Here is a 57,671-nt window from a genome sequence, read left to right as displayed (position 1 = left end):
TAAATTTTTACTTGATTTCATGAACCAATTGCAACGAAATTTCAAAAATAACATGGCTTCGTGCTTTACAACACGAAATGTGCTCAATGGTTACTTGGATTATACCTATTTTTACTTCGATAATGACCACTTACGATCACTTAAGTTAAAAATGGGAATTGTACTCAATCATAAAAAAATGAAGTTTGAATTATGGTTAATGGGTTCGACCAAACCGGTTCAACTGCATTTTTGGAATCAATTTAAAGATACCCCGCTGAATCTGGAAGCGGACATGCCACAATGGTATGTTGTTTCAGTAGATTTAGTTAAGACACCAAATTTCGAGGATTTAAGTGACTTATCAGATTATATTATGAAACAAGTTCCCTTGGCTTATGATCAAATTGTAGCCTATTTATGACCTCACACAGACGCTTACATTCGAGTGTTTCTTATTTTCAATGCAATGAGAAGACATTTTAATACATTTGTTTCGTGATGTTCACATTCATAAACTATAATAAACTTATAGAAAGAAGGATTCAACATGAAAAAATTTTTGATATCAGATGATTTTTGGACTTTATTTCCGGATGCCAGTTTCGGTATCGTTCTTGCCCATAATACGGTAAACAAACCCAAATCGCCCGAAGCAGATGAAGCCATTGCTCAATTGCTAGCAGATAGTCATAATATGGCTAAACAATATCTCACTGCAGATGTTCTAAGTCAAAATGACGTAATTGCCGTGTGGCGCGATGCCTATAAGAAATTTAAAACGAAGAAAGGTGCTCGTGTTTCGATTGAAGCGCTTTTAAAGCGTGTATCAAAAGGAAATACAGTCGGATCGATCAATCCTCTCGTTGATATTTATAACGCGGTGTCGTTGATGTATGGCCTTCCTTGTGGCGGTGAAGATATCGATACCTTTGTCGGTTCCCTACGTTTAATTAAAACTGAAGGTGACGACCATTTTATGGCCTTAGGTGATACCGAACCGGATAACACTTTGCCTGGAGAAATCGCATATGTCGATGATGAAGGTGCTGTCTGCCGATGCTGGAATTGGCGCGATGGACAACGAACCATGTTAACTGATGATACGACAAACGCCTTTCTTATTATCGAATGTGTTGACCCTAAACGTCGTGATGACCTTGAAGCAGCAACACAAAAACTCGCAGATCTCGTCAATACGCATCTCGGCGGATCCGTGAATGCTTATGTGCTCGACCAAGATCATCCTTCTCTTGATTTAGAAGAAGCTTGACCCTCACGCCATGTTAGGGTTTATACTCATATTAACAAACGGAGGAAAATGCTATGGCACGTCCACAAACAAAAGAAGCCCTGCTTGAAGCAGCTGAATTAAACTTTAAAAAATTAAAGGATTATATCGAATCCTTGACTGAAGAAGAACGTCATGCGACCTTTATTCTTGAAGATCGTGATCATAATCTTCGAGATGTGTTAGGTCATCTCATTGAATGGCATAAAATGCTCGAAAAATGGTATCAAGTTGGTGTTATTGAAAACGGTATGCCTGATATCCCGGGAAAAGGTTATACATGGAAAACAACCCCGGAGCTTAATTATAAAATATGGGAATCATATCAAGCCACACCACTTGAAACAACACTCGAAGAGATTAACCAAACACACGATCATCTTGTCAGCCACATTTATAATCACACACAAGAAGAACTTTTCGACCGTAAGGTTTACCCTTTCACAAAAAGTACAACCCTTGGTGCTTATTTTATCAGTGCCACTTCTTCACACTATGATTGGGCTTTAAAGAAATTAAGAAAACAATATAAAGCGCTGAAGCGTGGTATAATAGATTAAAAGGAAGTGATACCATGGGTATTGATAATTGGTTTAATTTTCGGCCAAAAGTGGATGTTGATCGGGACCGCGAGCAGTACATGAAACAGGTCTTTCCAAGAGGGGATCAACATAAACAAATGATTCAGGATGTATTAGTACAACTCTTTCCAAAACGTGATCAAAAAGAATTGTTATACCATTACATTGTCTGTAAAGAAATCATCACTAATGATGACTTGGACCCTTTTGACCAAATTAATAAGATCCAAAAAGCATTGCGGCGCGTTCGTCCAAAATTAGATTTTACGGAAACGGAAACCTTAACCAATCTTCTCTATATCGATGCGAATGAGTTTGAATCCTTAGATTCAAAATTACTCTTAAATCGTGTTAAACATAAAGCCATCGTATGATGGCTTTTCTTTTCCACCTATTAATTTGACTTTTTAATACCTTTTATTTGTGGAATTGAACTGACGAACTTGTAACTTTAGATATCCTTATTTATGATGTGTATCGTTATTAAAGGAGATTTATTGTGTCTAATCATTTAAATTTAAATCGCGTCGATGGTGATCTTTATATCGGTAAAGGTGCCGGTAAGGAAATCATGACGTATCTTGATCAAAGTAAACATGCAATTAAAGTTGTATCCCCCTATGTTAATAAAGAATACGTTGAGAAACTATTAGATCGTCATCAAGCAGGTGTTGATACTGGACTTGTGTTCACCTGGGACTATAAACAAGGACAAAGGGTAAACCGTGAATTGGCGCATACGCTTTTCACACAAACAAAGCTTAAAAGTAAAGAAGCTTTACAGAAAAAACGGAAAGGGCGCCTAATTGCATTTGTATGGTGTTTTATTAATATAATTATCTTTGCACATGCAATGTCAATTCGCGGGTCTTTTGGATTTTGGTTAGAAATGATCGTATTTATAGTTCTTGGGATTGCAAACATTAAGTACCTTGATTGCGTTCATAAAACCCCGATCTATACCTACACCTACGAACCTAAAATGCCAATTGCAATCTGGAAAACCAACCGTCATCAAAAGCTCCATACAAAACTTTATGTTATTGATGATGTTGCTTTTGTAGGTTCACTCAATTTCACCAAGAACGGTTTCTATTCAAACTATGAATCATGTATGAGTTTAAAACAAAAAAACGAAGTCAATGATATTCATCAATACATCGATTCATTATTAAACGACAAAGATCATCAACAGTTCTATTTTAATGAAATCGGTAAACAATATTTCGAAGAAATTGCTTATTAAAAAAAGTCCCTAGGGACTTTTTTTAATCAATAATTTTGATGATTTGTGCTGGATTTCCGGCAAGTACGACATTATCGCCGAAACTTTGTGTTACAACAGCTCCTGCGCCGACCACTACATTGTCACCTAAGGTAACACCCGGTAAAATGACACAACTTCCTCCAAGCCATGCATTATTACCTATTGAAACAGATTTTCCGTATTCAAGACCTGCATTTCGTTCAAGAGGATTAAGTGGGTGTGTGGCAGTGTAAATTTGGACATTGGGACCACACATGCAGTCATCACCAAAACGGATTTCACAAACATCAAGCATGATACATTGATGATTCGCAAAGAAGTTTTTCCCAATATGAATATTTACACCATAGTCACAGGCAAATCCTGGACAGATACAAAACGAACCATCAGTACTTCCCAGTATTTCCCGGTAAATTTCCGAACGTTTTTGACCGTGTGGTTCTTGATTTGCTCTAATTATTGTTTCCATGGCTTTAAGACTGAGTTCCATTAAATAGGGATCATCACTGTTATACATGGCACCAGAAACCATTTTTTCATACTCACCCATCAAGATGACTCTCATGAATTGATTTAAGATCTTTATAAATCAATTCCACATCATGGCGGTATGGGTAATGTTTTGTTGCTTTAAAGAAATTATTATAAATTTGTTCAGCCTGCTGCATGTCCTGATCAACAATGCGCGCTTTAAGATATTCATACTTGAGACAGTCTGGATTTCCTTTTAACTTTTTCGCGATATTATTCATCAACGGGGTTGGTTCAATCACTTCCCCTTCCATCATCAGACACGACGCATGATCCAAATCAACCAACACACGTTGGAGCGGAATCATCTCAATCCCTTCAAGGGCTTCATAAGCTTCCAAACGATCACGGTTTAGAGGCAGTGATTCAATATAAATTAATTGTGCTGTGAGGCCAATTACATTATCACAATTCTGTTTTGAGACAGGTTGGATCATCTTGGAATTAATCGCCTCATAGCCTTTCCCTTGCGCCTTCATCCCAACTACGTAAAGCTGCAACCAAAAATACGGAAGTAATTCAGGCCGATTACGCAGTAATGCTGCATTATATCCATCGTTTGGGGTATCTTCCATCACTAAGCCATTGACCAAAATCGAAAAAATTCCCAAAAGTATTAATAACGTTAAAAATATTTGCATATAAGGTCCCGTACTTCCAAATATGAGGATGACTAAGGCAACCAGCGCAAGCACTGCATTCATGATAATACCACCGTAATTATATAATTGCGTTGGAAAAGGTTCATGCATTGACTTTGGTGGACTCATTAAACATTGTCCACCCGTCCCCGGCACTTTGAATCGTTTCAGTTTAAACCCCTTATCCGTCTGAACAAGTGTTAAACTGAAAAAACGGATGAGTATAAAGTGATAACCACTCACAAGTCCAAAAATAAGATGACCTACCTCATGCATGATTATATGGATAAGAAAACTCAGGAGGATAAATCCCATCGAAGCACTAAAAATATGCAATGGACTCATACTATATGTGAACGATAGTTTTTGAGCCATGTGACCACCCGCAAAACCTAAAAAAGCACAAAGAAAAATTAAGATAACTTTAAGTAATTTGTTTTTCATAAGACCCTCGTTTCATGACTATTAGACCATAAAAAAACCACTCATGCAAGAGTGGTTGAAACTAGAATATTCGATTTAATTCGTTTTGAAGTTTAGCTTGTTCGCGAACATATTCGTCAAGTTTTGTTTCGTTTTCTTCATAGTTGTTTTTAAGACCTGCAATTTCTTCTTGTAACGTCTCAGAATCATTCGTGAGCGCTTGGCCCTCGAGACTTGCAATCTTCATTTTTATTTTTTCATTAAGTTGTTCAAGGGCGTCACAACGAACGTCTAGAAGATCAAGTTCTTCTTCGATTTCATTACGTCGTGATTCTTGACGATTGTAATCACGATTTTTTATACGTGCATAGAACTCATCTTGAAGTCCACGGAACGTATCCCAAAGTTTTGGTTCATGTTCACGACCACTGTGTCCCGCTTCTTTCCATTCGTCAAATAATGATTCCATATGTTCACGTGTTGTTGTATCGTTAAATGCTTGCACGAGATCTTGCGCTTTTTGGATAATAGCTTCTTTTTTCTCACGTGCTACATCATGCTCTGCACGAAGTCCATCGAAGAATTCTCTTTGTTTTTGGTAGAAACTTTGGCGATGACCATTGAATTCTTCCCACAAGCGATCTTCATGTTCTCGTCCTGCAAATCCTGCCTCTTTCCATTGCGTCATTAAATCACGCATAGCATCCGAGGTTTCTTTCCATTCAGTAGAATCTTTAATTTTTTGAACTTCTTCAATCAATGCTTCTTTAGCAGATTTTGCGTCTTTACGTAAAGCATTCATTTGGTCGAAATGGGCACTACGTGCATCAAAGAATTCATCATTGATTGCGCGGAATTTTTCCCAAAGTTCTTGATCTACATCTTGACCTGCAAATCCTGCTTCTTTCCATTGTTTTTGTAAATCCTGCAATTTCGCTGCTGTTTTATTCCAATCAGTTGATTTTTTAAGTTGTTCCGCTTGTTCAATCAACTCTTTTTTAATGGTGCGTGCGCTAACAAGTCGTTCTTGACGATGTTCGTATTGATCAAGAGCAGTCTTAAACTTATCTTCTAAATCTTGGTCAATCCCTTCTTCTGAAAGAGACTCCCATTCACGCTTGATAAACTCAATGCGTTCATCATCTCCTGTACTCATTACACTATATACTTCTGAAATTAATTGGTTTTGTCGAGACGTTTCCACAGAAGCAAGACTTTCCCATCCAAAATCATGTCGTGAAAATTCAGGCTCTCTTACTTCCTTTTCTACTACTTCTTCTGTCTCATTAATCTGTTTCTCGTTAATGTCGAACACCTCTTTCTTATAGTACAAATATTTTATCACGGAAAATTATCCCGTTGCGATAAAATACTCTTTTTTTATCTTATAAATCATATCATTTATATGTGTTTTAAACGTGAAAACCATGTGTGCAAACCATTTATTTTTGATTTCTTTCATTATTTTTGATTTCTTTTTCAGTTTCTTTATCATTTGCTTCTGTAAATCTATGAAACAAGATTAATCACTCTGTTTAAAGGCTATTTTTGACTAATCATCGGCCTGAAACAAACCGAAAAAAGCCTCTTTTATATTTGTTTTATGAACTTGATGGGTTCAATCTTTAAAATCTACACGTCTTTTAGTTGTAATGAATCCTGTTTCATTTTATAATCTTACGTATAGTTAATTCTATGCGAGAGGAGAAGTGTATGGTCGATACTGTTAATCTATGGCTCCTAGTCGGAGTTCTTATTATTGTTGTTGGATTTGCATTGAAAATTGATTCAATTGCTGTTGTCTTAGTCGCTGCAGTTGTTACCGCTTTAATTGGTGGTATGAATTTTGGTGAAATATTAGAAACACTTGGATCAAATTTTGTTAAATCCCGTGGCTTAACAATCTTTGTCCTAACGTTACCTGTAGTAGGGGTATGTGAGCGTTATGGACTGAAAGAACAAGCTGTTAAGTTAATTCAAAAAATGAAGGTTCTAACTGCAGGACGTGTTATTTGGGTTTACCAATTAATTCGTCAATGTGCTGCCGCTGGAGCATTGCGTTTAGGAGGGCATCCCCAATTTGTCCGTCCATTAATTCATCCTATGGCTGAAGGTGCTGGAATCCAAGAAAAAGGTTCTGCACTGAGCGTAGCAGAGGAAGAAGAAATTAAAGCAGGTGCCGCAGCTGCTGAAAACTATGGTAACTTCTTTGGGCAAAACCTATTCCCTTATGCAAGTGGTGTTATTCTCATTGTAGAAACACTCGTTGAACAAGGTTATGATGTTACACACCAAGGAATCGCACTCTGGAGCGTTCCTGTATTTGTAATTGCTCTAGTACTTGGAGGCGCTCAAACAGTTCTGTTAGATCGTCGTATTAAGAAAGGGGCTAAATAGTTTATGACAGCTAATTTTTGGGAATTATTCTTAGAAATGTGGTATATGGTTGTAGGATGTATCTTCATCGCTACTGCAATCTCAGCTTACCGTAATATTGAGGATAACCGTAAATATGGTGCCGCTACATTTTGGATTATTTTAGCCGCATTATTTATGGTTGGGAAATACATCCCTAATAAAGTGAATGGTCTTCTTGTCTTAGCACTTGGAGTCTTATCTTTCATGAAAACCGTTAATATTGGAGATATTGAACAAATATCTCAAGAGTTTCGTGATGAACAATCAGATCGAATCGGATTTAAAATCTTTATTCCTTCTGTATTTATCGCAATCGGAGCATTCTTATTCTCCTTTGTGTTGCCTAAAATCGCACCGGGCGTAAGTGCTGGTGTGCTTGGTTATATTGCAATTGGATTGTCCGCTGCATGTGGTTTAGTTGCCACATTTATAATCACAAAAACAAAACCTCGAGGCGTTATGAATGACGCTACACGTTTAATGCGTACAATGGGTTCATTCAGCATCTTGCCTCAATTGCTCTCAGCACTTGGCGTTGTCTTTACAACTGCTGGTGTTGGAAATTTAATTGCAACCTTACTTGGTAGTTTCATCCCTAACGGAAGTATTTTCGCTGGTGTTGTTGCTTACTGTGTGGGTATGGCAATCTTTACGATTATTATGGGAAACGCTTTCGCAGCCTTTACTGTAATCACAATTGGTATCGGAATTCCATTTGTCTTTGCTCAAGGAGCAAACCCACTTATTGCAGGTGCGCTTGCAATGACAGCTGGTTTCTGTGGTACACTTCTAACACCAATGGCAGCGAACTTTAATATTGTTCCAGCTGCATTGTTAGAAACAAAATCACAATATTCTATTATTAAATATCAAGCACCTATGGCTCTTATTATGTTAGTAATCCATATCTTCTTGATGTATTTCTTAGCTTTCTAATTAATTGAAGGAGGACGTATATATGAAAGTTTTAATTACAGGTTTTGATCCATTTGGTGGGGAAAAAATGAATCCTGCTTATGAAGCAGTTAAATTACTCCCTGATACAATCGAAGGGGCCGAAGTACTTAAACTCGAAGTTCCAACCGTCTTCAAAAAATCGGTTGAAGTATTAGATGAAGCGATGGCTAAACATCAACCTGACATTGTCATCTGTGTTGGTCAAGCAGGGAACCGTTTTGGTGTTACACCGGAACGCGTGGCAATCAATCAAGATGATGCTCGTATTAAAGATAACGAAGGCAACCAACCTATTGATGAAACAATCTTTGAAGATGGTAAAGCAGCATACTTCGCAACATTGCCAATCAAAGCAATGGTTGAAAATATGAAGCAAGCTTCAATTCCCGCAAGTGTTTCCAATACAGCAGGTACCTTTGTATGTAACCACTTAATGTATGGTTTACTTTATCTTGTTGATAAGAAATATCCAAACGTTCGAGGCGGGTTCATTCATGTGCCATTTGCTACAGAACAAGTTATGGATAAACCTACTTCACCAAGTTTGACTTTAGATCAAATCGCAAAAGGTTTAGAAGTATGTATCGCTACAGCAGTTACAGTTAAAGAGGATCATAAGATTCAAGGTGGCGCAATTAGCTAATGAATAATCAAATGTTTGTTTACGGATCTTTGATGGAAGGTTTCTTTAATTTTGATAAATATGTCGATGGACATGTTGTTTCGATTGAAAAAGCTTTCGTCTTAGGGACTTTATACGATATGCCTTATAAAGGTTATCCTGCGCTTCTACAAGAAGGCGATACCAAAGTTTGGGGCGAAATCATTACAGTAAAAGACCTGAGTCTTATTATTGACGATATTGATGCCATGGAGGGCTTTAACGGCCGCGATGATGATGAATACAAACGTATTCCATCAACCATCACTAAAGAAAATGGTGATACTGTTGAACTCGGTGTTTATTTCTATAATTTAAAAGATCAAGATCCACATTTTAATGAAGCAATTCATCTTCCTGAGGGAAGTTGGAGAGCTTTTAAAACTTCAAAAAAATAAAAGAGCATGCCTTAGGCATGCTTTTTTATATGATTTTAATTTTATATAATGAATCCTCTTTGTTCTGTGTAATCGGAACGAGCTCAAATTCATAGTGATAATCCCGATTCACTTCAAGAAATTGGGGTTCATGTTTTGAAAGCCAACCAACCACATTCATCGCAACGATTAAATCAACACCCCCATCTTGACGTCTTCGTGCACCGACATTCAAAGGTACTTTATCCGATTTAACCATCAAACCACAGTGGTTCTTATTAGTTAGTGAAGCCCAAAACGTATTCGTATGGTTTTCAAACGTCTTAGGGGAAGATGTCGCCATAATCGATTCTTTGTAAACACCTAAGGGCAAATCATCATTTAGATTTTGATAATTACTATACGGACCTCGCCCAAAGTATAAAAACTCCTCCACTTCAGGTAACATGGGGATTTCAAAACCAATCATGGACAAGCCTGTTGTTTTAGATGGAATAAACGATTGTCTAACCCAAATACGTCCATCCGCAAAGACTTTGTAGATTGTGTGGGCCACAGAACCGTTTCCAAGGGCGCTGCGAACCGTAACCCGAACTCTTGAATCGTTAACTACCACAATGGAAAAATGAAGTGTCGTCGTGTTAACGGCTTGCTGATGCCACCCTTCAGTAAATTGATACCAAAGATGATCATCCTCATAATTCATCGGCCCGCGATTACATAATAATCCCATTGGATGTGATAACAATCCTCTTCCCTCAAACACATAGGATTCAATAAGGCCAGATTGTTTATTAAATCGCAATGAAAACGATTCTCCGGCAATATCACAAAAGCTCTCATCCTCTATAACATCCAGATGGCCATAAGACTCATCCATCAAGACCTCCTGCTTCACCAAATGATGCAATCGTTGTTGATGGCACAACACAGGCTCCTGGGTATAGGGATCTTCGATATAAAAATTCAAATGATACATTGCATCCAATTCATAAAAACTGGGAATGTTCAATGATATTTCTTGCATTTCCCCCACATCCGTGTAAATCTTAAATTCATTCTCAGAGCCTCGAATCATAAGTCCATCCTTAAGGACACACGACCGAAACACCACATTTTTAGTATTAAGATGTTTAAAATTATTTCGTACATGGATGGTCTGTTGCTTGGGATTAAAATGCGAAAAGATGAGTACATCTTGGCGCGGTGAAAAAAGTCCCGATAGTTTGCGTTGACACCACTCATGTAATTCATCAAACTGAGTCTGTAACTGACACCCACTTTGATTGCGTAACCTGAAATCTTGCGACCGATCAAGATCAGTGCTCCTGCTTTTGTGAGACAAATAAAATTGCCTGCATACCTTTGAATCATAACCAAAATATCCGCTTAGGAAATGACTCTCAAATTTCGGAACACTTATTCTTTTTTTCTTAGAGCTACACGGAAGTTCATCTTCCTGACTCATTAATTCAAATTGATCGCATTTCATGACTTCGCCTCCTAAAAATATTCATTCGTATGAATGCGCTTTCTAAAAAGATACCACCGCATGATGATGATGTCAAATAAAATTTACCTCTTTCGAAATTTCCATAGGATTCATATAAGCATATCGCTTTACTATTATACCCCCAACGGTATAATAGTATTATAATAATTTGAGGTGGAACAATGATGTTTAATGAAGCATTACAAAAACTAAAAGCTCCGCGAACGTTAATTCAATGGACGCTATTTACAATTTTCTTTTTTGGAATCTATACGTTGATTGATTCGTTCAATCTGAGCTATCGTGATATGGTGCTTGAATTCGGTATCTATCTCGTTATTATCAACGTATGCTTGAATCTTTTAATGGCCCTACTCAGTGGGCTGCTAATGGTTCTGAATACGATAATGGTGGATCTCAAGGGGATCGAGAGTAAGGGTGCAAATCTCAGCTTTGTATCAATTATCTTCGGAATCCTCACTTATGGATGTACACCTTGTGTTATTGCTTTCTTCGCAAATATAGGAATCGCATTCTCTGTAATCGCACTTCCTCTTGCCGGCCTACCGTATAAACTACTTTCTTTAGTACTAATCCTTCTTGGCTTAGGTTGGACACGTTATGAAATCAATAATACAACATGTAAAATTAAAGCACCTACTGCATAAGGTGCTTTTAATTTGCATAAAAAAAGAACAGTTGCCTGTTCTAACGTGATTTAACGATTAAATTAATGGCTTCCTGAACTGCTTCGTGATCGCGTCCAGATTCATCAACACAATCCAATAAATTATCTACTGCAATCAATTTAATAATTCGATCAACACTTGATCGCACAGCAGTCAGTTGAACTAAAACATCCTGACAACTCTCGCCTTCTTCAAGCATACGTGTTACGCCACGAATTTGCCCTTCAGCGCGTTTTAAACGATTGACTAATTGTTTCTCACATGTCATCGAGACATCGCTCCCTTATAAATCGACATACCACCCATTACATTCACAACGTTATACCCTTGCGCGGAAAGAAACCCTGCAGCCTCATCCGATCGATGTCCAGTTAAACAGATAATGTAATAAACTGCATCTTTAGGGAGTATTGAATAATTCGCTTCAAGCTGTCCTAACGGAATATTAACAGCCCCATCAATATGGCCGCTTTCAAATTCCCATGCATCACGTACATCAATGATATTTAACTTCGTTTTTTTATTCAGTTGTGATTCTAATTCGGGTGTCATAATTGTTTTAAACATAGTATTACCCTTCCTAAAAAAAATATAATGTGGTTTCCACCACATTATATCACACCATGATACTTAAATTTTGCTATCTAAGTACTTTTCAAGCGCTTGTTTTGGTTGGAATCCACTAATCTTTTCAACTGGTTCCCCATCTTTGAAAAGAATCATTGTTGGAATACTCATTACATTGAAATCTGTCGCTGTTTTGCGGTTTTCATCAATGTCCAATTTAGCAACTTTAATTTTACCTTCATATTTTTCAGCTAACTCATCAATAACGGGTGCGAGCATCTTACATGGTCCACACCATTCTGCGAAGAAATCTACAAATACGAGTCCTTCTGCTGTTTGTTCTTTAAAATCTTTGTCTGTGATATGTAATGTCATCTTGTTTACACTCCTTTTTGGTTTCTTTACCTTATGACTCTATTATACCCCCTCCGGTATAATAGTAAAGCAATGTGCTTAATAAAAAGCCAATCTAAAATTAGATTGGCTTTTTATTATTCGTTGCGATCTTCAAGTTCATTAAAACGCTGTAAGTCTTTTTCTTCAACAAGAACGAAGAATAAGTCTCCTTCACGAACTTTATATTCTGGACTCACAAGAATTTGAAATTCTTGATTGTTGTCACACTTCATACCAAGAATATTGAATCCATAGTCTTGACGAAGATTTAAGTCGTTAATGCTTTTTCCATACCATGATGAGAGCGCATGTATTTCTACAATATTGTAACGATCATCAATTTTTAAGGCATCGATTACACTGTGTTTTGCAATTTCATTAGCGAGGCGTTTACCCATTTCCACTTCAGGTAAAACAACACGGTCAGCCCCTACTTTTTTAAGTACTTCGTAGTAGTCCATATTTTTAGTTTTCACGATAACATGCTTACAGCCCAGTTTTTTGAGGTTTAATACACCAAGTATCGTTGATTCTAAGCGTTCACCAGAAGCAATAATTGCGATATCAGCATTCGCAACATCCGCTGCTTCAAGTTGTTCAAGTTTGGTGAAATCAGCTTGTACTGCATGTTCAACTAAATTCGCTACTTCTTCAACACGTTCCATTTTTGAATCCATCGCGATAACATCAACCTTGTGACGCGCTAACGTTTTCGCAATAGATGCTCCAAATAATCCAAGCCCTAGGATAGCAACAGTTTTATTTGTCATTATTTCGCTCCTTTATCCAATTAATACATTACCTTCAGGGTAACGAATTAATGGTTCTTTCTTTTCTGCACGGCCACCAAACGAGAGGAAGAATGTTAATAATCCAATACGTCCGGCAAACATTAATACGATTAATACAATTTTACCAATCACCGTTAAGTTTGGGGTCAATCCCATTGTAAGACCTACAGTACCAAAACACGAAAATACTTCAACAAGTACATATTCGATTCCATAGCGTTCCGGAATTGTTTCTGTAATCAACAATATGAGTGAAGCAAGTAAAACCATAATAATCCCAGCAAATACAATTAAGAGCGCCTTCTCTACTTTTTCGTGAGAGATGGAGCGATTCTTAAAATGTGTTTGTTCATCCCTTAACTTGGAGCGAACAAAGAGAATAATTGTCGCGACCGTTGTAACTTTTACACCACCACCCGTTGATCCGGATGAGGCACCAATAAACATTAAGAGAATTGTAACAAAAATACCCATTGACGAAACCGTAGCGTAGTTAACATTCGCATATCCTGCCGTACGCGGCGTAATCGCCATAAACAAATAATTAATGAGTTGCAAGTGGAACGGTAAATCCGCAAAAGTTCCATTGCGACTTTCACTTAACCAAAATAGGATGAAACTTATTCCTAATATTGAAAGTGTTGTAATCAGTGTAATCTTGGTATGCATAAGTAATTTACGATTTCGACGGTATGATAACACATCACGCCATACGATAAACCCTAAGCCACCCACGACTATTAATCCACCAATTGTTAGAATTACGAGAGGATTTTGAGTAAAGCCTTCTAAACTGTTCCCAAAGAGGTCAAATCCTGCATTACAGAATGCAGATATGCTATGAAAGAACGAAAAATAAAGACCCTTCCATAATCCGAATCTCGGAATAAAATCAATCGCTAAAAGTCCTGCTCCAATTGCTTGAATTGTCAATGAGAACCGAATGATATATCGAATCAGAAACTGAGCATCTGATAGACTATCGGTATTAATTGCCTCACGTACAATTAAACGCTGGCGCAAGTTTAAACGCTTTCCTAAAAAGACAAAAAACATCACAATAATTGACATGAACCCCAGTCCACCGATTTCAATTAGCGTAATGATTACCGTTTTTCCAAAATAGTTCCAATGTTCTGCCGTATTTAATGTAACTTGACCTGTCACACATACCGCCGAAGTCGCTGTAAATAATGCATCAAGAAAATTCGTAGCATGACCACTTTGACTTGATATTGGTAAAGACAACAAGGTCGCACCAACAAAAATCGTTAGTGCGAATCCAAGTGCTATATATTGAGGAATTGTAAGTTTTTTAAATTTACGTTTCATTTTTTCAACCTCAACCTCGACAATGAACGCATCAGAGCTAATTGAGCCCGTTTTAAATCAAGCCCATCTTCATACTCTTTTTTTTCATTCAATCGCTGTTCAGCACGAATACGTGCTTGTTCAGCGCGATGGAAGTCAATCTCTGCTTCACTTTCAATTGTAGCAACTAAAAGGGTTCCTTGATTGTTTTCAAACGTAAACAATCCTTCTGAAACAGCATAATTTTCACGACCATCTTTAGATTTAGTATACATTGTTCCAATTGCTATTGGCAATACAATTGCCATATGCTCTTGAAGCACCGTGCGTTGTCCGTCAGAAGTCGGAAGTGTGATGGATTCCACATCAACACTTCGATACTTCCCTTCCGGTGTAACTATATTTAAATTAAACATTTTCTTGGGTTACGCCTGCCTTGCGGTAAACGTCATCGATTGTAGAAGCGAACAAGAATGCTTGTTCTGGTAAGTGATCCACTTCGCCTTCTAAAATCGCTTTAAAACTACGGATTGTGTCAGCAATTGGCACATACGAACCCGGAATACCCGAGAACGTTTCCGCTACGAAGAATGGTTGGGATAAGAAGTTACGGATCTTACGCGCACGGTTAACCGTTAACTTATCATCTTCACTCAATTCATCCATACCAAGGATTGCGATAATATCTTGTAAATCTTTATAACGTTGTAGAATTTTTTGAACTTCTGTCGCAACATAAACATGTTCTTCCCCAACAACATCCTCAGATAAGAGATTACTACTTGATTCGAGTGGGTCAACAGCAGGATAAATTCCAAGTGCTGCAATATTTCGATCCAATACAGTTTTCGCATCTAAGTGCGTAAATGTAATGGCAGCAGCAGGGTCAGTTAAGTCATCCGCTGGAACATAAATTGCTTGAATTGATGTAATAGAACCTGACTTAGTTGATGTAATACGTTCTTGTAACTGTCCCATTTCTGTTGCTAAAGTAGGTTGATATCCAACAGCTGAAGGCATACGGCCTAACAACGCTGAAACTTCTGAACCGGCTTGAGTAAAACGGAAAATATTATCAATAAAGAGTAAAACATCTTGCTTATTTTGATCACGGAAATTTTCAGCCATCGTCAGTGCCGATAATGCAACACGCATACGCGCACCAGGTGACTCATTCATTTGTCCGTACACAAGTACGGTGTTTTCAAGAACTTTTGCATCTTTCATTTCATGGTACAAGTCATTTCCTTCACGTGTACGCTCTCCAACACCTGCAACAACTGAAAGTCCGCTGTGTTCAATCGCGATATTGTGAATTAACTCTTGCATTAGAACTGTTTTACCTACCCCGGCACCTCCGAAGAGTCCAATTTTTCCACCTTGTGGGTATGGGCAGAGTAAGTCGATAACTTTGATACCTGTTTCTAATACAGTATTTGTTGTTTGTTGATCTTTAAAAGGTGGTGCTTCACGATGGATTTCATGCATTTCCACACCATCTGTATTAAATTCTTGTTCATCGATTGGTTCTCCCAATACGTTAAACATTCGGCCTAATATTTCTTTTCCGACCGGAACCTTGATTGCATATCCTGTGTCCTCAACCTCGAGTCCACGTGATAGTCCATCTGTAGGGCCCATTGAAATACAACGTGCCAAGTCATTACCAATATGTTGTGACACTTCAAGTGTTACATCCATTGATTCATGTTGAACTTTTAAAGCGTTGTATAGTTTTGGCATGTGCTCTTTTTCAAAGCGTACATCCACTACTGGTCCTACAATTTGTACGATACGTCCTTTCATCTAAGAAACCTCCATTCCAGAAACAATTTCTGATATTTCTTGTGTGATTGCTTCTTGACGCACACGATTATATTTGCGGCCAAGATCATCAATCATGTCTTGAGCACTATCGGTTGCTTTTTCCATAGCAATACGACGTGTTGTATGCTCACTAACCTTTGATGTGAGATAAGTATATTTAACTAAACTCATAAGCGACTGCTTAATCATCATCTCAGATGCTTCTTCGAAGCTCGGTTCATAGATAACATCATCGCGACGATCACTTGCTTTTGTATTCAATATATGAAGATTAAAATCAAGGGTCATCGCACTTTCATACTCAGGTATAATGGCAACGATTTGATGAGTCGCTACATAAGGCTCAATCATTTTAATAATGTCGAGGAGTTCAATCCGTTCACTTGATGTTTCTGCATTAATGATCTTAACATCACGTGTTTCTAAAAACTCGTATGCTTGCGTTCCTAAGCTGATTACAAGATCATCCTGTTTATAAACTTCCAAGAGACGGCGAGCAAGCCCTTGGGTATATGCAGAGCACAATCCCAAGTCTGGCATCACGACGAGATAGATGCGAGGCATGTCACCGATGGTCGCTTCATCAAAATGTATAAATTGATCGGATACTTGCGTCACAGCCTCGTAATAATCTTTGAACTCACTCATTTGGTCACGATACCGTTGGAGTTTACTCAACGAAACAAGCTTCATGGCCTTTGTGATTTTTTGAGTTGAAGAGATGGATTTAATGCGTTTTTTTATACCCGAAGTATTAGGCATGATGTGCCGCCTTAAAGTCGCTTATCTCTTCATCAATAACTGTTTTTAAATCTTGAATTAACGCATCATCAAGCACATAGTCTTTTTTAATTCGTTCTAATACATCCGTATGGGTTTGTAGAAAACGATTGTGAAGGTGCTTTTCAAATGGTAAGACTTCTTTTACTTCTAATTGATCAAGATACCCGTATTTGTTTAAGAACATACTAATAATCATCAACTCATGAGGTGTCTTGGTTAAGGCCCCTTGTTTTAAGAGTTCTGTTAAGCGACGACCATGATCAATTGTTTTTTGTGTTGCTTCATCAATATCGGAACTAAATTGAGCAAAACTCAATAATTCGTGATACGTTGCAAGTTCTAATTTTAGCGATGATGCCACATGTTTCATTGCCTTTGTTTGCGCTGCTGAACCAACACGGGATACTGACATACCACTATCAACCGCAGGTCGAACACCACTGTTAAATGAATCTAAGTTTAAGAATAATTGACCGTCTGTAATTGAAATAACATTGGTCGGAATATATGCTGAGATATCTCCAGCTTGTGTTTCAATGATTGGTAACGCAGTCATCGATCCACCACCATAATTTTCATTCAGTTTTGCAGAGCGCTCAAGTAAGCGTGAATGAAGATAGAAAACATCTCCAGGATACGCTTCACGTCCTGCTGGTCTTCTTAAAAGAAGTGAAATGGTACGGTAAGCAACAGCATGTTTTGATAAGTCATCATAAACGATTAGAACATCTTCACCATTGTCCATCCAGTGTTCTCCAATCGCACACCCTGTATAAGGTGCAAGATATTGAAGCGGTGCCAATTCGCTCGCGGTACTGGATACAACCACAGTATAATCCAATGCATCGTGTTCTTTAAGTTTCTCAACGACCATCGCAACAGTCGAAGCTTTTTGACCAATTGCAACGTAGATACATTTTACATCTTGACCCTTTTGATTCAAAATCGCATTTAAAGCAATGCTTGTTTTACCCGTTTGGCGGTCTCCGATAATTAACTCACGTTGACCTTTACCAATAGGAATCATTGAATCAACAACTTTAATCCCTGTATGAAGTGGTTCATGAACGGACTTACGTGTCATAACACCCGGTGCTACACGTTCAATTGGACGTACATCAACCGTTTCGATTGGTCCTTGACCATCAATCGGTTGACCTAAAGCATTTACGACACGTCCTAAGAGCGCATCTCCGACTCCAACTTCAATAATATGGTTTGTACGGTAAACGACATCCCCTTCTTTAACGAGTTTATCATTTCCTAAAAGTACAACCCCTACTTGGTTTTCTTCTAAGTTTAAAGCTAAGCCATAAACTTCATCATTGAAACGAAGCATCTCACCAGATAGAACTTGATCTAAACCACGTACAAAGGCGATACCATCACCGACTTTGAATACCTTACCAACATCAACATTGGCATCATCAAATTCGATTGTACTTATTTTTTCCTTTAACATCTGTAGGATGTTTTCAGTTTGGTTACTCATTTTCTAATCCTCCCTGGTTTAAGATTCGATCTAACTTACTTTTAATACTTGTGTCATAAATATCATGGTTGACACGAACCACAAGACCGTTGATTAGTGAAGCGTCTACGTTATAGACGATTTCAAACAAACCCGCATATCTTGCTTTTAAATTTGACATGAGCTGATCTTTTTCGTTCTCACTTAAAACATCAGGACTTGTTACTTCTACCACATTCAGATGCTTTCCTTCTTCAAGGTAATCGCGATATTCGCGTACAATCCGGTGAAAATCACTCATCAGATTTGCATCTTGAATAATACTTAAAAACTTTACAACTTCCTGTGGGAAAGTTTTTCCCAATTCATTCCATACAGGTTCCAATGTTTCTTGATCTAAGAATGTTGCAACCATAATGCGATAAAATTCTTGATCCGCTAGAAACTCTTGAAAAGTTTTTAACGCCTCATAGAACTCAAGGGGTTTTCTTGCTTCAACCCCAACTTGATAAAGTGCCTCTGCGTAGACTTTAGTGCTTATAATCATAAGCATTCATTTCCTTTGCAAGATCATCCATCATCGTCGCATTATCCAGTGCAGCATCTTGCAGCACTTTTCGGTTTACATCCACTGCAACTTCCAACATGTATTGTTGAACTTCTGTATAGAGTTTTTTCTTTTCTAATTCATATTCTTTTTGCAATGCTACTTCACGACGGTCAATTTCCACCTGAGCAGACGCAATAATTTCTTTCCGTTTTGCTTCGGCATCAGCCATCATGTCACCTTCAATTTTTTTCAGGCGCTCCATTGCAACAACATACTCATGATGTTGTTCTTCTTTTAGTTTACTTGATTCTAACTTAAGTGCTTCTGCTTCTTTTACTTCGCTCTCAATTAATTCCGAACGTTTTTCTAAGTATTTTTGAACAGGTTCGTGTAAATATTTTTTGTACATCAAATATATTACGAATGTAGCACCAAGTTGAGCCGCCATAGTCAAAAGATTAGGCATTAACTTTTGTGCAATATCGATAGTCATAGAACCCTCCTAATAGATTAATTAAAATACAAAGATTAACAAGAATGAAATTAACATACCGTAGATAGCAGCTGTTTCAGCAATACCAGCACCAAGAATTAACATCGCACGGATTTTACTTTCTGCTTCTGGGTTTTTACCTACTGCTTCAACAGCCTTAGCTGCAGCATAACCTTGTCCAATTGTTGAGAAAATACCTGTCATAACCGCCATTGCAGCAGCAATCGCTACTAAACCTTTACCAACACTAATTGTATCCATTTTAAATCCTCCTTATTCTGAATACTCGACAGCAATTAAAATTGATGTCAATGAAATAAATATAAATGCCTGCAAAAATGCAGAAAACAAATCAAAATATAAATGTAATACTGGAGCTACAATAACTCCCATAAAGTTGAATCCACCAATTACTGGAACAAAACTACTTACCCATCCTGTGAAGGTATAAAGTAATGTCATAATGACCGTTCCCGATAATACGTTCCCAAATAAACGTAATGACAAACTGATTAATGGTGCTACTGTACCAAAAAAGTTTGGAATAACAAATGGGAAGAATGGTTCAAAGAATCCTTTGATATATCCCTTAACGCCATTCGCGTCAATCTTTGCAATTTGGATGAGTACAAACGTAATAATAGCAAGAACAAGTGTAACACTGTAGTTACTTGTTGGTGCCTGTAAGCCTGTTAATCCCATCATATTTGCGAGTAGAATGTATATAAATACACTCCCAATGTACGCCGCCATGCGCTTTCCATGTTTTTCACCCATGTTCTGCACAGTAAACGTCGTTATGGTTTGAACATAAAGTACTGCTTTAAGCGCCAATCCTTTTGGGCGTTCTTCAAGCGTAAGTCCTTTAAGCTTTGTACCAATAACATAAAACAAGGCGGAGATAGCAACTGTTAAGATCAAGACTGAATAGAGTTCACTCTGTACCATGCTTATTCTCCTTTGTAAATAACCCGGTCATAAATAATATGAGTCGATCAATCAAATACGATGCCGCCAATGCATACGGGTTAATTGCATTAGGAAACATAAAGGCGAGTAATAATGGTAACCATAGAATTAAAAATACAAACACGATGTACCGTACATACTTCCCAACCGTAAACTGATCTTCATCGAGAATAATCGCATAAAATTTTTCTCTGAAAAATCCTAGCGTTAAAAGACATGCCCAGCCAATGAGCCAACCAAGAGTCATTCGCCAATCAAAGAACATCAGTACCATTGCCACAATCGCAATCATACCAAATTTCACTTTCCTTGCCATAAGCACCTCCATAATCTCAAAAAAACCCCGTTTCGTGCGCATCAACTTTCTGTAAAAAAAGTTAGACATTCATAACGGGTTATCGACTCCTTCATTCAACACTGTGAATACGGGTAAATCGTAACACATCAGACTTCTTTTTTCAATGAATTCAGCATGTCCAACCACGCAATATTTATGAATCGATTCGTTCCAATTTGCCCCTATATAAATAGGATAGGAAAACGACTCTTTTTCGTTGGAAAATTAACCCAATCTTAACAAATAATCGTTGTATTTTAATTGCTTTTTTAGTTTGAAAATTTTATACTGGCCAAAAACATAAAAAAAGAACCGCAATTCTTGACCCAACAAGACTACGGTTCTCTAGTATTATATTTTTATTTTACGTTGCTTGAATGGGAACCATTGATAGTTGAACGCGTTGTTTCGCAGCATCCACATCCATAACCCAAACTTTAACAACATCTCCAACAGCAACCACATCGGTAGGATGCTTAACGAATTGGTCACTCAATTTTGAGATATGGACTAAACCATCTTGCTTCACACCAATGTCAACAAAGGCTCCAAAGTCCACAACATTACGGACCGTCCCATTTAATTCCATTCCAGCTCTCAAATCTTCCATCGTCAATACATCTGATCGAAGCAGCGGACCGCTCATCTCATCACGCATATCGCGACCTGGAGCAATCAATGCTTTTAGAATATCTTTAAGTGTTTCTTTACCGAGTTCATATCGCTCTGCGAGATCATTGAGCGATAATGACTCCAAATGTTTGCGGCTTGCTTCGGTACCAAGTTCCTTTAAACTAATGCCTTCATCTTTTAAAATTTGTTTTGTAACAACATATGTTTCTGGGTGAATCCCCGTATTATCCAAAATGTTTTTCCCTTTAGGGATGCGCAAGAAACCGATGGCTTGTTCAAATGACTTCGGTCCCAAACGCGGTACTTTTTTAATTTTCGTACGTGAATCAAACGATCCATTTTCTTCACGATATGTCACAATGTTTTGAGCCGTCGTCTTAGTTAGTCCCGCAATATGTTCTAACAATTGCGGACTAGCGGTGTTCACATCCACACCGACTTGGTTTACTGCCGTCTCAACAACAAAATCCAATTGATTCGTTAAGTTCTTTTGACTCACATCATGTTGATATTGTCCAACCCCTACTGATTTAGGATCAATTTTCACAAGTTCTGCTAAGGGGTCTTGGATTCGACGAGCAATACTTACAGCAGATCGCTGTTCAACTTGTAAATCCGGAAATTCTTTACGCGCAATATCACTTGCTGAATATACCGACGCTCCCGCTTCATTTACGATTAAATAAAATGCTTCAGTATTTGTTTTCTTAAGATTTTCTGAAACAAATACTTCCGATTCCCGACTTGCAGTACCATTTCCAATGGCTACCATATCCACTTGATATTGTTCCATCAGCATTTTAAATTTTTGTGCTGCTTCCGCTTGTTTATGAGCAGGTGCAGGTTTGTGTGGATAAATCACATCAATAGCCAGTACCTTTCCCGTTTCATCTACAATCGCCAATTTACATCCGGTACGATACGCAGGGTCAAATCCCATAACCGTACACCCTTTAAGCGGTGCTTGCAATAAAAGATTGCGAAGGTTTTCACCGAAAATCGCAATTGCTTGTTTCTCAGCATCTTCAGTCAGCATATTGCGAACTTCTCGTTCAATTGCTGGTTTAATAAAACGTTTGTAGCTGTCTTCATAAGCAGTTCGAACGGACGCAACTGCTGGTGAATCTGTTTTATTTCCAATGATTTGGTGATCTAAATGACGCATGACTTTCGGTTCATCGACAACAATATCAACTTTGATGACGCCTTCTTTTTCAGCGCGATTCACCGCTAATACGCGATGCGAAGCCGCTTTATTGACAGGTTGCGAAAAGTCATAGTACATTTCGTAAACATGACGTTCATCTTTAGATTCATCTTTTAAAACCGTCGTTAACACCCCAGTTTTAACGGTGAAATCACGAATCCACTCACGGAATAACGGTTCATCACCGACACGCTCCGCAATAATTTCATGAACCCCTTGATAAACATCATCCAACGTATTTAATTCCAGTTCATCATTTAAATAAGGCGTACCTTGCTCATCAAAATCAAACTCCTGAGGACAACTGAACACGATATCTGCAAGTGGCTCTAAACCTTTTTCTTTCGCAATCGTTGCCTTTGTTCTACGTTTTTGTTTATAGGGTCTATATAAGTCTTCAACTTTTTGAAGTACCGTAGCTTTGGTAATCTTCGCTTCAAGTTCTTCAGTGAGCTTACCTTGCTCATCAATAAGACGTAAGACTTCTTCTTTACGTGTTTCTAATGATTCAAGATAATGGTGACGCTCTTCAATTTCACGAATTTGGACTTCATCTAAAGTTCCTGTAACTTCTTTACGATAACGTGCAATAAACGGCACCGTATTCCCATCTGACAGCAGTTTTAGCACTGCATCGATTTGATGGGGACTGTATTGTTTCAGTTCCTTTTTGAGTAAATCAACTATATTTTTTTCCATTTAATTTCCTCACTTCTATACTTATTCTAACATACCTGCAAACGAATAAAAAAGCGTGGTTCACGCTTTTGAAAAATCGGCTAATAAGCCTTCATATACAACTTCAAATTGATCAACCTTACTAAAATCATAGGGATGAACAAGATAATTGGGCGTTTCCCAAAATACCAGATTTGATTGTTCCATAACTTCAGCGACAAACTCAGAACAATAATAGCCATTTTCACGAGCGATGCGGCGTTTAAACGCGGCACCAATCAACCCAACGAAGTTATAGTGGTACAAATCCATGTTTTCAATAAACACCCTCACATTTGCTTCTAACAGTGCGTAGGTGTCCGCTTCAACCTGAAGCTTTAATACAAGACAACGTGTATTTTTAAAACGTTTAAACGTCCCCTCGTAAAAACTTTCTTCAACAAACCCACCCCAGAAAGGGTTGTGAGGTTGTTTACGGCCAAAGCTGTACAACTTATGAAGCGAAGCATCAAACGAGATTGAAACATGATTATAGGGAGCACCTGTAACCATTTTAATAATTCGTGTCAGCAAGCTCCCTGTATCACTTAAAACAATATAAACTTCTCTTTGTTCCACGACTCACCTCAAATAATATCGAGCATATTATAGCATACCCTTTAACGCAGTCCAGTAACCTTACCCCCAATGTAATCCATATCCATTGCATTAGGATGCTTCGGCAACCCCGGCATGGTTAGAATATTTCCAAGAAGGACAACGACAAACCCCGCACCCGCAGCAAGACGAACATCACGAACATGGACCGAGAAATTTCTTGGCGCATTGAGTTTTTTCGGATCGTCACTAAAGGATGTTTGCGTCTTAGCAATGCAAACTGGGAGCCCTTGGGGATACTTCTCCTCAATGTGTTCGAGTTTTTTAAGCGCTTCGTCATCATAACTTACAGCATCGGCTCGATATATTTCCTCTGCAATCGTTTCAATTTCATGCTTGAGATTTGATTCAAGTGGATATAACGGTTTAAAGTTTGATGGTGATTCGCACATCTTGATAACCTGTTGCGCCAAAGCTTCGCCGCCTTTACCACCTTCCGCAAACACATTGGTTAAAACGACTTCACACCCTAACGTTTTACCCAATTCTTTCAATACCAAAATCTCTGCAGGAGTATCGGTCACAAATTGATTGATTGCAATAATGACATTATCAGAAAATTTCTTTAAATTTTCAAAATGCTGCACTAGATTTTGTGAACCCTTTTGCAGCGCTGGAATGTTCTCAGCATCTATATCCGTTAAAGGTACACCCCCGTTGTATTTGAGAGCGCGAATTGTTGCAACCAAGACTGTAGCAGCTGGTGTAAGACCTGCAGTGCGACATTTGATATCATAAAACTTTTCCGCTCCTAAATCAGCGCCAAACCCTGCTTCTGTGACAACATAGTCGCTTAAATTGAGAGCCATTCGTGTCGCAATCACTGAATTGCAACCATGAGCGATGTTTGCAAACGGTCCCCCATGAATCAATGCTGGGGTATGTTCTGTTGTTTGAACTAAATTGGGCTTCATCGCATCTTTTAAAAGCAAAGCCATCGCTCCCACCGCTTCAAAATCTGCGGCAGTTAACGCGACTCCATCGAGATTATATGCAACCACAATTCGACTTAACCGAATTTTTAAATCATCCACACTTTCCGCCAAGCATAAAATAGCCATAATTTCTGAAGCAACGGTGATATCAAAAGACGTTGGATGTGCAACACGTTTGCCGTGAATTTCCAAATCACGCAAGGATCGATCGTTCATATCCATCACACGTTGCCAAACAATGCGTTTCTGATCCACTTGCAAGGCGTTTCCATGGTAAATATGGTTATCAATCATCGCCGCCAACAAATTATGTGCTGAAGTAATGGCGTGGAAATCACCTGTAAAATGTAAATTAATGTCATCCATGGGTACAACTTGCGCATACCCGCCTCCAGTTGCACCGCCTTTCATGCCAAAACAAGGGCCTAAAGAGGGTTCTCGTAAAGCACTAATAGCAGAAACCCCAAGACGATTTAATGCCATCGATAGACCAATGTTCACAGTAGTTTTCCCCTCACCTGCTGGTGTAGGGTTTATCGCCGTCACCAGAATTAACTTCCCTTTTTGCGGTTGTTTAAGCAAAGACATCGAAAGTTTAGCCTTGTGATGACCATAAGGTTCAAGCATTGATTCAGGAATATCAAGTTCATGGGCAATTTTTTGAATCGGACGCAATGCAATCGCCTCCGATATTTCTACATCTGTTTTCATAACATTCCTCCTAAAATATAAGAAAGCATAGGGTTCCTATGCTTTCGTTAATCGCGATTTATAGGGTTCAAGATACTCTAGAACCTTTTTGATAACAACAATCTTAATTGGAAGCATCAACAAAGACTTTGTCACCCTTACCGGCACCATGGCCATATAACTTTTACCAAGTATAATGCTGAGCCAATAAGTATTTAAAAGCAGATTGACAGCAATTGTGTTAAATAGAGCAATGCCCACAATAAGCGACAGGCGACAATCTGAGTCTTTTAACAAGCCATACATAGCTCCAATTAAAAAAGCAGAGAGTGTAAATCCCGGAAAATACGCTCCCCCTTGCGGGAAAAGCACAGCCCCCAAAACATCAGCCAACAACGCTGCAACACCGCCAAATACCCAGCCGTAGAGGTATCCCGCAACAGCCATCGGTACAAAGGTAAAACTAATTTTAACAATCGGTGTGGGGATGGACAAAAATCGTGAAACGACCAGTTCTAGTACCACAAACATTGCTAAGTGTGTAATTTTGCGTGTATTCATAAAAATCCCTCTTTTCTTTGTCAAGCATAAAGAAAAGGTCTCGCAACGGACGCAATAACACATCGCGCTTTCGCTTCGTCATACAGCAACTTCCCATCTGTATGCACTTAACGCGTGTTATTTACTTTGCTTGATAAATTAAGAATACCAAGACTGCCCTAATAAATCAACATATGTTAATATATATTACAAAGAGGTGCAAGAATGAAAAAAACAAATGCAATGCGCATTCTCGATCAAAAAAAAATTGAGTATCAAATGCGCGAATATGAGACTGATGGCGATCACCTTGATGGTGTCACCGTCGCACAGCAAATTAATGAACCCATCGAACACGTTTATAAAACCATTGTGCTCCAAAATGGCAACAGTTACTTTGTTGCTTTAATTCCCGTAGCCGACCACATTGACTTAAAAGCGTGTGCGAAAGGATTTGGTGTAAAAAAATTAGAACTGCTTCATGTTAAAGAACTTTTTAACCTCACCGGATACGTCCGTGGTGGATGTTCACCAATCGGCATGAAAAAACAATTTCCAACCTTGATCGATGAATCATGCCTTCAATTAGACACCATCATCTTCTCCGGTGGTCGCATCGGAACTCAGATTGAAATGAAGCCCCAAGACCTCCTCAAACTCATCAATGCAAAAACGGCTCCAATAACCGCAAAAACAGTGTACTAGGTACACTGTTTTTTTAATGCGTTTGTTCTTGACCTACATAAACAGTACGTGTGGGAAATGGTAATGAAATATCATGAGCCGCCAATGCATAAATAATAACACGTCTTAAATCACGCTCTACGCCCCAATTTTTACCAACATACGTTTTACATGTAATGCGGATATTCAACGAACTGTCTTCGTAATTTGTCACCCCGTGCACCACCGGTTTTTGCATAATTTCTCCCGGTTTTTGATATTGATTAACCGTTTCATTTAAGATATCAAGAATGGTATCAAGATCTTTTTCATATGGAACAGGTACATTAACAACAGCATACATATATTCTTTCGACATGTTCGTTACCATTTTAATCTCACCATTCGGAATAATATAGACCTTACCATCTGTTCCATTACGCAACCGTGTGGTTCGAAGTGTGATATCTTCAACAGTTCCAGTCACATCCGATAGAGAAACAACATCACCTACATTAAATTGATTTTCGGACAAGATAAAAAAGCCATTGATCACATCTTTCACTAATTGTTGTGCTCCAAAACCAACTGCCACACTCCCAATGCTAGTAACTGCAAGGATGGGCTTTGTGTCTAATCCAATGGTTTCTAAAATAATGATAAAAGCAATGAAATATATGATATAAACTAAGGTTCTTGAAATAATCGGATAAATCGTCCGTTGTTGTTTTCCCAAGGGTACTTTATTTTCAATGTTGATAAGACTTCTTCGAATAATTCTCACGATAACCGTCATCACAAAAAGCGTTATTACTATACTTACCAATCTCAATACGATTGGATTTTCAAAAAATGCTAAGATTTTTTCCATAATCGTCAACTCCTTATAAATAGTTTAACAAGGTTTTACACCCAATACAATTACCTAAAAAAGAAACACCCTCGTGTTTCCTAATCCTCTTCATGTTCCTTCAAATCCATCGACGGATCATCCGAATTGTCTTCTTTCACTTCGACATGCTTACGTTCAATCCGATCATGAATAAATTTTTCTTCGCGTTCATCGATTTTATCATTTGTTTTTTCAAGAAAAGAAATTAAGCGATGCTTACCTTGAACGGGCAAGGTGTCATCACGAACAACATAATTAATACAATAACCAAAGAAAATCACCCAGGCAATAATCCAACCTGAAATCAGAAGAATCATCATCGAAGCCAAGGGCCCATAAATTGTTTGGTAATTGGAATATTGATTAATATAGACAAAGAAGAGACGGCCGAGCAAGATTAGTACAATCGCAGTCGTTACCGAGCCCCAGATAACATCGCGAAAACGCGTGTATTTAAACGATAAAAGTCGGTAGAAAAATACAAAGAAAAATGTAATGACAATTGGCGTCGTAAATTTATTGATGAATGGCACATAGCCAATTAAAATTCCAAATGCCATGATGCCTAAAACAATCATAATAAAGTATATACATGCTAAGATGCGTAAAAAGAAATGATTGATGTTCACACCATCTTGTTCACTACTTAAGAGCAAGAATGAATAAATACTCTTCGATGCAACCCAAATCGACACTCCTAAAAGGGATATAATCAGCCATAAGTTCGACAAATCTGAAGTTTGTATGTAATCCACAAACGGCAAAATGAGATCAGCCGGCACATAGCGTTGTAACAATTGAATAATTTGTGACACATCATACACATACGTCCCCACAAATACGACCGAAATAATGATAAACGGTGCAATTCCAACAATAATTGAATAAGCTAAAGCGTACGTAAAAAGCGTCCCTTCATTTGAGGACATCATTTCCATAACCGTTTTGATTTTTTTTATGAAATTTTTCATGCACCACTTCTCCTTATATCAATGTAACAAAAAGACTGGAATAATTCCAGTCTAAATGTTTTTTTCCAAAAAGGCATTTACTTTTGACGGACTCGTATCGACAAGCACATCCTGTTCTCCAATCAATGCAGGTGTTGCCATAATTCCATGGTCCAAAGCCAACATCTTGAAACGTTCGGGATCATCTTCCCGTTTCACTACTTCAATGTCCGCTGCATATTTATTGCGTAATCCCATTTCCAAATAATTTTTGAGTGCAATGCACTTTGGACAATTATCTTGGGTTAACATCATTATTTTTGCCATTATCGTTTAATCCTTTCTTTGTCGAAGAAGAAATCATCATCACGCAAGGATTCTGATTTCATTTTTTGATAACCATTTCCCTTCATCGAAAAGTTATCCATTGTCTTAGTCTCGGTATTTAAACCATTCAGAACTACCGGATTCACTTCTTCGTATTCATAATACGCATCAAATCCAAGATTCATCATCGCTTTATTAGCATTATATCTTACAAAAATCTTCACATCGTGGGATAAATCAACTGGATCATAAATCGTTTCAATTAACTCAACTTCTTCCGCATAGATGGTATCCAAGTACGTGGTGAGCCATTCGTAAAGAGATTCTTGTGTTTCTTTATCAAATTTACGGTATATCTCCATAGCGAGGTTTCCAATGTAAAGTCCATGGATGCTCTCATCACGCAAGATGAGGTTAATAATTTCCCCTGCTTGCATCAGCTTCCCTTGACCATAGAAATACAGCGGGTAATAGAAGCCACTATAGAAAAGACAGGATTCAAGGAAAACACTTGCAACCATCGCTTTCCATTGCGCAACATCATATTCAAATTGATCAACGGGCTCGCCCAGTCCAGCATATTGTTTACGATACGTTAAACGGTCAAGATTTTCATAATAACCAACAATCAACGCCAATATGTTCTGCATATTTTTATTTTGTTCACCCCAACGATAGAGTTCATCAATTTCTTCGTTTTTCATGTATGTCATAAAAATATTTGAATAACTCTTAGCATGAACCGCATTTTCCATTGCCGCCATAAAATTTAAAACTGATTTTCGTTGGTGGAATTTCGGGTCAATGGAACGCGAAACGACCGGCATTCCAATATCCCCTTGATAAGTATCTAAGAACGTCAACACCAACAAGTTGCGACCGTAGGCTAGTTTAACATTTTCCGGTAAACTCGCCCATAAGTTTAAGTCTGGTTGCAAGCTGATATCCTCAGGTCGCCAAAACTGACTCAGATTTTGTTCATAAAATGTTTGGGTAAAATTATCTTCATGTTCATTCCAATTGGCTCCATCGTATTCACGATTAGCCTTTGTTTCATTAATTTGCTTTAACATCTTCCCATCCTCCTTAGACTGCACAACTTTCACATTCATCAATTCTTAGTTTTTGTGTACGTGTATAGTACAACGTTTTAATCCCTTGGTAGTGTGCATACAAGTAGTAACGTTGTAAACTGCGGGTTGTTTCATCCGATGTAATGCATAATTCAAATGAAATTCCTTGATCCACATGTTTTTGAGCTGTTGCAATCACATCGATAATCTTATATTTATCCATTTGATATGCTGATTCGTACATAAATCCAGCGACATCCGCTGCAGGCATTGGGAAGTATGTTTTTGAGTTCCCATAAGTACGTTCTTCAACAATTTGTTTAATCGGTGTTAACGACGGTGTCGCACTCATAACATAAGCAATCGACCCATTTGGAGCAACGGCAAGACGATTGGAATTATAAAGCCCGTAAGTCATTACATCTTCTTTTAATTGTGCCCAATCTTCATCCGTAGGAATGACAACATCTGCTAATAATCCTTGAACAACCTCTGTTTTGGGTAACACTTGACCACGATCTTTAAAGTATGAGCCGTCCGCATACGAACTGCGTTCAAAACCATAGAAGGTTTCCCCTGTTTCTTTTGCCTTTTCCATAGAATGAACAAGACTGTAGTAATTGATAATACTAAAGAACACATCAATTAAATCAATATCTTCTTCGCTACCATATGCAATATAATTTTCCGCAATATAACCATGGTGTCCCATAATTCCGAATCCAACACTGCGCATAATACGATTCGCACGCGCAACCGCAGGAACATGGGCAATATTTGTTTTTTCAGATACCGAATTCATAATTTCCATTGCAGCAAATACTGTTTCTTTAATGGAATTGTTTTTAATCATATTCCCCATGTGTCCACTTGCAAGGTTACATGAGATATCCAAACCAATTTCATCCATGTCACGACGGTGATAATCACCATAATGAGATACAATCGACGGTTGAAGAATTTCGGTACATAGGTTTGAAAACTTAATTGGATCTGCAAGCGGGTTTTCTTTGTTTACATTATCCGCATACATAATGTAGGGATATCCGGATTCCCCTTGAAGTTGGGCAATCATATCAAACAATTTACGTGGATTGATCTTACGTTTTCGAACGTTTGGATTCTCAACCAATTTGTCATACCACTCTTCCATTTTAATTGCGACATCAGAAAATGGAATGCCGTACTCTTTAAATACTGTATGTGGGTAGAAGACATACATATCCTTGTCTTCACGTGCCAACTCAATCATCTTATCGGGCATAACAACCCCCATTGACAACGTTTTAACACGAACATCGTCATCCGCATTGAGCTTTTTAGTTTGCAGGAAATCTTCAATGTCAGCGTGGAATACATTTAAATAAACCGCTCCCGCACCTTGACGTTGCCCCATTTGATCCGCATAACGGAAAGCATTGTCTAAAAGTTTTGCAACTCCGACGACCCCTTTTGCCACATTGGGAATATCTTTAATCGACTCACCTTTCGCACGTAAATTAGTAAGGTTAATCGACACACCTCCCCCAAGCTTAGAGAGTTGCATCGCAAATTCCTGTACACGAGCGATATCATTAAGTGAGTCATCAACTTCCAAGAGGAAACAGGATACAAATTCTCCCCGCTTTTTCTTTCCGGTATTGAGAAGTGTAGGTGTTGCCGGTGTAAAGTCTTGCGCAATCAACGAAGTAATGAGTTTCTTCGCCAATTCGAAATCACCATCTGCATGGTAAAGCGCAATTACCGAAAGACGATCTTCATAGCGTTCTAAAAAGACACGTTCCGCATCAATCGATTTGAGTGCATAATCATTATAGAATTTGAAAGCTCCCATATAGGTTGGAAAACGGAATTTCGCATCATAAGCGATATCATATACAGTTTGAATTTGATCGAAGGTATATTTTTCTAGAAATTCTGTTTCGTAATACCCATTTGTAGTGAGATATTCTAGTTTTTCTTCAAGCGAATGAAAAAACTGAGTTTTCTTGTTTATTTCATTTAAAAAGTACGATCGCACCGCCTCTTTATCTTTATTTAAATCTTTAATATTTCCATCACCATCCACAATTTGATTATTAAGAATAACCCACTCTGGAATTTGGTTTGATTTATTTTGTACAGTCATTGAATTTTCCTCCCCTTATACGTCGTAATCCATTGCTGGACAATTTCCACATCTTTTGTAAACCCTGAACCTTCAAATTTTAAAACAAGTTCAATTTCATAAGCATCGCGAATCTTATCGCCAGCCGCACCGAAATTTGTGCCCCAGTTGCGATTCCCACCAACCGCAAGACCAACAACCTTATCTGCATACTGCTCCAGAAACGCTTTACTTTCTTCCGTAACCTTCCCAAAATCCCAGGACCGTGTTACAAGAAATACGTCCTCTTCATTGGGTTCGTAATCCAAAATATCAATACAGGTCTCACCCAATTTTTCTGCGAATCGTTGACATTGACCGGTTAAACTATCAAAAACTACAATCACATCGTCACACCCTTTCGAACTAATTTCATTTAAACATAACCCTCCTTAAATTTCTTGAGTATTACATGAAAATACTGCGAAATTCAAAAATGTAAACTTGAAAGATTAAATATTTATCGTTTAACATTGTTAGTAACTTTGTTTTTCATTTATCATGATTTTCTGCAGTCTTTTTCACCCATCCCTTGACACCCTTGTTTTTGTTGATAAGAGGTCGATTTTGAAAACGCTTAAATTTTATGCACGAGCGTTCGTGCAAAAGTCCCTATGGAAGTGGTTTCATGAGGTATGTATGATAAAAGCGAGCAAAGGAAAGAGAGGTGACTCAATGAATACATTAATGGATTGTATTATTGAAATCCCAGAAAAATTGGAAAATATTATTGATAATCGAAAGATTATTGAAGCGGCAATTATCAACGCGACTGAGGGAGAATCAGTACAGAAAGTTGTTGTCGTTGGATCCGGTTCTTCGTACAATACCGCATTCACAACGAAATCATTCGCTGAATCCGTCTGCCATATTGAAGTCGAACTTATGTATCCAAGCATCTTTGTTGAACACTACAATTTAGATTTATGCGATAAAGATGCACTTTATATTTTTATCTCACAAGGTGGTCATACAAAACTTGTATACGAAGCCATACATAACGCAAATGAATTAGGATTAAAGACAGTATCAATTACGGAGTCGCTCGATACGCCTATTGCTAATGAGGCAAGGACAGCCCTCGAAATGGGAAGTGTTCATGAAACTTATATATTTAGAACGCTCGGCTTCTCAACGACATGCACAGTCTTATATCTTGTTTACATAACACTTGGTGTACATAACCGTCATATCGACCCCACACTTTATGAAATTCTAATTAAAGATATGACCGTCATGATTCACGAACTTCCCCACATTCGTGAAGCATCGAACCAGTATTATGCAAAACATCGAGCTTACTTCGCTAAAACGGATGCATATATCTTTGCAGGACCTGGTGTACTGTGGCCCATCGCTCAAGAAGCTGATATTAAGTTTATGGAAATGCTGCCAAGTCTCACCAACAGTTTCGAACTCGAAGAATTAATTCACGGTCCTCAAAACATGTTCACTTCAAATCAAGGATTCTTCTTACTGGCTCATCATGAAAATGATGTTGAGAAGTGCCGTAAGATCAAAAACTTTATTGAAAACGAGGTCAAAGCACATTGTATGATAATTTCGAATACGGATGACGATGATTTTAAAATCAACACACACTCCACATATTTTTTCCCACTATCATACATCACATTCTTCCAAGTTCTGGCTTACCACATCGCTACAGATCGTGGTCGTGATTTGTCAAAAACAATGTATGCAGGTCTGACACATTATATTAATAAAACCTTGCAATCGGAGCAGCTATGAGAAAAGTATTAATCGCTACCCACGGGAAGTTTGCGGAAGGCATCCGTACTTCACTTGATATTATTATTGGAAAAAATGATGATATTGAAGTGATTAACGCTTATGTCGATGACCAAGTCTTTGAAGATCAGTTAAAACACTATCTTGAGAGCGTAATGGATGATGACATCCTCATTGTTATGACCGATTTATTTGGGGGAAGCGTCAACCAGTGCGTTATGCGCCATGTCGATGTTAATAAAACTTTCGTTATTACCGGTGTTAATCTCGCGATAATGCTTGAAGTCTTATTGATGCCGGTAGATAATCTATCTCGTGAAAGCATTCAAAATGCCATCATCACATCTCGAGAACAATTGATGCTTGTTCAGTTCGATGATGATGATTCCGATGACTTTGATGCACTTATATAAAGAAGGAGTTTATGATGATACAAAAAATTAGAATTGATGATCGTTTATTACACGGTCAAGTAGCATACAGTTGGAAATCCGCATTGAATTATGAAGCCATTGTCATCGCAAGTGACGATGCTGCAACCAATGCAATTCGGAAACAAGCACTCAAGCTTGCGAAACCGGACGGTGTAAAACTTGCAATTCGTTCAATCGATGAAGCCATTACACTACTCAACAACGATAAATTAAAATCACTCAAAGTGTTTGTCGTTACCGCTTCGCCGCTTGATGCATTAAAACTATATCAAGGCATTAAAGAAACCCCTACATGCACAATTGGTGGTGTTCAGATGAAAGACGGACGGAAAGCGTTCGCTCCAGCTGTTTACTTTACACCCGAAGAATTGGAAGCCATGGACAGCATCGTTACTGCTGGGATTTCTGTTGAAGTAAAACAAGTTCCTGATGATAAAGGGAAAGAGTTTGTTGATTTACGTAAAAAATATTTAGAACAATAATCATATAAAAATATAAGGAGGAAATATCTATGCAAGAAGCATTACTTGTTGGTCTTGTCGTCGCATTGGTATGGTTCGTAGAGAAAATGCTTGGAACCCCAATGGTCAACAGACCGCTTATTATCTCACCCCTTGTCGGTCTCGTATTGGGTGATTTACAGTCAGGTATTATTATTGGTGCAAGTCTCGAACTTGTCTTCATGGGTGCAATTCAAGTCGGAGCCGCTGTGCCACCGGATGTACTTATCGGTTCAGCCTTAGGTACTGCATTCGCCATTTTATCCGGTCAAGGATCTGAAATCGCGCTTGCTCTCGCACTTCCAATCGCAATTCTCGCTCAATCTCTAAAAGTCATTATTTTTATCGTAAGATCGTGGTTTATGGACTTTGCGATGAAACTTGCAGAGAATGCAAACATTAAAGGTATGTTTGCCCTTAATATTGCTGGATTGCTCTTACACTGTCTTATGTACTTCACCGTGGCATTCGTAGCCGTTCTCTTTGGCGCAAATGCTGTCGAAGCATTTGTACAAGCAATTCCCGCAAATCTAATGAATGGCTTGGAAGTAGCTGGTAAACTCTTGCCGGCTGTCGGTTTCGCACTCTTGTTGCAACCAATGATGAATGGCAAAAATGTTCTTTACTTCATCCTCGGATTCATTCTCATTGCGTATCTTGAACTACCAATCTTAGCCGTAACGCTCTTTGGTGTCATCCTCGCTTTCATTATCGTATTCGAAGTGGGACAACACCCTACAGGCTCAACATCCGTACAACACGATGAATTGGAGGACTTATTCGATGAATAAAATTGAAACAACTCAGGAAGATAAAAAACTATTTAGAGAAATATTCTGGTATTCATTCCTACTTGAAAACTCATATAATTACGAACGCCAACAAGGTCTTGGCTTTGCCGTGGGTATGTGGCCTGCAATTAAGCGTTTCTATCATACAAAAGAAGATCGTGCCGATGCACTTGTGCGTCACATGCAAATTTTTAACACAACACCTCATGTTGTCTCCGCGATAACCGGTGTTGCAACTGCACTTGAAAAAGAAGCAAGCCAAAACCCTGATTTTGATAAAAATACAATCAACAGCATTAAGATTTCACTCATGGGACCGTTTGCTGGAATCGGTGACTCCTTCTTCTGGGGAACCATTCGAATCATCGCAACCGCAATCGCTTTGCCCCTATCACAACAAGGAAACATCCTTGGACCGATCCTATTCCTTATCGCTTTCAACATACCACACATGATTGTACGTTACCTCGGTGGTGTATTTGGCTATAAATTTGGAACCAACCTTATGGATAGCGCATCCGAATCCGGAATCTTTGCGAAGATTACCAAAGCAGCAACTATTGTTGGTCTTATGGTTATTGGTGGGATGAGTGCACAGATGGTTAAACTTCAAACCGTTGTATCGTTCTCATTTAATGAGACCGAGTTCCTACTTCAACAGTATATCGATCAAATTTTCCCACTCTTATTACCCTTGCTTTACACACTATTTATGTTCTATTTACTTAAAAACAAGAAGAAGAGCTCGATGTTCTTACTCCTTGTAACGATTGCATTTGGTATCATTGGATCCTACATTGGATTACTCTAATTGCACAAGTGAAGATGTTGCGTTATCGTAAAGATACGCAACATCTTTTTTAGGAGGATTTATGGAATTCACAAATCGACAACTTATTATTATGCATCATCTCGCACAGGGTAATATAGTAACAGCCCATGAACTTGCTTTATCCAGCAACGTATCCATCCGCACCATCAAAAAAGAAATCCAAACCCTTCGTGAAGAACTCAAACCTTATCATATTGAGGTTTTATCCATACCAGGGCACGGTTATCGTTTGAACGCTTTGGAAGAACATCAGGAAGAAAAAATATTTGAAACCATCGGTTCCATCAGTTTAATTCGGCGCATGAACAGTTTTTCAAGAAACAACTCAGAGCGGGTATCTTTTCTCATCCGTACACTTCTAGAAGCTGATGATTACCTCAAAATTGAAGCCCTCGCGGAACGCATGTTTGTCAGTCGTACCACCGTCCATAATGATCTTAAAGATGTTCGTGCTCAACTCAAGCGGTTCCACTTAGAATTAAAGGCCCGACCAGCATATGGGCTCAAACTAACAGGAACAGAATTTAACCTACGGCTCGCCTTTGCAGAATATTTTTTTCATAATACCCTAAGTTTAGTGGAACCTAAAGAACGCGAACCCTATATCCAAAACCAAGATGTCCTAGCACAGACCGAGGATATCGTTAAAAAAAGCTGTTCAAACGCTCATATTTTGTTATCAGATTTCTCACTTCAAAATATAGCAATTCATATTCTCATTCTCTTTAAGAGACGGCGTGATGGCCATGAAATTCATGAGCAGTATCCTCTTGACTCGCCCCTACTTCCACTTGCAACTACGATTACCAAACAATTGTGTGAGCAATTCAATGAACCACCCCTCACTTCCCCTGAGTTGCTCTATATTGCAACTCACCTCGATAGCAAACAAATCATTGCTCACTCTGGAAAAACAGAATCACAAGATGAAGCACTCATTTATGATATCTTCACTGAAATTGATAACAACTTCGCTATCAATTTCTTTGATAATCACGAACTCTTTCGGTATTTATTGTTGCACATTCCACAAATGATTAAACGTATTCAAAATGGATTAACCATCCGTAACCCCTTAATTCATCGCAACTTGCGTGAATTTCTCTTCGCCGCTAAAGTAACCATCTCCGCGGTTGCCGTTATCGAAGCAAATTACCCTGATATAACCATTAATCTTGATGAATTTGGCTACCTGCTTCTTTATTTCCAAGGCGCTTTAATGACTCGACGTCACCAACAAACCATTGAAATTGGATTCATTGGTGGGAATGGACGTTCCGAAACCATTGTATACGGTCAAAGTCTGCGTGATCACTTCCACCACGATCACGTTACCGTCAACGTATACGGGTCACTACAAGAAATTACAAAACCTTTGGACATTGGTGTTTCAATGTCCAAAATGACCATCCCACAAGCCCGAGAAGTCGTTGCAATCGAAGATGGCAACTACCTCACTCACATCGAACATAAAATTAAGCAGTTTGATCTTGCAGAAGCTGACTTAGACCTCTATCTCAAACCAGAATATTATATTCGCAACCTCCCTGGCAACCATAAGGAACAAGTTCTTCATAACCTCATCACCATGATGGCAGATATGAACCTTCTTAAACCCCATTTCGATCAAAACCCGTTTGCAACGCATGAAATTGGTCATCAACTCGTTCATCTCCAAGATTTAAAAAAACACGTTGACCGCGCTCTCTGCTTTGTTGCTGTGCTTGAAAAACCCATCATCTGGGAAAAAAGTGAAGTTCATGTGCTCTTTCTAATTAAAACCAAACGGGATGGCGACCACGATCTTTTCTACCTTTGCGACCTCTTTTCCAAATGGTCGATGGATCGGTATAAAGTCCAACAACTTATCGAAGGACAATCTTTCGAAGAATTTAAAAAATCCTTGCTTTCGGCATAAGCGAATGGCTTGTCCCCAAACGCACCATCGTGTATGATGAGTGCATCTTTAAGACTTAAGGAGTAAAAATCATGATACATAAATTTATTGATAATGGCAGCGACAAAACCCTGGTCCTTTTCCATGGGACAGGCGGGGACGAAACTGTACTGCTCCCCGTTGCGAAAATGGTTGCACCTACGATGAACCATCTTTCTATTCGTGGCGACGTGGTCACTTTTGGGAAACGTCGTTTTTCAGCGGTACAAAATGAAACCCAAATTCTCGATGAAGCGGATCTTTTGGGCCGAACAGAAACCCTATTGAATGTGGTGAAAGACCTTCAAGCACAGTACAACCTTGGAGAACTGTGGGCACTTGGATTCTCTAACGGCGCCAATACTATCGCAGCATTAATCCTTGAACATCAGACCCCTTTTAAGAAATGCATTCTCCTAAGGCCGATGAACTTCACAAGTGATACGAAAGAATGCGACCTTAATCATATGGATATTCTTATTCACAGTGGTCGATTTGATGATATAATTCCTTATGAAAGTGCCGTTGCGCTTGAAAAACGACTCATGAATAACAATGCACAGGTAACTCATCGCATTTATGAGCTTGATCATCGCATGCGTGCTTACGAAATCGAAGAAATCAAACAATGGTTTGATATGGAGCTTAAATAATGAACAATGCATATGAAATTCTTACCACATCACAAAACTTTGTGGTTGCCGGCATTAACAACAAACCGGACAAATACGCCTACCGTATTTATAAACTATTAGAAGAAAAAGGAAAACAAGTAATTGGTGTTAATCCTAATTATACCGAAATTGAAGAAAAAACAGTTTATCCTTCAATTTCAGAAGTACCTGGATCCATCGACATTGTCGTGATGGTTGTAAACCCAAAAATCGGTATCCATATGTTGGAAGCGATTAAAGAAAAAGGCGCTAAAGTTCTATGGCTTCAACCTGGAACAATGAACGATGCTCTTCTTGCTAAAGCGAAAGAGCTTGAATTAAATGTTATCGAAGCGTGTGTCTTAGCCGTTTACGCAATCAACGAACCGAAAGCATAAAAAAAGCAGAAGTTCTCCCAATTATGGGTTGAACCTCTGCTTTTTTTATTTTTTTTATTTTACTAGAAGTGTACGCAACTCTGCCATACGTTCCCCAAATTTTTCAAGGGTTGTATCAACTGCAGTCGGTTCCGTCATATCCACACCTGCTTTACGCAAGACATTGATTGGATAATCTGAACTTCCTGATTTCAAGAAATCAAGATAAGGTGTTGCATCGCCACCATTATAGATGGTTTCACTAAAGAGTGTTGCAGCACTAAATCCAGTAGCATATTGGTATACGTAATAATTATAGTAGAAATGAGGAATTCGTGCCCATTCATACCCAATCTCTTTTGTACTAATTGATTCACCATAGTAAAATTGGTTTAGTTTGTAATAAGATTCAATCAAGTAATCCGCCGTCAATGCAACGCCGTCTTGGTCCGCTTTATGAATAAGGTGTTCGAATTCCGCAAATTGTGTTTGACGGAACACGGTCCCTTTAACGGTGTCTAAATAGTGGTTTAGCAAGTAAGCGCGGATCTTTGGATCATCGTATTGATCTAATAAATAATTTAAGAGTAAATTTTCATTGGTTGTAGATGCAACTTCCGCTACAAAGATTGAATAATCTCCATAAATGTACGGTTGATACTTACGTGTAAAGTACGAATGAACACTGTGTCCGAGCTCATGTGCTAGTGTAAAGACATTATCAATATTTTCATGCCAGTTAAGCAGAATATAAGGAGCACTTCCGTAAGTTCCCGAAGAATAAGCACCCGATCGCTTCCCTTTATTTTCCACTACATCAATCCAACGTTCATCAAATGCACGTTTTAAGACTGCACAATATTCTTCACCTAAAACACTAAGCGCATCAAGAATGACTTCTTGTGCTTCTTCATAAGTAAATTTAAGGTCAACTTCATCAACCATCGGTACATAAATATCATACATTTGAATGTCTTCAATACCGAGCGCTTCTTCACGAAGTGCTACATAATCATGAAGTAAATTGATATTGTTATGGATTCCTTCGAGTAGTGAATCATACACAGCTTCATCAATGTTATTCTCTGCTAAGGCAGCATGACGTGCTGATGCATAGTTACGAATTGCAGCATTAAAATTATGAACCTTCACATTCCCAGACAAGGTACTTGCGAGAGTGTTTTTTAAATTACCGTAAGTTGTTTGCATTGCTTTAAAAGCATCTTCACGAACACGACGATCCGCACTCTCCATAAAGAGTGAATAACGACCGTGTGATAGTTGTGCATCATTGCCTGCTTCATCTTTGATAGTTGGGAATTGGATATCAGCATTATTAATCATCCCAAAGGTTTGCGATGAAACACCGAAAATTTCACCCGAAGAAGCTAGAATGCGTTCTTCTTTTTCACTCAGAATATGAGGACGTGATTTGAATAAGCGATCAAATTCATGATCATAAAGACTCAATGCTTCATTCGATGCTAAGTATTCTTTAATAACTGCTTCATCTGCCGATAGAATTTCAGCTTCATAAAACGAAAAACTTGAACCAAACTGAGCAAGAAGTGATTGAACACGAGCGTTCATCGCTTGATACTTCGGATTGGTTGTATCAACATCAAAACTTAGATGAGCATAAACATATAAAAATTCAATACGATAACTGAGTTCATCACGAAATTTAAGACCTGCCAATAAACTATCAGCATTTTTAGTTAAAGTACCACGGTACTTAATCACTTCACTTAAGTCGTTTTGAATTGCATCAAATTCTTGATTCCATGCGTCATCATCTTTAAACATAGGCGTTAAATCCCATGTATCTTTTATATCCACTTCACTACGAAGTGGTAATTCATATTTATCCGACATAAATACACCTCTTATCTATATGCGGTTTTACCCGTTGTATCTATTTTACCACAAGACGATTACCTGTGCTAAAAAACACACAAATCTCCAAAATTCGCAAAAAAAACTCACTTCCTAAGAAGTGAGGTTATTGACACTATGGTGACCCGTACGGGATTCGAACCCGTGAATGCATGCGTGAAAGGCATGTGAGTTAACCGTTTCTCCAACGGGCCATAGAATGGCGCTTGTTGCAGGACTCGAACCTGCGACCCACTGGTTAACAGCCAGTTGCTCTACCGACTGAGCTAAACAAGCATCGCCAAGTGCCCATAAAATATAACACACTCACGATACCTTGGCAAGCCTTATTTCACAAATTAATCATACTTTTTTAAGTTCTTTATATTCTGTGAATATCAGTCACATATTTTTTGTTTTTTAGTCGGATCACATTCCGAAGCATACCAAAGAAAAACCTCATCACAAGGATGAGGTTTGTTATTTACACTATGGTGACCCGTACGGGATTCGAACCCGTGAATGCATGCGTGAAAGGCATGTGAGTTAACCGTTTCTCCAACGGGCCATAGAATGGCGCTTGTTGCAGGACTCGAACCTGCGACCCACTGGTTAACAGCCAGTTGCTCTACCGACTGAGCTAAACAAGCATCGCCAAGTGCTCATAAAATATAACATACACCCAATGACTTAGCAACCTTTTTCAGTAAAAATAATTGATTATTTTGAGAAAGATTAAACCTGTGATTTAACGGCACCAGAATTGATAATTTATGATTCTCATTGGATCTCGCTTCGATTAAAATTCAACTGAGAGGTCGATAAAAGCCAAATACAAGGCAAACCAATAAGGACCTATCCAATTCAAGGGACTCATATTACGTCGCTTAGGCCTGCTTCTAACGTCCATAAACTGAAACCAAAGAAAAACCTCATCACAAGGATGAGGTTTGTTATTTACACTATGGTGACCCGTACGGGATTCGAACCCGTGAATGCATGCGTGAAAAGCATGTGAGTTAACCGTTTCTCCAACGGGCCATAAATGGCGCTTGTTGCAGGACTCGAACCTGCGACCCACTGGTTAACAGCCAGTTGCTCTACCGACTGAGCTAAACAAGCATCGCCAAGTGCTTATAAAATATACCATACTAATATTGCCTTGACAAGCATATTTTAAAAATAGTTTAAGTTTTTTGAATAAATTTAATATGGGATGGTTCAGACTGCGTAATTTGAGATGGTTTCCGTCTTGGGAGACAGAAAACCGCCACAAATAGAAGACTGGTTTGAACTGCAAAAAGGGGTATATCAAAAATGCCATACATGATCGTCGCGACTAACACCCCCAACGCGAGTGGATAATCCAAATAATATGCATTTAAATAAATATCACGTAGTTTTTCAATTAAAAATACAACGAGGATAAATGTTCCGCAGATTCCAAAACTTAAAAAGCTTTCAATAAAAATGTTATGCGCATCAATATTATCGAACAATAAAGCATACGTAAACATTCCTTTACCAAACCATGGTTCTTTAATAATTTGATGGATTGCTTTATCCCAGATTTCCAAGCGAATGCCACTGTGCTCTGCAATTTGCATAAAACGAGGAAAAAGGTCAGGACGCATAAGAATAAAGAGTGTCAAGAGCGCACCACATAGAATCAAGACTTTAAATTGGGTCCACTTTTTCTGCACGAGGATTACTGTTAAAAGGCCAAACATAAGAGCAACCACAATTGAACGCGTCCCCGTTAAAAACATTGCATATAAATTAATGATAAACGCCCCAGCGTAAAAGGCACTCAAGCGATAGTTTTTAAATGTAAGTTGGAATTGTAATTGGTTAAAACAAACCAATAAAACAATCAAAAGGATGAAAGCATACAGATTTGGATTATCAAATGTCGAATACGCTCTAAAATATCCATCCCCATAAAATGGCAAATGCCCCATTTGAATGACTCCGTCAAATAAGCCCATGAATGATTTATACCAAGACGGTCTCCAACGAATAAAGTTGAAGAAAAAATTGAATAACGAACACCACACAATATAATATTGCATTTTCATATATTCCTTTGGTCCCATCCGTCGATTTAATACGAATGCATAGGCAACTATAATCACAAGATAAAGCGTTCCCATGACACCTTGCATATTTTTATTCACCAAAGCAACAATTAAGAGATAAGCCCAAAGGATCCAAAACGTACTCCATTTATAGCCCTTGTAGCGTATCCACTCATACAAAACAAAAACACCTGCGACAATAACTGCGGGATATAACAAATAGTCTGGTAAGAATAACACCATGATCATTAAGAATATGACATTCTCAGATAAGCGTGTCCCTACTTTTTTACAAAAGTCTTTAATTATTTTCATCATACATATTTTACCACATTAAAAAGTGACGACTATTACAATAGTGTCACTTTTATCAAAGAAGCCATCTAATTAAGCGAAATCACTATAGTTTACTCTTCTTTTTTCTCTTCTTTCGACGGTTCTCCGTTTTCATTTGCTTTTTTTTCTTTTGCTTCTGCCTGTTCCGTTTTTAAACGTTCGACAAGTTCTGTATCTTTTGATTCTGAAACGAGTTGGATCTGCTTCTCTTCCATATTTCCGTTTTTAATCAATTGGTAATAAATGAAATCTGAACGATTATCTTCGTTCACATCTGTAAAGTTATAAAGGTTAATTTCTAAATCATACTGTTTTTTAGAACCCTCTGTTTTGAAATAAGATTCAACGGGTAACACCGCTACAACCTGATCATAAGCTGATTGAATTAAAGCTTCCGCATCTTCTTTTGATGTATCTGGCTTCATTTTCAATTGAATTCGTAATGTAGCAGTCTTTAAGGAAACACTGACTTGTTCAAATTCTGAGCTTTCTTTCAATACATCTTCAACATTCTTTTGAAGTTCTGACGTAATCGCAGGATCATGATCATTTGTGAATCGTTGTCCTGTCAGCGGTTTACCGGACTCCATGGAAGCTTTCACAATTGTGAATCCCAGCCACAGTGTAGGAATTAGGATTAAAACAAGACAGATAATGATTGCATAATAAGACCAGTCATGTTTTTTATTTGTTTTTTGATTTTTAACTTTAACTTCTTGTTTCTGCTTTGGATCCATTTTTTTTGTCATTGCGATCCTCCTTATGCACCTAAATATTATATTATTTTCTATTTATTATCAAGCACACTCACGACGAGTTGATTTGTAACACGTGGATTCGCTTGACCTTTAGATACTTTCATCACCTGACCCACGACGAATTTAATCGATTTATCCAGTCCGTTTTTATAGTCTTCAATTACTTGCGGATTTTGAACTAAAACATCTTCAATCCATGCAGTAATTGTTGTTTCATCACTAATTTGAACCATTCCGGATTTTTTAATAACTTCTTTAGGCGATTCCCCTTCAATAAACTTAGCAAACACTTGTTTCGCTTGTTTTGAGTTAATGGATCCAGATTGGATTGCATTAATGAAGTCTACAAAGTGGTCACAGTTCAACCATGCTTCAAAGGTGCGATCCCCTTTTTGATCTAAAACCGCTAAAACATCTTGAGTAAGCCAGTTTACGACCAGTTTATACTCACTCGTTTTGGCTGCAACTTTATCAAAGTAAGATGAAAGTTCGGGATTTTTAACCAATACGTTTGCATCATAAAGACTCAATCCCATATCGTCTTGATAACGTTGAATACGCGCCATTGGAAGTTCCACGAGCGTTTGTTCTAAGATATCCTTACCAATACGTACAGGAACAATATTTGGTTCTACAAAGTAGCGATAATCCACAGCAGTTTCTTTAGTACGCATCGCTACGGTTTCTTGTGTTTTCTCATCAAAACGACGTGTTTCCGTTACAACTTGATCACCCTTATTTAAAATTTCTGCTTGGCGTAGGCTTTCAAATTCAATGGCCTTTTGCACATTGTTTGTTGAGTTTAAGTTTTTAATTTCAACCTTAGTACCAAATTTTTCTTGACCTTCTGGGCGCAAAGAAATATTCACATCACAACGTAACGACCCTTCATCCATACGTCCATCAGAAATACCAAGATAAACAACTAATAGTCGCAATGCATCAACGTATGCTGCTGCTTCTTCGCCGGTTCTAAAATCTGCTTCCGTTACGATTTCAAGTAAAGGCGTTCCTGCGCGATTAAAATCAATCAGCGTTTTTTCACCTTCATGAAATTGCTTAGCAGTATCTTCTTCCATATGAATGCGATTGATGCGAACTGTTTTTAACGTTTCCCCTACAAGCACATCAAAATGCCCATGTTGTCCAAGTGGGAAAAATTGTTGAGTAATTTGATAACCTTTTGGTAAATCTGAGTAAAAATAGTTTTTACGATCAAAGCGGATTAAATCATCAATCTCGCAATTGAGTGCCTTACATAAACGAACACCATAATTCACAGCTTGTTTATTAAGTTGTGGAAGGGTTCCAGGATAGCTTAAATCAATTTCGTTGATGGCTGTATTCGGTTTTTGACCGTATCCCAAAGGTGCTCCGGAGAACATTTTTGTCTGTGTTTTTAACTCACAATGAATTTCAATTCCAATAACTGCTTCGTATCCCATTAGAAAGCCCCTTTCCAGTCAATAATCGACTCAAATGCATGACCATATGCAAACATGATGTCTTCCGTAAACGGTTGGGTAGAAATATTGATTCCTACAGGTAAGCCCTCTACGAGGTCGAGTGGAATCGTCATGCTTGGGTAGCCACTAAAGTTATTGATTACCATATGATTTTCACCAATTAAATAAGCATCCGATAATTCATCCATTGTCGAACCATCCAATTTTGGAGCAATGGTTCCTGATGCTATCGTTACCATAACATCAACATCATCAAAGCAAGACGCATAAGCATTCACTAATAAACGACGCACTTTTTTAGCTTGGTCAAAGACATCTTTTTGGTTTGCATCATCCAATGCAAATGCCCCAAAGATAAAACGACGTTTAATGAGGCTGCTAAAGCCATTGGTCCGTGTGTTTTTCATAATTTCTTCAAGTGAATCACCATCTTGTGATAATCCGTAACGAACCCCGTCTAAATTGGCGTGATTTGCAACGGCTTCTGAATTTGAAATGACGCTGTAAACCGGTAACATGGTACGCATCAATGTTTGGTCCACATTTTTTTCAACTAAGACTGCACCCTGTGCCGATAATTTTTCTTTAAACGCTTCAAAAGCTGCTTTAATTTCTGTGTTTTCTATGGAATCCTCTACAGTTTTGAAAATTCCGATGCGTTTTCCTTTAAGATCCATGTCAAGTAAGTCGGAATATGCTTTAACCGGTTCCATTGAACTGGTCATATCACGATCATCACGACCTGCCAAGACTTCTAGAAGGCGTGCGGCATCCGCAACGTTTTGGGTGAAATAGCCAACATGATCCAGTGAGGATGCATAAGGAATCACACCATATCGGGAAATACGTCCATATGTTGGTTTTACCCCAACCGCACCGCAATATGCAGCGGGTTTTCGCACGCTATCGCCCGTGTCACTTCCCAATGCTGCACGAATCGCTTTCGCCCCAACAAGAGCCGCTGAACCCCCTGAGGAGCCCCCAGAAATACGGGAAACATCATAAGGATTGTATACCGGTCCAGTAATGGCAGATAAATTCGTACCACCCATTCCCAATTCATCCATTGATGTTTTCGCAACAATCACAGCCCCCTCTGTTATCAAACGATCCACAACATGTGCATTGTAGATTGATTGATGATTGGAGAGCAACTTACAACTTGCAGTTGTAAGTGTGTCTTTCATATTGATATTGTCTTTTAAAGCAATGTCCCAACCTGTAATCAAGCCTTCTTGAGGTTCTTGAGGTTCTACAAAACTTACAACCGCATTTAGGCGTTTATTTTCATTTTTTAAATTTGCGATAATTTCATCAATTGTTTTACTCATTTGTTAACCACCTTTACAATTTCAAAATAATCACCATCAACACGTGGTGCATTTTCAAATGCAAGTGCTTGGTCAATGACATGATCGGGCTCATCTTCACGAAGCCATGTTGTCTCCATTTCAAATGGATAGGACATAACCTCAACACCTTGAGTGTCGATACCTTGTATTTTATTAACATAACGTTCAAAAACCGGCGCATTGGCTGCAACCATTTCGAGTTCTTCGTCAGTTAGGCGAAACATCAAATCGGAAGCAAATTTTTCAATGAGCTCTTTATCTAAATTTTTCATAAATCCTCCTAAGTTACTGTAATAATGACCGGTTTATTATTACCGGGTTCTTTACGCACAATCATGCGCGAATTTTGGTAAACTTTGATGTTTACCGTAATGGGAGCTTGAATATCTGAAAAGGCACTAATACGTTCGGATACATACTGAGCAAGCCCATAGATTTCAAGATAAGTCTTAGCGCCCGTTGTTAGATCAATGTCTAATTGTTGCACACGTTTGTCGATAACAAACATCTTACCGGTAACACCGATGCTTTCATCGTTCATAAAATCAACGACTTCACGCTTAAACACCGAAAAATCTGAGGATGTCTCTGGGTATTCTTCAGATGCTTCCTGAGTCCCTAATAACGTCCACTTCTCATTGGTTTGTTCAAACTGACCACCACGTGATTCAAAAAAGCCTTCGCCAATTACACGACCGGGCAAATATTTCCCTGGTAATGTGTCAGTATCACTTTCTTGAGCATAAAGCACAAGATAAATTGGTACGTCACTCATCCCTTCGATCGTACGTAAGTATGAAATCAGTCGATTCCCAATTGATGTACGAGCTACCTCATACAGCGTTTCATCCGATAAACGAATCGGCAGCCCTGTCCCCGCTTCAGTTTGAACACGTTTCATGACAAGCGCAATACCTACTCCGTCGAGTTTATTGATATCCTTACCAGAATGGAAATTGACCTCCACCACATCTCGAACAAAAGTTGGATTTTGGATTTTCCGACCTTTTTCAGTGAATTCAGTCCCGTCAACGGGATTAAGCCCATATGGATAGTTCTTCGACTCGTGCCGTAGTAATTGATCATAATGTTCATCATTAATAATAGAGCCTTCCGAGATATTATAGTTTGACGGATTAAAGTGGTCTTTTGATTTATCTTGTAAACGACGACCAATTTCAATCATATCAACCTCACGAAAGTTGGATCCATAGATTTGTCGTAAAGGTGATGTTTTAAACGGCGTTAGAATTGAATATTCGCCTTTACCACCCTGAATTACCGAAACACTTTCTTTTTCCGTTTCGGGTTTGTTTTCCTGGCTTGCACACCCCGTCAAGAGAAGGAGTCCTGTTAAACCTAAAATCATCAGTTTTTTTAATTTCATGAGTTCACCTCATTTAAGAATTCTTCTTCTGTCCATGTTTTAACGCCCAATTCTTGAGCTTTGATAAGTTTCGAGCCAGCACTTTCACCATAGACAACTACATCCGTCTTGCTGCTTACGCTACCTGAAACATTACCTCCCAACGATTCAATCATTTTTTTCGCATCTGCACGTCCCATTGTTTGAAGCGTACCAGTCAGTACAAACTTCATCCCTTGAAATTTACTCGATGTCACTACATGATTGTAATTCCCATTTAATCCTCGTTCAAGTAAATCTTGAATTAATTCACGATTATGATCAATTTCAAAGAATGAAACAACAGATTCTGCAATAACACTTCCGATTTCATCAATTTGAATGAGTTCATCATAATTCGCATTCATCAAGGCTTCAATTGAACGATAATGAGCCGCAAGTACATTGGAGGTTTTCGCCCCTACATGGCGAATCCCAAGCCCAAAAATTAATTTTTCAACTGAATTTTCTTTACTCGATTCAATTGCTTGCAGTAATTTTTCTGCGCTTTTGGGTCCAAGTTTATCCAATTGAGTCAAAGCTTCAACATTTTCATGCAACGTATATATATCCGTAATTGTGTTAAGTAGCTTCGCTTCATGGAGTTGATAAACCCGTTTTTCCCCGAGTGTATCAATATTCATTGCTTCACGAGAAGCAAAATGTACTAACGCTTCCGACACCTTTGCCGGACAATCGACATTAACACAGTAATGATCTGCTTCACCTTCAAACCGAACTAAATGTCCTAAACAAACTGGACATTCCTCTGGGAATACATATGGCTTAATGTCTTCTGTACGATTAGTCACATCAACCGAAACAATTTCAGGAATGATTTCGCCCGCTTTGCGAACAATGACATCATCTCCAATGCGTATGTCTTTATTAATAATATAATCCTCATTATGCAAGGTTGCATAACCCACTAGCGATCCCGAAATCTGTACAGGCGTTAATTTTGCATTCGGGGTAATTTTTCCAGTACGACCAACGGTCACGAAAATATCCTCAACCTTGCTCTTTACCTCTTCAGCTTTAAATTTGTAAGCAATCGCCCATCTTGGAGTCTTTACTGTAAATCCGAGTGCATCTTGCATTGCAAAGTCATCAACTTTAATCACAACACCATCGATGTCATACGGCAATTCGGCACGCATGTGCTCAATCTCTTCAATGCGCGCCCAGACCGCGTCAATGGAGTCACATTTACGAATTTCAGGATTCACTTTAAATCCTATATTTTTAAGATAAGATAACGCCTCGTATTGACTTTGAACACCCAATTCCTTGGCATTCACCAGTGTATACCAAAAGCCATCCAAGCCACGGCTTGCAACTACTTTAGAGTCCAACTGTCGAATCGTACCGGCAGCGGCATTCCGACAATTTGCAAACAGAGCTTCATTATTCTCTTTACGGGTTTCATTTACACGTGTAAATGATTTAACCGGCATAAATACTTCCCCACGAACAGTCACATCTTCTTCTACATTCAAACGCAGTGGAATCGAATCAATAACACGAATGTTTTGGGTCACATCCTCACCAATTGTTCCATCTCCACGCGTTACTGCTTGGGTATATGACCCATCCTCATAATCAATGGACATTGCAAGACCATCAATTTTTAATTCCACTACATAGGACACGGTGGGAAACTGTGATCGGATGCGTGTATCAAAAGTTTCTAAATCAGAACGTGAAAACGCATTACCCAACGAAAACATTGGAAATCGATGCGTTACTTTTGAGAATCGATCGGATACCACTCCGCCAATTTTTTGTGTAGGTGAGTTTGCATCAAAAAGTTCTGGGTGTTCCAACTCTAAGTCATTCAACTCTTTGAGCATCTGATCATAAGTAGTATCAGGAATGGTCGGTTGGTCCAACACATGATATTCGTAATTATACTGATGTAATTGTTTACGTAATTCTAAAATGCGTTCTTTACTCATGACATGTCTCCCTTCAATCGAATGCCTGCGTATTTCCGTGAGATTACTTTTGTACCATGAGGGAAATTAAAGGCAATTTTAATCGTTTCATCATCAACGCGTATCACAATGCCTTCCCCAAAATCATCATGCACAACTTGGTCACCACTTTTAAATTTAATTTTTTTACGTAACTGAGTGAGTCCTGATCCACGTTCGAATGAACTGAGTGTCTCTTGCACCTCACTACGATCGATGTTTGTTTCCGATTGAGTCGATTCGGTTTTTTCATCTAAGTGCATTTCTTTAATAAAACGTGATGCACGGGCATAACCACCCGCCACAAAGTTATAACCATTGTTATTTGACAAAAACAGGCGTTCTTTCGCACGTGTAATCGCAACATACATCAAGCGACGCTCTTCCTGAATCCCTCCAGATCCTTCTTGGATACTGTTTTTATTAGGGAAAATATTATCGGATAGTCCCATAATGAAGACATTATCGAACTCGAGTCCTTTGGCAGCATGCACCGTCATTAAGCGCACATACTCACCCTCAACAACTTCACTCTTGTCGCCGTAAAGACTTACCATTTGGATGTATTCATCCAAACTCGGATTTTCATAATTTTCCTGAAACGTAAGTGCATCGGAAATAAGTTCTTTCAAATTTTCAACACGCTCAAGTTCTTGTATTTTTTCAAAATGTTCACGAAGTCCACTTCGTTTGAGGACATACTGCATAACGTACTCAATCGATGCTTCTTGCGCAACTTCACGAAAATCTTCAATCATCATCACATAATTTCGAATTTTAGGGGTTGCCTGTTGATGATGCACATCGTAAAGCATACTTTCATACATTGTCAGATCTCGTTCTCGTGCTTGAAGCATAATCCCATCTAAGGTTTTTTCACCAATACCGCGACGTGGTATTGCAATACTACGTCTTAAAGCGAGGTCATCACCGTGGGTAATCATGCGCAGATAACTCATCATATCCTTTATTTCTGCTTGATCGTAAAAGCGCAACCCTCCATAAATCACATAAGGAATACTGCGTGACATCAATACTTTTTCAAGGGCACGTGAGAGATAGTTTGACCGATATAACACTGCCATGTCTAAATAAGATGCCCCTTGATCATGCAACTCCAACATTCGGTTTGCAATCCAAAAAGATTCAGAATCACCATCATCTAAGGTTGCATATTGAACAGGAAAATCACTTTCTTTATTTGCATACAGCGCTTTATCAGGTCGATCTTTATTATTTTTAATGAGCGTATTCGCACTGTCGAGAATATGCTGTGTGGAACGATAATTTTGGTTTAAGGTTATGGTTTCCGAATCTGGATATTTTTTATCGAAATCAATAATAAAATCCACATTGGCGCCACGCCATGTATAGATTGTTTGGTCTGGATCTCCAACTACATACAATTGGTTTTCTTCCCCCACAAGCGCATCAACAATGCCATATTGGACATGGTCCACATCTTGAAACTCATCCACCAAGACCACATCGAATCGACGACGCCATTTATCTCTTACTTCCAAGTTTTCTTTAAATAATCGATTGACCTCAAGGAGTAAGTCGTCAAAATCCAAAGCAAAAAGTTCACGTAAACGATTTACATAAAAACGATATAAATTCACTTTTTTTTGTTCATGATAGTTTGATCCCGCCATGCGTTCTGCCTGACTCACATCAACACCAGCAAATTTATTATTGGAAATATATGTTAGTGCCTCTCGAAAAGAAATATCCTTTCGATCGTACTCAAATTGTTTATACGCTTCCCGCATCACAGCTTGCTGATCAGACGTGTCTAAAATCGTGAAGTTACGAACCAAGTTTAATGCTTCGTACTCTTCCCGAATAATGCGAACACATAAGGAGTGAATTGTCGATGTGTGAACACGAATCGCATCCGGCAACATCGCTTCCATACGTTCTTTCATCTCATTTGCAGCTTTATTTGTAAATGTAATTGCACAGATTTTTGAAGGATAATATCCAAGATCTGCGATTAAATGTACAATCCGTGTTGTGAGAACCCGAGTCTTACCACTTCCTGCTCCCGCAATCACACGTACATGTTTTGCATTTGTTAATACTGCTTGTTTTTGTTCTTTATTTAATCCTTGAATATAATCCATTTTATCACCGCTAACATTATAGCATATTCACCCGTTTGACTGAGTGACATTTACCAAGGAAATGTTTGCGCTCAAACACCTTTGTAACCTATAATATGGATGAATATATTTAGAAACTGAGGTAAGAGTATGAGAGTCCCTACTGAATGGACGGATTTTGAAGTCCTTGATGCCGGCAATGGCACCAAAACGGAACGCTATCATGATATTATTGTGCGCCGTCCCGATCCCGTTGCAACATGGAAACCGGTAACTCCTGGCATGCCAATTGATGCATTTTTTAAAGAGGGTTGGCATTTCACCAAAACGTTACCCGATAGTTGGGTCATCCGTTACCGTGATTTAAAATTCAATGTCCGTCCCACATCGTTTAAACACACAGGTATTTTCCCTGAACAAGCTGTAAACTGGGATTGGATGCGTTCTGTAATACGTTCCCATAATGAACCCGTAAGAATTTTGAATTTATTTGGTTACACAGGGGGTGCCACAATCGCTTGCGCCAAAGAAAATGTCGAAGAGATTGTCCACATCGATGCCCTTAAAGGTATGATTGCTTGGACACGCGAAAATATTGAACTGAACGATTTAGAGGATAAAAAAATTCGTACGATTGTTGAGGATGCGATGAAGTTTATTGAACGCGAAAAACGTCGTGGTCGAACCTACCACGGCATTGTCATGGACCCTCCAAGTTTTGGCCGGGGTCCCAAAGGTGAACGTTGGAAAATTGAAGATCAACTCCAACCCTTACTTGATGCAGCGATGGAACTTTTAGATCCAAACGCTTTGTTTGTCGTTCTCAACACTTACACAACCAATCTTTCCCCTAAAAAAGTGCGTCACGCTTTAAATGATGCCTTAAGAGAACAACAATTTCCGCTTAACACCCACAGTGAAGCGATTGGTCTACCCATCACAACCATGGATACCATCCTCCCTTGTGGTGTAACAACACGGTGGTGCTATGATGAAAATTTATTATGAGGATAACCACGTTATTGTTGTTGAAAAAAAACCAAACCAACCCTCACAGGGTGATGACAGTAACGATCACGATTTACTAAGTGCCGTAAAAGAGTATATTAAAATTAAGTATGACAAACCTGGAAATGTTTATGTGGGACTAGTCCACCGTCTTGATCGCCCCGTGGGCGGCATTATGGTCTTCGCAAAAACATCAAAAGCTGCAGGTCGATTAAGTGACCAAGTCCGAACTCGAACCCTTGATAAGACTTACACCGCTGTGTGTACCGGCTATGTCGAAGCGATGACATATCGCGATACGTTGGTTAAAAATCGTAAAACAAACACCTCTTATGTTGTGGACAAAAACCATCCCGATGGCAAGTATGCAGAATTGCATATTATCGAGGCACATTACCACCCCGAGACAAATCTGTCCAGTGTAAAAATTAAACTCGTAACAGGACGTTCCCATCAAATACGAGTTCAATTTGCTTCACGAGGACATGCTTTATGGGGTGATGCACGTTACAATAAGCAATCCGTCCCTGGACAACAAATTGCTTTATGGGCAACAGAATTAAGTTTTGATCATCCCATAACAAAAGAGCGCATGACCTTTACCAGTCATACGCCCTCGGAATTTCCATTTAATCTTTAGAAACCATGGCCATGATTTCTGCGCGTCGCGCATCACAATCGTCATGTGCCATTTTAAATAAATCTTCGAACTGTGCTTCAGTTCCTTTAAAGCGGCCGACACCCACTTCTTGAGTTGGGTAAATATAAGCCGCTTTTCCTTCGTCCACTAGTTTATCAATGAGCGCACGCTCTTCATAATAAACATCACGACGACTTTCAAAATCTTGTACTAGTTTCGGTGATTTACGATACACGGTGCGTAATAACATTTTTTGCGCAAATCCTTGGTCCTTCCGTACGTAATCTGCAGATTTCGTGGTGACAACAATATGGCGGGTACATCCCTCATCAATACTTTTTTGAACGGGAATCATAGTCGTAATTCCACCGTCCATATACTTCCTACCATCAATCCAGACTGCACGCCCTGCAACCGGTAAGGTGCAGGCAGCTTTAATAAATAGCGGTTCTTTTGCCAAAGCTTCTTTATTAATCCAAATCGTTTTTTCAGCCGCAATATCATAAACACCAATATCAAACTTGCCAGGAATTGTATTAATCTCTGTAAGCGGGTAATCCAAATCTTTTGTAACTGCATTATAGAGAAAATCGTAACCTACCAATGTCTTTTCAGCCATAATGGATTTAATACCTACATTTCGTTTATCTGCCGCAACATTGATGGCAGATTTTTTTAGGGTTTCGCCTTTACCTAACGCAAACATGCCTCCGTATAAAGCTCCCGATGAAATCCCAACGATATAATCAAATTCAATTTTTTCTTGTAATAACCAGTGTAAAACACCTGCTGTGTATGCACCGCGCATACCTCCGCCTTCTAATACTAAACCAATTTTTTCCATTTTAACCTCACATTAAGCCACTAAAAATACGGGCAATTGATCGAAAGAGTCTTACGGGATAAGGTACTGCCAGACAGTCCTCTAACGTAATCTCAATCGCATTCTCTGTAATGGTGTGCATTACATCATCATAACAATCTTGTACTACATTGTTATTGATGAAGAGAATACTGCACTCAAAGTGCAAATAATAACTTCTAAAATCCATGTTTGTTGTTCCCACAAGGGCAATTTGGTCATCCGCCACAAAAGTCTTCGAATGAACAAATCCCGGTTCGTATTCATAAATACGAACCCCGCTCTCAATAAGAATTTGATAATTCGATTTTGTGACATGGTTGACAATTTTCTTATCGGGAATATGTGGCACAATAATCCGCACATCAACCCCACTTCGCGCCGCTAATTCGAGGGCCTGAATCACTTCATGGCCAACAATAAGGTAAGGCGTCTGAATGTAGATATAATCCCTTGCATTATTAATCATCGATAAATGAGCATCCAATCCAAGATCGTAATTATCAGTAGGGGCATCTGCAAAGGGCATGACATACCCTTGTGCATCGCTTAGCGTACCAAATTCATATTTATAATCATTAGGATTTTCAATCTCTCCCGTATAATAACGGAAAAACTGCAAGAACATCAAGGTAAGTGAATGCACAGCATCCCCTTCAATCATCACTGCGGTATCTTTCCAATGACCGTATTTACTCCCAATATTGATGTATTCATCGGCAATATTAATTCCACCAATGAAACCTACGCGCCCGTCCACAACACAAATTTTACGGTGATCGCGATTATTCATTTGAATCGCTAAACGCGCTACAAGCGGATTGAATTCAACACAGACAATCCCTGCTTCTTCACATTGTTTTTTTAAATCACGGAAGAGTGCACAACCCCAATCATCATACATAAGGCGAACATCCACACCCTCAGCAACTTTTTTTCGAAGTATAACAAGTAATTCTTGCCACATTAAACCTTCTTTAATTATAAAATACTCAAGAAAAATAAACTTTTCAGCCTTGCGAAGTTCTTCCTTCATGTGTAAAAACTTTTCTTCACCACTAGCAAGGTAAGTTGCTTCCGTATTCTTATAAATTGGATAGTGTGAGCTCCCCATCAAATATTTGACTAACCGAGCCCATCGAGGCGCAGTTTCAAGCGATTCTTCAAGAATTCCAAACGACTCGTCCTGAAGGAAAGCATCTTTGGAATACGTATCACTGATGCGTTCCCGTAATTTTTTAGGAACCTTTTTCCCACCAAAAATGAGATAACAGACCGCACCAATTGGTGGAAATGCTAAAATAATAATGGTCCATGCAAGCCGATAGTATGGGTCATCATTACGATTGGTAATATAAATGATTAGAAGGACGGATAAAAACACAAAAAAAGCATGCATAAAAGCGTAATTTAACGATAAATTCCAAATTAAAGCCACAACAATCGCAAACTCCGCAATTACAATAAGTCCCACCATAAAAATCTTATTTGTTAATAAACGTAGTAATGTTTTCATAAGTCCTCTTTCTATATGTGAATTATACTTTAAACTAAATTCAATAATCAAGTTCCTACTTGATTAAGACCACTGCAAAAGTTATGATATTAAAGATAGAGAGGTTGATACAAAATGACAATCAAACCAAACGACAATAAAGAACTCGAAGTTAATGTCGACGGCAAACGTTACCAACGTTTACCTTTAAAAACAAAGTTAATCATGCGTGATGATAACTTAATTGAAGTAATTAAAGAATTTGCAGATGACTCACTTCAAGATGGAGATATTCTGTTTGTAACCGAAAAAATAGTGGCCATTACACAAGGCCGTGCATATCCTATTAAAGATGTGAAACCACGTAAACTTGCAGTAACACTATCGAATTATGTAACTAAAACACCTCACGGCATTGGCTTGGGCATGCCTGAAACCATGGAAATGGCATTACGGGAATGTGGTACACCCCGAATTATTCTAGCTGCTGGCGTTGCCGCAATTACAAAATTCTTCGGACGAAAAGGTGATTTCTACCGTATCGCGGGTTCTAAAGCACGTGCAATCGATGGACCAACATCGCACACAATTCCACCTTACAATGAATATGTTGTTCTTGGACCTGAGCGTCCACACGAAGTCGCTAAAGAAATTAAAGCCGCTTTCACACAAGATATTGAAGTTATTGTAACGGACATCAACGATCTTGGCGGAAATATTCTCGGATCAAGTTCATCAAGCATTGACAATAACTTAATGGTTAAAATATTAAAGGATAACCCCCTCGGTCAAAAAGCTCAATCGACACCTTTAGGAATTATCCGTAAAATTTAAAGTTTAATTGTAT

General features: G+C 38.5%; 61 protein-coding genes, 6 tRNA genes, 1 pseudogene and 1 riboswitch (2 of these 69 running past the window's edge). Of the genes and pseudogenes, 22 read left to right on the top strand and 46 right to left on the bottom strand.

Annotated elements, in window-relative coordinates; all coding sequences use genetic code 11:
- From B096_RS0107525 to B096_RS0107505, 5 genes are all read left to right on the top strand, one after another.
- Positions 1-403, top strand: partial view of a DUF7000 family protein gene (locus B096_RS0107525; protein ID WP_018580134.1) — the 3' portion only. 74 nt of this gene lie to the left of the window's left edge; 403 of the gene's 477 nt are visible here — the last part of the coding sequence; its start codon lies off the left edge, out of view; the stop codon is at positions 401-403.
- Between the two features lie 126 nt (positions 404-529).
- Positions 530-1,252, top strand: coding sequence for a B3/B4 domain-containing protein (locus B096_RS0107520; RefSeq protein ID WP_018580133.1), 723 nt, complete (start codon positions 530-532; stop codon positions 1,250-1,252).
- A 53-nt stretch (positions 1,253-1,305) separates the two neighbouring features.
- Complete coding sequence (locus B096_RS0107515) at positions 1,306-1,830, top strand: ClbS/DfsB family four-helix bundle protein (RefSeq protein ID WP_018580132.1); 525 nt, start codon at positions 1,306-1,308, stop codon at positions 1,828-1,830.
- A gap of 14 nt (positions 1,831-1,844) precedes the next feature.
- Positions 1,845-2,225, top strand: coding sequence for a hypothetical protein (locus B096_RS0107510; protein ID WP_018580131.1), 381 nt, complete (start codon positions 1,845-1,847; stop codon positions 2,223-2,225).
- A 125-nt stretch (positions 2,226-2,350) separates the two neighbouring features.
- Positions 2,351-3,097 carry a phospholipase D-like domain-containing protein gene (locus tag B096_RS0107505; RefSeq protein WP_018580130.1) on the top strand — a complete coding sequence of 249 codons (747 nt, stop codon included), beginning with the start codon at positions 2,351-2,353 and terminating at the stop codon, positions 3,095-3,097.
- Positions 3,098-3,119: 22 nt separating this feature from the next.
- Here the strand turns inward: B096_RS0107505 and B096_RS0107500 are convergent, their stop codons facing one another.
- The 3 genes from B096_RS0107500 to B096_RS0107490 all read right to left on the bottom strand — a co-directional run bounded on the left by B096_RS0107500 (position 3,120) and on the right by B096_RS0107490 (position 6,046).
- Entirely contained in the window at positions 3,120-3,683 is a 564-nt protein-coding gene (locus B096_RS0107500; RefSeq protein ID WP_279625048.1) for a sugar O-acetyltransferase, read from the bottom strand.
- Entirely contained in the window at positions 3,661-4,734 is a 1,074-nt protein-coding gene (locus tag B096_RS0107495; RefSeq protein ID WP_018580128.1) for a hypothetical protein, read from the bottom strand. The genes B096_RS0107500 and B096_RS0107495 overlap by 23 nt, the downstream gene beginning before the upstream one ends.
- A gap of 61 nt (positions 4,735-4,795) precedes the next feature.
- Complete coding sequence (locus B096_RS0107490) at positions 4,796-6,046, bottom strand: DUF349 domain-containing protein (protein WP_244264586.1); 1,251 nt, start codon at positions 6,044-6,046, stop codon at positions 4,796-4,798.
- A 380-nt stretch (positions 6,047-6,426) separates the two neighbouring features.
- On the opposite strand from B096_RS0107490, the gene B096_RS0107480 reads away from it, so the two are divergent.
- From B096_RS0107480 to B096_RS0107465, 4 genes are read left to right on the top strand one after another with little or no spacing between them, the layout of a single operon-like run.
- The gene (locus B096_RS0107480) at positions 6,427-7,110 is read left to right on the top strand and encodes a DUF969 domain-containing protein (protein ID WP_018580125.1); all 684 of its coding nucleotides are present in this window, start codon (positions 6,427-6,429) and stop codon (positions 7,108-7,110) included.
- Positions 7,111-7,113: 3 nt separating this feature from the next.
- Positions 7,114-8,067 (top strand): DUF979 domain-containing protein, encoded by a 954-nt coding sequence (locus tag B096_RS0107475; RefSeq protein WP_018580124.1) that lies wholly within the window; start codon positions 7,114-7,116, stop codon positions 8,065-8,067.
- Positions 8,068-8,089: 22 nt separating this feature from the next.
- The gene (gene pcp / locus B096_RS0107470) at positions 8,090-8,731 is read left to right on the top strand and encodes a pyroglutamyl-peptidase I (protein ID WP_018580123.1); all 642 of its coding nucleotides are present in this window, start codon (positions 8,090-8,092) and stop codon (positions 8,729-8,731) included.
- Positions 8,731-9,147 carry a gamma-glutamylcyclotransferase family protein gene (locus tag B096_RS0107465; RefSeq protein WP_018580122.1) on the top strand — a complete coding sequence of 139 codons (417 nt, stop codon included), beginning with the start codon at positions 8,731-8,733 and terminating at the stop codon, positions 9,145-9,147. The genes pcp and B096_RS0107465 overlap by 1 nt, the downstream gene beginning before the upstream one ends.
- Positions 9,148-9,172: 25 nt before the next feature.
- On the opposite strand, the gene B096_RS0107460 is transcribed toward B096_RS0107465, so the two are convergent.
- On the bottom strand, positions 9,173-10,618 hold the full coding sequence (locus B096_RS0107460) for a beta-galactosidase small subunit-related protein (protein WP_018580121.1): 1,446 nt from the start codon (positions 10,616-10,618) through the stop codon (positions 9,173-9,175).
- A 182-nt stretch (positions 10,619-10,800) separates the two neighbouring features.
- Here B096_RS0107460 and B096_RS0107455 point away from each other — a divergent pair, with 182 nt between their 5' ends.
- A complete protein-coding gene (locus tag B096_RS0107455; RefSeq protein WP_244264585.1) occupies positions 10,801-11,286 on the top strand; it encodes a hypothetical protein in 486 nt (161 codons plus the stop codon).
- A gap of 40 nt (positions 11,287-11,326) precedes the next feature.
- On the opposite strand, the gene B096_RS0107450 is transcribed toward B096_RS0107455, so the two are convergent.
- The 18 genes and pseudogenes from B096_RS0107450 to B096_RS0107365 all read right to left on the bottom strand — a co-directional run bounded on the left by B096_RS0107450 (position 11,327) and on the right by B096_RS0107365 (position 26,163).
- Positions 11,327-11,575, bottom strand: a complete 249-nt coding sequence (locus B096_RS0107450; RefSeq protein ID WP_018580119.1) for a metal-sensitive transcriptional regulator — start codon at positions 11,573-11,575, stop codon at positions 11,327-11,329.
- On the bottom strand, positions 11,572-11,874 hold the full coding sequence (locus tag B096_RS0107445; protein WP_018580118.1) for a rhodanese-like domain-containing protein: 303 nt from the start codon (positions 11,872-11,874) through the stop codon (positions 11,572-11,574). The genes B096_RS0107450 and B096_RS0107445 overlap by 4 nt, the downstream gene beginning before the upstream one ends.
- A 63-nt stretch (positions 11,875-11,937) precedes the next feature.
- Positions 11,938-12,252 (bottom strand): annotated as a pseudogene (gene trxA / locus B096_RS0107440) (thioredoxin); the annotation flags it as partial.
- 113 nt (positions 12,253-12,365) lie between these two features.
- Complete coding sequence (locus B096_RS0107435; RefSeq protein ID WP_018580116.1) at positions 12,366-13,040, bottom strand: potassium channel family protein; 675 nt, start codon at positions 13,038-13,040, stop codon at positions 12,366-12,368.
- Between the two features lie 12 nt (positions 13,041-13,052).
- Positions 13,053-14,393, bottom strand: a complete 1,341-nt coding sequence (locus tag B096_RS0107430) for a TrkH family potassium uptake protein (RefSeq protein ID WP_018580115.1) — start codon at positions 14,391-14,393, stop codon at positions 13,053-13,055.
- Positions 14,390-14,788, bottom strand: a complete 399-nt coding sequence (atpC, locus tag B096_RS0107425; RefSeq protein WP_018580114.1) for an ATP synthase F1 subunit epsilon — start codon at positions 14,786-14,788, stop codon at positions 14,390-14,392. Before atpC ends, B096_RS0107430 begins: the two co-directional genes overlap by 4 nt.
- A complete protein-coding gene (gene atpD / locus B096_RS0107420; protein ID WP_018580113.1) occupies positions 14,781-16,178 on the bottom strand; it encodes a F0F1 ATP synthase subunit beta in 1,398 nt (465 codons plus the stop codon). Before atpD ends, atpC begins: the two co-directional genes overlap by 8 nt.
- Entirely contained in the window at positions 16,179-16,961 is a 783-nt protein-coding gene (locus B096_RS0107415) for a F0F1 ATP synthase subunit gamma (protein ID WP_018580112.1), read from the bottom strand.
- Positions 16,954-18,474 (bottom strand): F0F1 ATP synthase subunit alpha, encoded by a 1,521-nt coding sequence (gene atpA, locus B096_RS0107410; protein WP_018580111.1) that lies wholly within the window; start codon positions 18,472-18,474, stop codon positions 16,954-16,956. The genes B096_RS0107415 and atpA overlap by 8 nt, the downstream gene beginning before the upstream one ends.
- Positions 18,467-19,000 carry an ATP synthase F1 subunit delta gene (gene atpH / locus B096_RS0107405; protein WP_018580110.1) on the bottom strand — a complete coding sequence of 178 codons (534 nt, stop codon included), beginning with the start codon at positions 18,998-19,000 and terminating at the stop codon, positions 18,467-18,469. The genes atpA and atpH overlap by 8 nt, the downstream gene beginning before the upstream one ends.
- Positions 18,984-19,496, bottom strand: a complete 513-nt coding sequence (locus B096_RS0107400) for a F0F1 ATP synthase subunit B family protein (protein ID WP_018580109.1) — start codon at positions 19,494-19,496, stop codon at positions 18,984-18,986. Before B096_RS0107400 ends, atpH begins: the two co-directional genes overlap by 17 nt.
- 21 nt (positions 19,497-19,517) lie before the next feature.
- Entirely contained in the window at positions 19,518-19,757 is a 240-nt protein-coding gene (gene atpE, locus B096_RS0107395; RefSeq protein WP_018580108.1) for an ATP synthase F0 subunit C, read from the bottom strand.
- A 12-nt stretch (positions 19,758-19,769) separates the two neighbouring features.
- On the bottom strand, positions 19,770-20,444 hold the full coding sequence (locus B096_RS0107390) for a F0F1 ATP synthase subunit A (RefSeq protein WP_018580107.1): 675 nt from the start codon (positions 20,442-20,444) through the stop codon (positions 19,770-19,772).
- Positions 20,431-20,781, bottom strand: coding sequence for a hypothetical protein (locus tag B096_RS0107385; RefSeq protein WP_018580106.1), 351 nt, complete (start codon positions 20,779-20,781; stop codon positions 20,431-20,433). Before B096_RS0107385 ends, B096_RS0107390 begins: the two co-directional genes overlap by 14 nt.
- A gap of 385 nt (positions 20,782-21,166) precedes the next feature.
- On the bottom strand, positions 21,167-23,341 hold the full coding sequence (locus tag B096_RS0107380; protein ID WP_018580105.1) for a Tex family protein: 2,175 nt from the start codon (positions 23,339-23,341) through the stop codon (positions 21,167-21,169).
- Between the two features lie 60 nt (positions 23,342-23,401).
- Positions 23,402-23,938: a hypothetical protein gene (locus tag B096_RS0107375; protein ID WP_018580104.1), complete on the bottom strand. Its 537-nt coding sequence runs from the start codon at positions 23,936-23,938 to the stop codon at positions 23,402-23,404.
- A gap of 41 nt (positions 23,939-23,979) precedes the next feature.
- Positions 23,980-25,623, bottom strand: coding sequence for a formate--tetrahydrofolate ligase (locus tag B096_RS0107370; protein ID WP_018580103.1), 1,644 nt, complete (start codon positions 25,621-25,623; stop codon positions 23,980-23,982).
- Positions 25,624-25,659: 36 nt separating this feature from the next.
- Entirely contained in the window at positions 25,660-26,163 is a 504-nt protein-coding gene (locus B096_RS0107365) for a folate family ECF transporter S component (RefSeq protein ID WP_018580102.1), read from the bottom strand.
- 41 nt (positions 26,164-26,204) lie between these two features.
- A riboswitch (THF riboswitch) is annotated at positions 26,205-26,294 on the bottom strand.
- Between the two features lie 73 nt (positions 26,295-26,367).
- Between B096_RS0107365 and ybaK the strand changes: the two genes are divergently transcribed.
- Positions 26,368-26,847: a Cys-tRNA(Pro) deacylase gene (gene ybaK, locus B096_RS0107360; protein WP_018580101.1), complete on the top strand. Its 480-nt coding sequence runs from the start codon at positions 26,368-26,370 to the stop codon at positions 26,845-26,847.
- Positions 26,848-26,860: 13 nt separating this feature from the next.
- Here ybaK and B096_RS0107355 read toward each other — a convergent pair whose 3' ends face one another.
- The 6 genes from B096_RS0107355 to nrdI form a co-directional block, all read right to left on the bottom strand.
- The gene (locus B096_RS0107355; protein WP_018580100.1) at positions 26,861-27,676 is read right to left on the bottom strand and encodes a mechanosensitive ion channel family protein; all 816 of its coding nucleotides are present in this window, start codon (positions 27,674-27,676) and stop codon (positions 26,861-26,863) included.
- An 80-nt stretch (positions 27,677-27,756) separates the two neighbouring features.
- The gene (locus B096_RS0107350) at positions 27,757-28,668 is read right to left on the bottom strand and encodes a YihY/virulence factor BrkB family protein (protein ID WP_018580099.1); all 912 of its coding nucleotides are present in this window, start codon (positions 28,666-28,668) and stop codon (positions 27,757-27,759) included.
- A 51-nt stretch (positions 28,669-28,719) separates the two neighbouring features.
- On the bottom strand, positions 28,720-28,974 hold the full coding sequence (locus tag B096_RS0107345) for a glutaredoxin family protein (RefSeq protein ID WP_018580098.1): 255 nt from the start codon (positions 28,972-28,974) through the stop codon (positions 28,720-28,722).
- Positions 28,974-30,047 carry a class 1b ribonucleoside-diphosphate reductase subunit beta gene (gene nrdF / locus B096_RS0107340; RefSeq protein WP_018580097.1) on the bottom strand — a complete coding sequence of 358 codons (1,074 nt, stop codon included), beginning with the start codon at positions 30,045-30,047 and terminating at the stop codon, positions 28,974-28,976. The genes B096_RS0107345 and nrdF overlap by 1 nt, the downstream gene beginning before the upstream one ends.
- Before the next feature lie 13 nt (positions 30,048-30,060).
- Positions 30,061-32,175 (bottom strand): class 1b ribonucleoside-diphosphate reductase subunit alpha, encoded by a 2,115-nt coding sequence (gene nrdE, locus B096_RS0107335; RefSeq protein ID WP_018580096.1) that lies wholly within the window; start codon positions 32,173-32,175, stop codon positions 30,061-30,063.
- Entirely contained in the window at positions 32,172-32,540 is a 369-nt protein-coding gene (nrdI, locus tag B096_RS09680; RefSeq protein WP_018580095.1) for a class Ib ribonucleoside-diphosphate reductase assembly flavoprotein NrdI, read from the bottom strand. Before nrdI ends, nrdE begins: the two co-directional genes overlap by 4 nt.
- Positions 32,541-32,868: 328 nt before the next feature.
- Between nrdI and B096_RS0107325 the strand changes: the two genes are divergently transcribed.
- The 8 genes from B096_RS0107325 (at position 32,869) to B096_RS0107290 (ending at position 39,489) form a co-directional block, all read left to right on the top strand.
- A complete protein-coding gene (locus tag B096_RS0107325; protein WP_244264584.1) occupies positions 32,869-33,945 on the top strand; it encodes an SIS domain-containing protein in 1,077 nt (358 codons plus the stop codon).
- Positions 33,942-34,358, top strand: a complete 417-nt coding sequence (locus B096_RS0107320; RefSeq protein WP_018580093.1) for a PTS sugar transporter subunit IIA — start codon at positions 33,942-33,944, stop codon at positions 34,356-34,358. Before B096_RS0107325 ends, B096_RS0107320 begins: the two co-directional genes overlap by 4 nt.
- Before the next feature lie 14 nt (positions 34,359-34,372).
- Entirely contained in the window at positions 34,373-34,861 is a 489-nt protein-coding gene (locus tag B096_RS0107315; RefSeq protein WP_018580092.1) for a PTS sugar transporter subunit IIB, read from the top strand.
- A 29-nt stretch (positions 34,862-34,890) separates the two neighbouring features.
- Positions 34,891-35,670 carry a PTS mannose/fructose/sorbose/N-acetylgalactosamine transporter subunit IIC gene (locus tag B096_RS0107310; RefSeq protein ID WP_018580091.1) on the top strand — a complete coding sequence of 260 codons (780 nt, stop codon included), beginning with the start codon at positions 34,891-34,893 and terminating at the stop codon, positions 35,668-35,670.
- A complete protein-coding gene (locus tag B096_RS0107305) occupies positions 35,663-36,481 on the top strand; it encodes a PTS system mannose/fructose/sorbose family transporter subunit IID (RefSeq protein WP_018580090.1) in 819 nt (272 codons plus the stop codon). The genes B096_RS0107310 and B096_RS0107305 overlap by 8 nt, the downstream gene beginning before the upstream one ends.
- A gap of 61 nt (positions 36,482-36,542) precedes the next feature.
- Positions 36,543-38,420 (top strand): BglG family transcription antiterminator, encoded by a 1,878-nt coding sequence (locus B096_RS0107300; RefSeq protein ID WP_018580089.1) that lies wholly within the window; start codon positions 36,543-36,545, stop codon positions 38,418-38,420.
- A 71-nt stretch (positions 38,421-38,491) separates the two neighbouring features.
- Positions 38,492-39,091 (top strand): alpha/beta hydrolase, encoded by a 600-nt coding sequence (locus B096_RS0107295; protein WP_018580088.1) that lies wholly within the window; start codon positions 38,492-38,494, stop codon positions 39,089-39,091.
- Positions 39,091-39,489, top strand: coding sequence for a CoA-binding protein (locus B096_RS0107290; RefSeq protein WP_018580087.1), 399 nt, complete (start codon positions 39,091-39,093; stop codon positions 39,487-39,489). The genes B096_RS0107295 and B096_RS0107290 overlap by 1 nt, the downstream gene beginning before the upstream one ends.
- A 54-nt stretch (positions 39,490-39,543) precedes the next feature.
- Here the strand turns inward: B096_RS0107290 and pepF are convergent, their stop codons facing one another.
- The 15 genes from pepF to B096_RS0107215 all read right to left on the bottom strand — a co-directional run bounded on the left by pepF (position 39,544) and on the right by B096_RS0107215 (position 52,840).
- Entirely contained in the window at positions 39,544-41,343 is a 1,800-nt protein-coding gene (pepF, locus tag B096_RS0107285) for an oligoendopeptidase F (protein ID WP_018580086.1), read from the bottom strand.
- Between the two features lie 139 nt (positions 41,344-41,482).
- Positions 41,483-41,558, bottom strand: a tRNA-Glu gene (locus tag B096_RS0107280).
- 6 nt (positions 41,559-41,564) lie between these two features.
- A tRNA-Asn gene (locus B096_RS0107275) sits at positions 41,565-41,640 on the bottom strand.
- Between the two features lie 195 nt (positions 41,641-41,835).
- Positions 41,836-41,911 (bottom strand) — tRNA-Glu (locus tag B096_RS0107270).
- A gap of 6 nt (positions 41,912-41,917) precedes the next feature.
- Positions 41,918-41,993 (bottom strand) — tRNA-Asn (locus tag B096_RS0107265).
- Between the two features lie 315 nt (positions 41,994-42,308).
- Positions 42,309-42,384 (bottom strand) — tRNA-Glu (locus B096_RS0107260).
- 5 nt (positions 42,385-42,389) lie between these two features.
- Positions 42,390-42,465 (bottom strand) — tRNA-Asn (locus B096_RS0107255).
- A gap of 65 nt (positions 42,466-42,530) precedes the next feature.
- Positions 42,531-43,739, bottom strand: coding sequence for an O-antigen ligase family protein (locus tag B096_RS0107250; protein ID WP_018580085.1), 1,209 nt, complete (start codon positions 43,737-43,739; stop codon positions 42,531-42,533).
- A gap of 89 nt (positions 43,740-43,828) precedes the next feature.
- A complete protein-coding gene (locus B096_RS0107245) occupies positions 43,829-44,506 on the bottom strand; it encodes a hypothetical protein (RefSeq protein WP_018580084.1) in 678 nt (225 codons plus the stop codon).
- A 38-nt stretch (positions 44,507-44,544) separates the two neighbouring features.
- Positions 44,545-45,960 carry an Asp-tRNA(Asn)/Glu-tRNA(Gln) amidotransferase subunit GatB gene (gatB, locus tag B096_RS0107240; RefSeq protein ID WP_018580083.1) on the bottom strand — a complete coding sequence of 472 codons (1,416 nt, stop codon included), beginning with the start codon at positions 45,958-45,960 and terminating at the stop codon, positions 44,545-44,547.
- Positions 45,960-47,312 (bottom strand): amidase family protein, encoded by a 1,353-nt coding sequence (locus B096_RS0107235; protein WP_018580082.1) that lies wholly within the window; start codon positions 47,310-47,312, stop codon positions 45,960-45,962. Before B096_RS0107235 ends, gatB begins: the two co-directional genes overlap by 1 nt.
- Complete coding sequence (gene gatC, locus B096_RS0107230) at positions 47,309-47,605, bottom strand: Asp-tRNA(Asn)/Glu-tRNA(Gln) amidotransferase subunit GatC (RefSeq protein ID WP_018580081.1); 297 nt, start codon at positions 47,603-47,605, stop codon at positions 47,309-47,311. The genes B096_RS0107235 and gatC overlap by 4 nt, the downstream gene beginning before the upstream one ends.
- 8 nt (positions 47,606-47,613) lie before the next feature.
- On the bottom strand, positions 47,614-48,720 hold the full coding sequence (locus B096_RS0107225) for a CamS family sex pheromone protein (RefSeq protein WP_018580080.1): 1,107 nt from the start codon (positions 48,718-48,720) through the stop codon (positions 47,614-47,616).
- Complete coding sequence (gene ligA / locus B096_RS0107220; RefSeq protein ID WP_018580079.1) at positions 48,717-50,696, bottom strand: NAD-dependent DNA ligase LigA; 1,980 nt, start codon at positions 50,694-50,696, stop codon at positions 48,717-48,719. Before ligA ends, B096_RS0107225 begins: the two co-directional genes overlap by 4 nt.
- A complete protein-coding gene (locus B096_RS0107215; RefSeq protein WP_018580078.1) occupies positions 50,693-52,840 on the bottom strand; it encodes an ATP-dependent helicase in 2,148 nt (715 codons plus the stop codon). The genes ligA and B096_RS0107215 overlap by 4 nt, the downstream gene beginning before the upstream one ends.
- Before the next feature lie 129 nt (positions 52,841-52,969).
- Between B096_RS0107215 and B096_RS0107210 the strand changes: the two genes are divergently transcribed.
- Both B096_RS0107210 and B096_RS0107205 read left to right on the top strand, forming a co-directional pair.
- On the top strand, positions 52,970-53,827 hold the full coding sequence (locus B096_RS0107210; RefSeq protein ID WP_018580077.1) for a class I SAM-dependent methyltransferase: 858 nt from the start codon (positions 52,970-52,972) through the stop codon (positions 53,825-53,827).
- Positions 53,808-54,467: an RluA family pseudouridine synthase gene (locus B096_RS0107205; RefSeq protein WP_026254152.1), complete on the top strand. Its 660-nt coding sequence runs from the start codon at positions 53,808-53,810 to the stop codon at positions 54,465-54,467. The genes B096_RS0107210 and B096_RS0107205 overlap by 20 nt, the downstream gene beginning before the upstream one ends.
- On the opposite strand, the gene B096_RS0107200 is transcribed toward B096_RS0107205, so the two are convergent.
- Together B096_RS0107200 and cls are read right to left on the bottom strand one after the other, a co-directional pair.
- On the bottom strand, positions 54,457-55,311 hold the full coding sequence (locus B096_RS0107200) for a patatin-like phospholipase family protein (protein ID WP_018580075.1): 855 nt from the start codon (positions 55,309-55,311) through the stop codon (positions 54,457-54,459). The genes B096_RS0107205 and B096_RS0107200 overlap by 11 nt on opposite strands.
- Positions 55,312-55,318: 7 nt before the next feature.
- The gene (gene cls / locus B096_RS0107195; protein WP_018580074.1) at positions 55,319-56,845 is read right to left on the bottom strand and encodes a cardiolipin synthase; all 1,527 of its coding nucleotides are present in this window, start codon (positions 56,843-56,845) and stop codon (positions 55,319-55,321) included.
- A 114-nt stretch (positions 56,846-56,959) separates the two neighbouring features.
- Here cls and B096_RS0107190 point away from each other — a divergent pair, with 114 nt between their 5' ends.
- On the top strand, positions 56,960-57,658 hold the full coding sequence (locus B096_RS0107190; protein WP_018580073.1) for a coenzyme F420-0:L-glutamate ligase: 699 nt from the start codon (positions 56,960-56,962) through the stop codon (positions 57,656-57,658).
- Here the strand turns inward: B096_RS0107190 and B096_RS0107185 are convergent.
- Positions 57,655-57,671 carry the 3' portion of a GNAT family N-acetyltransferase gene (locus tag B096_RS0107185; RefSeq protein WP_018580072.1) on the bottom strand. The gene runs 394 nt beyond the window's last position, so only the last 17 of its 411 coding nucleotides appear in the window; its start codon lies beyond the right edge, outside the window; the stop codon is at positions 57,655-57,657. The genes B096_RS0107190 and B096_RS0107185 overlap by 4 nt on opposite strands.

The organism is Erysipelothrix tonsillarum DSM 14972 (genome assembly GCF_000373785.1).
Taxonomy (GTDB): domain Bacteria; phylum Bacillota_I; class Bacilli_A; order Erysipelotrichales; family Erysipelotrichaceae; genus Erysipelothrix; species Erysipelothrix tonsillarum.
The sequence above is the reverse complement of the archived record's forward strand: the minus strand, read 5'-3'. Positions and strand labels throughout refer to the sequence as shown.

Bases quoted from the DNA above. Each gene is read 5' to 3' on its own strand.
- B096_RS0107320 (WP_018580093.1), top strand. From the start codon at position 33,942: ATGAGAAAAGTATTAATCGCTACCCACGGGAAGTTTGCGGAAGGCATC.
- B096_RS0107450 (WP_018580119.1), bottom strand. From the start codon at position 11,575: ATGACATGTGAGAAACAATTAGTCAATCGTTTAAAACGCGCTGAAGGG.
- B096_RS0107390 (WP_018580107.1), bottom strand. From the start codon at position 20,444: ATGGTACAGAGTGAACTCTATTCAGTCTTGATCTTAACAGTTGCTATC.
- B096_RS0107435 (WP_018580116.1), bottom strand. From the start codon at position 13,040: ATGACAAATAAAACTGTTGCTATCCTAGGGCTTGGATTATTTGGAGCA.
- B096_RS0107510 (WP_018580131.1), top strand. From the start codon at position 1,845: ATGGGTATTGATAATTGGTTTAATTTTCGGCCAAAAGTGGATGTTGAT.
- B096_RS0107400 (WP_018580109.1), bottom strand. From the start codon at position 19,496: ATGACTATCGATATTGCACAAAAGTTAATGCCTAATCTTTTGACTATG.
- B096_RS0107300 (WP_018580089.1), top strand. From the start codon at position 36,543: ATGGAATTCACAAATCGACAACTTATTATTATGCATCATCTCGCACAG.
- B096_RS0107245 (WP_018580084.1), bottom strand. From the start codon at position 44,506: ATGACAAAAAAAATGGATCCAAAGCAGAAACAAGAAGTTAAAGTTAAA.
- B096_RS0107235 (WP_018580082.1), bottom strand. From the start codon at position 47,312: ATGAGTAAAACAATTGATGAAATTATCGCAAATTTAAAAAATGAAAAT.
- B096_RS0107190 (WP_018580073.1), top strand. From the start codon at position 56,960: ATGACAATCAAACCAAACGACAATAAAGAACTCGAAGTTAATGTCGAC.
- atpE (WP_018580108.1), bottom strand. From the start codon at position 19,757: ATGGATACAATTAGTGTTGGTAAAGGTTTAGTAGCGATTGCTGCTGCA.
- B096_RS0107305 (WP_018580090.1), top strand. From the start codon at position 35,663: ATGAATAAAATTGAAACAACTCAGGAAGATAAAAAACTATTTAGAGAA.
- B096_RS0107430 (WP_018580115.1), bottom strand. From the start codon at position 14,393: ATGAAACGTAAATTTAAAAAACTTACAATTCCTCAATATATAGCACTT.
- B096_RS0107480 (WP_018580125.1), top strand. From the start codon at position 6,427: ATGGTCGATACTGTTAATCTATGGCTCCTAGTCGGAGTTCTTATTATT.
- B096_RS0107520 (WP_018580133.1), top strand. From the start codon at position 530: ATGAAAAAATTTTTGATATCAGATGATTTTTGGACTTTATTTCCGGAT.
- ligA (WP_018580079.1), bottom strand. From the start codon at position 50,696: ATGAGTAAAGAACGCATTTTAGAATTACGTAAACAATTACATCAGTAT.
- nrdE (WP_018580096.1), bottom strand. From the start codon at position 32,175: ATGACTGTACAAAATAAATCAAACCAAATTCCAGAGTGGGTTATTCTT.
- B096_RS0107290 (WP_018580087.1), top strand. From the start codon at position 39,091: ATGAACAATGCATATGAAATTCTTACCACATCACAAAACTTTGTGGTT.
- B096_RS0107365 (WP_018580102.1), bottom strand. From the start codon at position 26,163: ATGAATACACGCAAAATTACACACTTAGCAATGTTTGTGGTACTAGAA.
- B096_RS0107465 (WP_018580122.1), top strand. From the start codon at position 8,731: ATGAATAATCAAATGTTTGTTTACGGATCTTTGATGGAAGGTTTCTTT.
- B096_RS0107315 (WP_018580092.1), top strand. From the start codon at position 34,373: ATGATACAAAAAATTAGAATTGATGATCGTTTATTACACGGTCAAGTA.
- B096_RS0107205 (WP_026254152.1), top strand. From the start codon at position 53,808: ATGATGAAAATTTATTATGAGGATAACCACGTTATTGTTGTTGAAAAA.
- B096_RS0107445 (WP_018580118.1), bottom strand. From the start codon at position 11,874: ATGTTTAAAACAATTATGACACCCGAATTAGAATCACAACTGAATAAA.
- atpA (WP_018580111.1), bottom strand. From the start codon at position 18,474: ATGAGTAACCAAACTGAAAACATCCTACAGATGTTAAAGGAAAAAATA.
- B096_RS0107415 (WP_018580112.1), bottom strand. From the start codon at position 16,961: ATGCCTAATACTTCGGGTATAAAAAAACGCATTAAATCCATCTCTTCA.
- B096_RS0107225 (WP_018580080.1), bottom strand. From the start codon at position 48,720: ATGAAATTAAAAAAACTGATGATTTTAGGTTTAACAGGACTCCTTCTC.
- gatC (WP_018580081.1), bottom strand. From the start codon at position 47,605: ATGAAAAATTTAGATAAAGAGCTCATTGAAAAATTTGCTTCCGATTTG.
- atpD (WP_018580113.1), bottom strand. From the start codon at position 16,178: ATGAAAGGACGTATCGTACAAATTGTAGGACCAGTAGTGGATGTACGC.
- atpH (WP_018580110.1), bottom strand. From the start codon at position 19,000: ATGATTATAAGCACTAAAGTCTACGCAGAGGCACTTTATCAAGTTGGG.
- B096_RS0107385 (WP_018580106.1), bottom strand. From the start codon at position 20,781: ATGGCAAGGAAAGTGAAATTTGGTATGATTGCGATTGTGGCAATGGTA.
- B096_RS0107200 (WP_018580075.1), bottom strand. From the start codon at position 55,311: ATGGAAAAAATTGGTTTAGTATTAGAAGGCGGAGGTATGCGCGGTGCA.
- B096_RS0107310 (WP_018580091.1), top strand. From the start codon at position 34,891: ATGCAAGAAGCATTACTTGTTGGTCTTGTCGTCGCATTGGTATGGTTC.
- B096_RS0107325 (WP_244264584.1), top strand. From the start codon at position 32,869: ATGAATACATTAATGGATTGTATTATTGAAATCCCAGAAAAATTGGAA.
- B096_RS0107500 (WP_279625048.1), bottom strand. From the start codon at position 3,683: ATGAGAGTCATCTTGATGGGTGAGTATGAAAAAATGGTTTCTGGTGCC.
- B096_RS0107460 (WP_018580121.1), bottom strand. From the start codon at position 10,618: ATGAAATGCGATCAATTTGAATTAATGAGTCAGGAAGATGAACTTCCG.
- pepF (WP_018580086.1), bottom strand. From the start codon at position 41,343: ATGTCGGATAAATATGAATTACCACTTCGTAGTGAAGTGGATATAAAA.
- B096_RS0107380 (WP_018580105.1), bottom strand. From the start codon at position 23,341: ATGGAAAAAAATATAGTTGATTTACTCAAAAAGGAACTGAAACAATAC.
- B096_RS0107210 (WP_018580077.1), top strand. From the start codon at position 52,970: ATGAGAGTCCCTACTGAATGGACGGATTTTGAAGTCCTTGATGCCGGC.
- B096_RS0107215 (WP_018580078.1), bottom strand. From the start codon at position 52,840: ATGGATTATATTCAAGGATTAAATAAAGAACAAAAACAAGCAGTATTA.
- B096_RS0107250 (WP_018580085.1), bottom strand. From the start codon at position 43,739: ATGATGAAAATAATTAAAGACTTTTGTAAAAAAGTAGGGACACGCTTA.
- ybaK (WP_018580101.1), top strand. From the start codon at position 26,368: ATGAAAAAAACAAATGCAATGCGCATTCTCGATCAAAAAAAAATTGAG.
- cls (WP_018580074.1), bottom strand. From the start codon at position 56,845: ATGAAAACATTACTACGTTTATTAACAAATAAGATTTTTATGGTGGGA.
- B096_RS0107515 (WP_018580132.1), top strand. From the start codon at position 1,306: ATGGCACGTCCACAAACAAAAGAAGCCCTGCTTGAAGCAGCTGAATTA.
- B096_RS0107355 (WP_018580100.1), bottom strand. From the start codon at position 27,676: ATGGAAAAAATCTTAGCATTTTTTGAAAATCCAATCGTATTGAGATTG.
- B096_RS0107475 (WP_018580124.1), top strand. From the start codon at position 7,114: ATGACAGCTAATTTTTGGGAATTATTCTTAGAAATGTGGTATATGGTT.
- B096_RS0107345 (WP_018580098.1), bottom strand. From the start codon at position 28,974: ATGGCAAAAATAATGATGTTAACCCAAGATAATTGTCCAAAGTGCATT.
- B096_RS0107350 (WP_018580099.1), bottom strand. From the start codon at position 28,668: ATGAAAAATTTCATAAAAAAAATCAAAACGGTTATGGAAATGATGTCC.
- pcp (WP_018580123.1), top strand. From the start codon at position 8,090: ATGAAAGTTTTAATTACAGGTTTTGATCCATTTGGTGGGGAAAAAATG.
- B096_RS0107295 (WP_018580088.1), top strand. From the start codon at position 38,492: ATGATACATAAATTTATTGATAATGGCAGCGACAAAACCCTGGTCCTT.
- B096_RS0107495 (WP_018580128.1), bottom strand. From the start codon at position 4,734: ATGAAAAACAAATTACTTAAAGTTATCTTAATTTTTCTTTGTGCTTTT.
- nrdF (WP_018580097.1), bottom strand. From the start codon at position 30,047: ATGTTAAAGCAAATTAATGAAACAAAGGCTAATCGTGAATACGATGGA.
- atpC (WP_018580114.1), bottom strand. From the start codon at position 14,788: ATGTTTAATTTAAATATAGTTACACCGGAAGGGAAGTATCGAAGTGTT.
- B096_RS0107455 (WP_244264585.1), top strand. From the start codon at position 10,801: ATGATGTTTAATGAAGCATTACAAAAACTAAAAGCTCCGCGAACGTTA.
- B096_RS0107370 (WP_018580103.1), bottom strand. From the start codon at position 25,623: ATGAAAACAGATGTAGAAATATCGGAGGCGATTGCATTGCGTCCGATT.
- gatB (WP_018580083.1), bottom strand. From the start codon at position 45,960: ATGGGATACGAAGCAGTTATTGGAATTGAAATTCATTGTGAGTTAAAA.